General features: G+C 65.8%; 53 protein-coding genes, 1 tRNA gene and 1 pseudogene (2 of these 55 running past the window's edge). 26 read left to right on the top strand and 29 right to left on the bottom strand.

Going from position 1 to position 56,781, the window contains the following annotated elements; translation table 11 throughout:
* Window positions 1-184: the 5' portion of a hypothetical protein gene (locus H5T74_00540; GenBank protein MBC7228866.1), read on the bottom strand. The gene continues 26 nt to the left of window position 1, outside the view; only the first 184 of its 210 coding nucleotides appear in the window; its start codon is at window positions 182-184; the stop codon falls past the left edge of the window.
* An 18-nt stretch (window positions 185-202) separates the two neighbouring features.
* Window positions 203-352 carry a hypothetical protein gene (locus H5T74_00535; GenBank protein ID MBC7228865.1) on the bottom strand — a complete coding sequence of 50 codons (150 nt, stop codon included), beginning with the start codon at window positions 350-352 and terminating at the stop codon, window positions 203-205.
* A 372-nt stretch (window positions 353-724) separates the two neighbouring features.
* Between H5T74_00535 and H5T74_00530 the strand changes: the two genes are divergently transcribed.
* On the top strand, window positions 725-1,876 hold the full coding sequence (locus H5T74_00530; protein ID MBC7228864.1) for a hypothetical protein: 1,152 nt from the start codon (window positions 725-727) through the stop codon (window positions 1,874-1,876).
* 228 nt (window positions 1,877-2,104) lie between these two features.
* Here the strand turns inward: H5T74_00530 and H5T74_00525 are convergent, their stop codons facing one another.
* Window positions 2,105-2,956 (bottom strand): 4Fe-4S dicluster domain-containing protein, encoded by an 852-nt coding sequence (locus H5T74_00525; protein ID MBC7228863.1) that lies wholly within the window; start codon window positions 2,954-2,956, stop codon window positions 2,105-2,107.
* 491 nt (window positions 2,957-3,447) lie between these two features.
* On the opposite strand from H5T74_00525, the gene H5T74_00520 reads away from it, so the two are divergent.
* Together H5T74_00520 and H5T74_00515 are read left to right on the top strand one after the other, a co-directional pair.
* Window positions 3,448-4,236 carry an alpha/beta hydrolase gene (locus H5T74_00520; GenBank protein MBC7228862.1) on the top strand — a complete coding sequence of 263 codons (789 nt, stop codon included), beginning with the start codon at window positions 3,448-3,450 and terminating at the stop codon, window positions 4,234-4,236.
* Window positions 4,237-4,473: 237 nt separating this feature from the next.
* On the top strand, window positions 4,474-5,079 hold the full coding sequence (locus H5T74_00515; GenBank protein ID MBC7228861.1) for a TMEM165/GDT1 family protein: 606 nt from the start codon (window positions 4,474-4,476) through the stop codon (window positions 5,077-5,079).
* A gap of 47 nt (window positions 5,080-5,126) precedes the next feature.
* Here the strand turns inward: H5T74_00515 and H5T74_00510 are convergent, their stop codons facing one another.
* From H5T74_00510 to H5T74_00485, 6 genes and pseudogenes are all read right to left on the bottom strand, one after another.
* The gene (locus H5T74_00510) at window positions 5,127-5,318 is read right to left on the bottom strand and encodes a hypothetical protein (GenBank protein MBC7228860.1); all 192 of its coding nucleotides are present in this window, start codon (window positions 5,316-5,318) and stop codon (window positions 5,127-5,129) included.
* Window positions 5,319-5,945: pseudogene (locus tag H5T74_00505) on the bottom strand (corrinoid protein). It abuts the gene before it with no gap.
* Window positions 5,946-5,955: 10 nt separating this feature from the next.
* A complete protein-coding gene (locus tag H5T74_00500) occupies window positions 5,956-7,053 on the bottom strand; it encodes a hypothetical protein (protein MBC7228859.1) in 1,098 nt (365 codons plus the stop codon).
* 462 nt (window positions 7,054-7,515) lie between these two features.
* On the bottom strand, window positions 7,516-8,172 hold the full coding sequence (locus tag H5T74_00495; GenBank protein ID MBC7228858.1) for a molybdenum cofactor guanylyltransferase: 657 nt from the start codon (window positions 8,170-8,172) through the stop codon (window positions 7,516-7,518).
* Window positions 8,169-8,999: a formate dehydrogenase accessory sulfurtransferase FdhD gene (gene fdhD / locus H5T74_00490; protein MBC7228857.1), complete on the bottom strand. Its 831-nt coding sequence runs from the start codon at window positions 8,997-8,999 to the stop codon at window positions 8,169-8,171. The genes H5T74_00495 and fdhD overlap by 4 nt, the downstream gene beginning before the upstream one ends.
* Window positions 9,000-9,108: 109 nt before the next feature.
* Complete coding sequence (locus tag H5T74_00485; GenBank protein MBC7228856.1) at window positions 9,109-9,471, bottom strand: DUF192 domain-containing protein; 363 nt, start codon at window positions 9,469-9,471, stop codon at window positions 9,109-9,111.
* Window positions 9,472-9,673: 202 nt separating this feature from the next.
* Between H5T74_00485 and meaB the strand changes: the two genes are divergently transcribed.
* Entirely contained in the window at window positions 9,674-10,624 is a 951-nt protein-coding gene (gene meaB / locus H5T74_00480; protein ID MBC7228855.1) for a methylmalonyl Co-A mutase-associated GTPase MeaB, read from the top strand.
* A 278-nt stretch (window positions 10,625-10,902) separates the two neighbouring features.
* A complete protein-coding gene (locus H5T74_00475) occupies window positions 10,903-11,796 on the top strand; it encodes a hypothetical protein (protein ID MBC7228854.1) in 894 nt (297 codons plus the stop codon).
* Here the strand turns inward: H5T74_00475 and ychF are convergent.
* The gene (gene ychF, locus H5T74_00470; GenBank protein MBC7228853.1) at window positions 11,783-12,874 is read right to left on the bottom strand and encodes a redox-regulated ATPase YchF; all 1,092 of its coding nucleotides are present in this window, start codon (window positions 12,872-12,874) and stop codon (window positions 11,783-11,785) included. The genes H5T74_00475 and ychF overlap by 14 nt on opposite strands.
* A gap of 156 nt (window positions 12,875-13,030) precedes the next feature.
* On the opposite strand from ychF, the gene H5T74_00465 reads away from it, so the two are divergent.
* The 3 genes from H5T74_00465 to H5T74_00455 all read left to right on the top strand — a co-directional run bounded on the left by H5T74_00465 (window position 13,031) and on the right by H5T74_00455 (window position 18,019).
* Entirely contained in the window at window positions 13,031-16,009 is a 2,979-nt protein-coding gene (locus H5T74_00465) for a GAF domain-containing protein (GenBank protein ID MBC7228852.1), read from the top strand.
* 11 nt (window positions 16,010-16,020) lie between these two features.
* Entirely contained in the window at window positions 16,021-16,968 is a 948-nt protein-coding gene (locus H5T74_00460) for a response regulator (GenBank protein MBC7228851.1), read from the top strand.
* A 283-nt stretch (window positions 16,969-17,251) separates the two neighbouring features.
* A complete protein-coding gene (locus tag H5T74_00455) occupies window positions 17,252-18,019 on the top strand; it encodes a LytTR family transcriptional regulator DNA-binding domain-containing protein (protein ID MBC7228850.1) in 768 nt (255 codons plus the stop codon).
* A gap of 597 nt (window positions 18,020-18,616) precedes the next feature.
* Here the strand turns inward: H5T74_00455 and H5T74_00450 are convergent.
* Window positions 18,617-19,456, bottom strand: a complete 840-nt coding sequence (locus H5T74_00450) for a metallophosphoesterase (GenBank protein MBC7228849.1) — start codon at window positions 19,454-19,456, stop codon at window positions 18,617-18,619.
* A 244-nt stretch (window positions 19,457-19,700) separates the two neighbouring features.
* Here H5T74_00450 and H5T74_00445 point away from each other — a divergent pair.
* A tRNA-Ala gene (locus tag H5T74_00445) sits at window positions 19,701-19,775 on the top strand.
* Window positions 19,776-20,056: 281 nt separating this feature from the next.
* Here H5T74_00445 and H5T74_00440 read toward each other — a convergent pair.
* Window positions 20,057-21,124, bottom strand: coding sequence for a 4Fe-4S binding protein (locus H5T74_00440; protein MBC7228848.1), 1,068 nt, complete (start codon window positions 21,122-21,124; stop codon window positions 20,057-20,059).
* Window positions 21,125-21,291: 167 nt separating this feature from the next.
* On the opposite strand from H5T74_00440, the gene H5T74_00435 reads away from it, so the two are divergent.
* Both H5T74_00435 and H5T74_00430 read left to right on the top strand, forming a co-directional pair.
* Complete coding sequence (locus H5T74_00435) at window positions 21,292-21,606, top strand: hypothetical protein (protein ID MBC7228847.1); 315 nt, start codon at window positions 21,292-21,294, stop codon at window positions 21,604-21,606.
* A gap of 173 nt (window positions 21,607-21,779) precedes the next feature.
* Window positions 21,780-22,103: a hypothetical protein gene (locus tag H5T74_00430; protein ID MBC7228846.1), complete on the top strand. Its 324-nt coding sequence runs from the start codon at window positions 21,780-21,782 to the stop codon at window positions 22,101-22,103.
* 399 nt (window positions 22,104-22,502) lie between these two features.
* On the opposite strand, the gene H5T74_00425 is transcribed toward H5T74_00430, so the two are convergent.
* Both H5T74_00425 and H5T74_00420 read right to left on the bottom strand, forming a co-directional pair.
* Window positions 22,503-23,687 carry an FprA family A-type flavoprotein gene (locus H5T74_00425; protein ID MBC7228845.1) on the bottom strand — a complete coding sequence of 395 codons (1,185 nt, stop codon included), beginning with the start codon at window positions 23,685-23,687 and terminating at the stop codon, window positions 22,503-22,505.
* A 9-nt stretch (window positions 23,688-23,696) separates the two neighbouring features.
* Window positions 23,697-23,855: a rubredoxin gene (locus H5T74_00420; GenBank protein MBC7228844.1), complete on the bottom strand. Its 159-nt coding sequence runs from the start codon at window positions 23,853-23,855 to the stop codon at window positions 23,697-23,699.
* 165 nt (window positions 23,856-24,020) lie between these two features.
* Between H5T74_00420 and H5T74_00415 the strand changes: the two genes are divergently transcribed.
* From H5T74_00415 to H5T74_00375, 9 genes are all read left to right on the top strand, one after another.
* Window positions 24,021-25,037 carry a 2-hydroxyacyl-CoA dehydratase gene (locus H5T74_00415; GenBank protein MBC7228843.1) on the top strand — a complete coding sequence of 339 codons (1,017 nt, stop codon included), beginning with the start codon at window positions 24,021-24,023 and terminating at the stop codon, window positions 25,035-25,037.
* Window positions 25,038-25,100: 63 nt separating this feature from the next.
* A complete protein-coding gene (locus H5T74_00410) occupies window positions 25,101-26,354 on the top strand; it encodes a 2-hydroxyacyl-CoA dehydratase (protein MBC7228842.1) in 1,254 nt (417 codons plus the stop codon).
* A gap of 280 nt (window positions 26,355-26,634) precedes the next feature.
* Window positions 26,635-27,231, top strand: coding sequence for an extracellular solute-binding protein (locus H5T74_00405; GenBank protein ID MBC7228841.1), 597 nt, complete (start codon window positions 26,635-26,637; stop codon window positions 27,229-27,231).
* Window positions 27,232-27,233: 2 nt separating this feature from the next.
* Window positions 27,234-27,956 carry a sugar ABC transporter permease gene (locus tag H5T74_00400; protein ID MBC7228840.1) on the top strand — a complete coding sequence of 241 codons (723 nt, stop codon included), beginning with the start codon at window positions 27,234-27,236 and terminating at the stop codon, window positions 27,954-27,956.
* A complete protein-coding gene (locus H5T74_00395) occupies window positions 27,938-28,210 on the top strand; it encodes a sugar ABC transporter permease (protein ID MBC7228839.1) in 273 nt (90 codons plus the stop codon). Before H5T74_00400 ends, H5T74_00395 begins: the two co-directional genes overlap by 19 nt.
* Complete coding sequence (locus H5T74_00390) at window positions 28,200-29,078, top strand: carbohydrate ABC transporter permease (protein MBC7228838.1); 879 nt, start codon at window positions 28,200-28,202, stop codon at window positions 29,076-29,078. The genes H5T74_00395 and H5T74_00390 overlap by 11 nt, the downstream gene beginning before the upstream one ends.
* 19 nt (window positions 29,079-29,097) lie before the next feature.
* A complete protein-coding gene (locus H5T74_00385) occupies window positions 29,098-30,030 on the top strand; it encodes a hypothetical protein (protein ID MBC7228837.1) in 933 nt (310 codons plus the stop codon).
* Between the two features lie 177 nt (window positions 30,031-30,207).
* The gene (locus H5T74_00380; GenBank protein MBC7228836.1) at window positions 30,208-30,486 is read left to right on the top strand and encodes a GyrI-like domain-containing protein; all 279 of its coding nucleotides are present in this window, start codon (window positions 30,208-30,210) and stop codon (window positions 30,484-30,486) included.
* A gap of 96 nt (window positions 30,487-30,582) precedes the next feature.
* Complete coding sequence (locus tag H5T74_00375; protein MBC7228835.1) at window positions 30,583-32,580, top strand: SPFH domain-containing protein; 1,998 nt, start codon at window positions 30,583-30,585, stop codon at window positions 32,578-32,580.
* Window positions 32,581-32,654: 74 nt separating this feature from the next.
* On the opposite strand, the gene H5T74_00370 is transcribed toward H5T74_00375, so the two are convergent.
* The 10 genes from H5T74_00370 to H5T74_00325 form a co-directional block, all read right to left on the bottom strand.
* Window positions 32,655-34,373: an NAD+ synthase gene (locus tag H5T74_00370; protein ID MBC7228834.1), complete on the bottom strand. Its 1,719-nt coding sequence runs from the start codon at window positions 34,371-34,373 to the stop codon at window positions 32,655-32,657.
* Between the two features lie 113 nt (window positions 34,374-34,486).
* Entirely contained in the window at window positions 34,487-35,815 is a 1,329-nt protein-coding gene (gene glnA / locus H5T74_00365; GenBank protein ID MBC7228833.1) for a type I glutamate--ammonia ligase, read from the bottom strand.
* 253 nt (window positions 35,816-36,068) lie between these two features.
* Complete coding sequence (locus H5T74_00360; GenBank protein MBC7228832.1) at window positions 36,069-36,407, bottom strand: P-II family nitrogen regulator; 339 nt, start codon at window positions 36,405-36,407, stop codon at window positions 36,069-36,071.
* A 1-nt stretch (window position 36,408) separates the two neighbouring features.
* Window positions 36,409-37,758 carry an ammonium transporter gene (locus H5T74_00355; protein MBC7228831.1) on the bottom strand — a complete coding sequence of 450 codons (1,350 nt, stop codon included), beginning with the start codon at window positions 37,756-37,758 and terminating at the stop codon, window positions 36,409-36,411.
* A gap of 574 nt (window positions 37,759-38,332) precedes the next feature.
* Window positions 38,333-38,980, bottom strand: coding sequence for a response regulator transcription factor (locus H5T74_00350; GenBank protein MBC7228830.1), 648 nt, complete (start codon window positions 38,978-38,980; stop codon window positions 38,333-38,335).
* 67 nt (window positions 38,981-39,047) lie between these two features.
* Window positions 39,048-39,842, bottom strand: a complete 795-nt coding sequence (locus H5T74_00345) for a hypothetical protein (GenBank protein ID MBC7228829.1) — start codon at window positions 39,840-39,842, stop codon at window positions 39,048-39,050.
* A gap of 144 nt (window positions 39,843-39,986) precedes the next feature.
* A complete protein-coding gene (locus tag H5T74_00340; GenBank protein ID MBC7228828.1) occupies window positions 39,987-41,504 on the bottom strand; it encodes an alpha-hydroxy-acid oxidizing protein in 1,518 nt (505 codons plus the stop codon).
* A gap of 16 nt (window positions 41,505-41,520) precedes the next feature.
* On the bottom strand, window positions 41,521-42,612 hold the full coding sequence (locus tag H5T74_00335) for a glutamine amidotransferase family protein (protein ID MBC7228827.1): 1,092 nt from the start codon (window positions 42,610-42,612) through the stop codon (window positions 41,521-41,523).
* Between the two features lie 63 nt (window positions 42,613-42,675).
* The gene (locus tag H5T74_00330) at window positions 42,676-43,989 is read right to left on the bottom strand and encodes an NAD(P)/FAD-dependent oxidoreductase (protein ID MBC7228826.1); all 1,314 of its coding nucleotides are present in this window, start codon (window positions 43,987-43,989) and stop codon (window positions 42,676-42,678) included.
* A gap of 2 nt (window positions 43,990-43,991) precedes the next feature.
* Window positions 43,992-44,429 (bottom strand): 4Fe-4S dicluster domain-containing protein, encoded by a 438-nt coding sequence (locus H5T74_00325; GenBank protein ID MBC7228825.1) that lies wholly within the window; start codon window positions 44,427-44,429, stop codon window positions 43,992-43,994.
* 235 nt (window positions 44,430-44,664) lie between these two features.
* Between H5T74_00325 and H5T74_00320 the strand changes: the two genes are divergently transcribed.
* From H5T74_00320 to H5T74_00305, 4 genes are all read left to right on the top strand, one after another.
* Entirely contained in the window at window positions 44,665-45,651 is a 987-nt protein-coding gene (locus H5T74_00320; protein ID MBC7228824.1) for a DUF128 domain-containing protein, read from the top strand.
* A gap of 360 nt (window positions 45,652-46,011) precedes the next feature.
* Window positions 46,012-46,899, top strand: a complete 888-nt coding sequence (locus tag H5T74_00315) for an ABC transporter ATP-binding protein (protein MBC7228823.1) — start codon at window positions 46,012-46,014, stop codon at window positions 46,897-46,899.
* Window positions 46,896-47,687 (top strand): ABC transporter permease, encoded by a 792-nt coding sequence (locus tag H5T74_00310; GenBank protein ID MBC7228822.1) that lies wholly within the window; start codon window positions 46,896-46,898, stop codon window positions 47,685-47,687. Before H5T74_00315 ends, H5T74_00310 begins: the two co-directional genes overlap by 4 nt.
* Window positions 47,688-48,085: 398 nt before the next feature.
* The gene (locus H5T74_00305; GenBank protein MBC7228821.1) at window positions 48,086-48,850 is read left to right on the top strand and encodes an acetoacetate decarboxylase family protein; all 765 of its coding nucleotides are present in this window, start codon (window positions 48,086-48,088) and stop codon (window positions 48,848-48,850) included.
* Window positions 48,851-49,003: 153 nt separating this feature from the next.
* Here the strand turns inward: H5T74_00305 and H5T74_00300 are convergent, their stop codons facing one another.
* The 5 genes from H5T74_00300 to ppcA form a co-directional block, all read right to left on the bottom strand.
* A complete protein-coding gene (locus H5T74_00300) occupies window positions 49,004-49,312 on the bottom strand; it encodes a nucleotidyltransferase domain-containing protein (protein ID MBC7228820.1) in 309 nt (102 codons plus the stop codon).
* Window positions 49,313-49,342: 30 nt separating this feature from the next.
* Window positions 49,343-49,507, bottom strand: a complete 165-nt coding sequence (locus H5T74_00295) for a HEPN domain-containing protein (protein MBC7228819.1) — start codon at window positions 49,505-49,507, stop codon at window positions 49,343-49,345.
* 149 nt (window positions 49,508-49,656) lie between these two features.
* Complete coding sequence (purC, locus tag H5T74_00290) at window positions 49,657-50,679, bottom strand: phosphoribosylaminoimidazolesuccinocarboxamide synthase (GenBank protein ID MBC7228818.1); 1,023 nt, start codon at window positions 50,677-50,679, stop codon at window positions 49,657-49,659.
* Window positions 50,680-50,931: 252 nt separating this feature from the next.
* Window positions 50,932-51,489, bottom strand: a complete 558-nt coding sequence (locus H5T74_00285) for a carbonate dehydratase (protein ID MBC7228817.1) — start codon at window positions 51,487-51,489, stop codon at window positions 50,932-50,934.
* Window positions 51,486-53,015, bottom strand: coding sequence for a phosphoenolpyruvate carboxylase (gene ppcA, locus H5T74_00280; GenBank protein ID MBC7228816.1), 1,530 nt, complete (start codon window positions 53,013-53,015; stop codon window positions 51,486-51,488). The genes H5T74_00285 and ppcA overlap by 4 nt, the downstream gene beginning before the upstream one ends.
* Before the next feature lie 709 nt (window positions 53,016-53,724).
* Between ppcA and H5T74_00275 the strand changes: the two genes are divergently transcribed.
* Window positions 53,725-54,633, top strand: coding sequence for a DDE-type integrase/transposase/recombinase (locus tag H5T74_00275; protein MBC7228815.1), 909 nt, complete (start codon window positions 53,725-53,727; stop codon window positions 54,631-54,633).
* A gap of 65 nt (window positions 54,634-54,698) precedes the next feature.
* On the top strand, window positions 54,699-56,781 hold the 5' portion of the coding sequence (gene mgtA, locus H5T74_00270) for a magnesium-translocating P-type ATPase (GenBank protein MBC7228814.1). 449 nt of this gene lie beyond the right edge of the window; 2,083 of the gene's 2,532 nt are visible here — the first part of the coding sequence; it begins with the start codon at window positions 54,699-54,701; its stop codon lies beyond the right edge, outside the window.

Raw genomic sequence — 56,781 nt, 5'->3', positions numbered from 1 at the left:
AAAGCGCGGCAAATACCGCGCCGATCAGCGACGAAGGCACCCCCGCCCAGACCTCTTGCACGCCCTCGGGAAAGAGCCCCCTCGCGAGCAGGTGCCCGTCGCCCCCGAAGGCGCGCGCCGCAGCCCCCAGCACCTGGGGGCCCAGGAGGAGCAGCAGGAACCCCGCGACCACGGAGGCGGGCATGTATAGGCGCTGCAGGAATTATATCCGCAAGAGGACGAAACGCCCCGCGAGCATGGCGATGCCCAGGAAGATCACCGCCCAGAACACGTCGTTTATGTCCATATCCCGTAGCTCCATCCTGCTGAGGGGACTGACGCCCGGGGAGGTCCCACAAACCCCTCCCTTCACAGGACATCCCGCAACGCCCCTCCTTCGATAAAGCCGTATTTCGAAAACCGCCATCCCTTAAGGCCGTTAAAGATATGTCGCGCGGCATGGCGCCATCCGGCCGCGAATCCCTCAGGGGTGAAGCACGGCCCTTCAAGGCCTTAAAGCGCCGGAAGCCGATAAGACCTCAAGCCCGCCATCCCCCCGGCATCGATGCGTCCGCCCGCCATCCACCCTATGTGGATGATAGCTCGGGCGGCACATCAGAGAAGCTGCGCGGGCGTTGGCGTGGCGGCATTGTGTTAGACTATGTATGTTGATGTTTCGGCTGACCGGAAGAGCATGGCGGCACATGCAGGGCGGCGAGGATCCGTAGGGAAGGAGAGGTTCTGCATGCCCGACCTGAACGCCAGCGTCTACATCGCCGGTCTCCTGAGCGAGTTCGACCCCCCCTGCATGTCGATCTACATGCCCACCCACCGGCATCACCCAGATAACCAGAAGGACCTCATCCTCTTCCGCAACCTGGTGAAGGATCTGGAGAGATCGCTGCGCCGGGAATACCCGGCTCGGGAAGCTAAACCCCTCCTCGAGCCCTTCGAGGCCCTGGCCGGGGACAGAGCCTTCTGGAACAACACCCTCGACGGTCTGGCCATTTTCGCGGCTCCCGGTTTTTTTCGGGTATTGAGGCTCCAGAGTCCGGTGGTGGAGCTTGCCGTGGTCGCCAGGAGCTTTCACGTGAAGCCCCTCCTGCGCATATACCAGTCCGCGGACCGCTACCAGGTCCTGTGCATCAACCGCAACGAGATCAAGCTCTACGAGGGCAACCGTTATGCGCTTGACGAGATCGAACCGGCGCCCGAGGTGCCACGCACCCGCGCGCAGGGCATCGGGGAGAGCCGCTCCGAACCTCACCTGACGGTCGCCTCGTATGGTAAGGGAGTCGAAGGTCCCGCCATGTATCACGGCCACGGGTCCAGAAAGGACGAGGTGGGCAAGGAAACGGAGCGCTTCTTCCGCATCATCGACGGGGCGGTCATGGAACACCACTCCCTTCCATCCGGGTTGCCCTTGATACTGGCGGCATTGCCCGAACACCAGGGGATGTTCCGCAAGATCAGCAAGAACCCCTTGCTGCTGGAAGCCGGGATCGAGCGCGACCCTTACGCCCTTTCCCCGGAGGAGTTCCGTGAACTCGCATGGAAAGTGTATGAGCCACGCTACAACGCCGAGATGGAAGGCTATATCGAGGAGTTTCGGAAGGCGAGGACCGCGGGTCTTACCGCCGAGGACCTGGGTTCCGTGGCCAGATCCGCCGTAGCAAGCGGCATAGCCACCCTGCTGGTGGAGGCCGACCGCCATATCCCCGGGCGGCTGGATGAAAAAACGGGGAGGATCGGGAGAGCGAGCCTGGAACATCCCGAGGTGGACGACCTCCTGGACGACCTCTCGGAACTGGTCCTGAAAAGAGGTGGCCGCGTGATCGTAACGCCGGGAGAGCTCATGCCCACCAAGACGGGGGTTGCCGCCATCCGCCGCTTCTGAGGGATGTCGCGGGGGATATCCCGGATCTTCGTTTGCGTCGATGGTCCCCGAAGAACGCCGGTATCGTGTCAACTGAAGAGCGAAGGCCCCGCCCTGCGTCGATGGTCACCGGAAAAACGTCTCGATTCACCGTGCTCGAAGGGCAAAGATCTATTTCACGAAAACAGCAGACCCGGCCCCTGGCATTCTAATGGAGGGGCGGCCGGACCGGTGATGGGACGGGGCTTTCTAGCGCCCGACCATGCGGTTGGCCCGGTTGGGGCAAGCCCTGACGCACTGCCCGCATCCCTGGCAGGAGAGCACCTGCGCCCTGCCATCGATGAGCCGCCGCTCCTCGAAGGCACAGACCTCGACGCAGGTCCCGCACCCCTCGCACCTCTCCAGGTCCACCACGGAGCGGTAGGTGGAGGGGATGAAGCGAAAGCCCACCTCCTTGTAGTAGCGGTACCCGCGGATGGGCACGCAGGCGCAGCCGCAGCAGTTGCAGATGACGAAGTAGTTGGCGTTGCCGCGGTAGTACATGTGCCGGTCCACCATGGGGACCAGCCCGATCCCGTAGCTCTCCCTCACGATCCGCTTCGTCTCCTCCTTGTCGATGGGGCGGTAGTCTTTGGGAAATACTTCCAGCCATATGGGGGCGCCGGTCAGGATGTATATGTCCGTCTCCATGGGGTGGTCGCAGGCGCGTGTGGCCAGGCGGCAGCGGCAGGGCCCCACCGCTATCAGGTTCTCGTCCGGCAGGCCGTCGATGAACTCCAGCATCTCCTCCAGGGTCATGACCTGCCCGGCGACCATGTGCTCGCCCACGAACTTCCCGGCGGCGTAGTAGGAGAGTCTTTTCACCCAGGTCCTGCCGAAGACCGGGAAACGGTACTGGAGGTTGAGGATCCAGAAGAGGACGGACAGCAGCCGCACCTCGATGCGCGCGTAGTGCTTGAGCATGAACAGACGCAGCGGGCTGTGCTCCTCGATGAAGGCGTCGCCCCAGTGGCAGGGCAATGACCGCTGAACCGCCTCTAACCCGGCCAGACACCACAGCGATGCCCGCAATGCTCCGAGCCTGCTCCCGTGTCCCTTCATGCCTTCTTCCTTTCCTCCTGCCCCCGCGTCGCCGTGCCGCTGCCCGTGTCTCCTCTGCATCGGCACAAAACGGCCCCGCGTGCGCAGGGGCGCCGCTCCTCGCCCGCATCGGCCATGCCAGCCAGGGGGGTGCCGTTCGGGGATCCGCCCCTTTCGGGCCTCCCGCGCTATTCTAGCACCCACGGGCGCTCTGTCGCCCTGTTGCGGGCGGCCGGCACCCGCAAGAAATCGCCTTTACGATTGGTCCGTTAGCTCAGGAAGGGATGGCGCCGGCACAACATGAGGTTGCGTCATGGGCTTAAAGCACCTACATTCAGCGTGTTCCTGAGCAGATGTCATGATCATATCACTCTTTTCTCCGGCTTTGCCTCCCCCTGTCATATTCTTGGCGAGGACAGGTGCCGTGCCGGCTGCCCGCCCCGAGATAGCGCGCCCTCCCCGGCCGCCGCTCGCTTCATCCCCATCTCCTCGGTTAGAATGATGCGGAGGTGATGGCATTGAAGGGTCTGGATGGGCTGGCGCGCAGGTTCCTCTACTACCCCGACCGCCTCCCCGCGGACCTGCCTCCTCCCCGGTGGGCCGTCGGCGCCGAGGAGGTCTGGCTGCAGTGCGAGGACGGGGTGCGCATCCACGGCCTGTGGTGGCCCGAGCCCGCGGGCGCCCCGACCATCCTCTTCCTCCACGGAAACGCCCAGGAGGTATACAGCTGGTCGCTGGTGAGGGAAGAGCTCGCGCCCCTGCAATGCCGCATGCTGCTCATCGACTACCACGGCTACGGCAAGAGCGGCGGCGAGCCCCACGAGGCGGGGCTTTACCTGGACGGCAGGGCCGCCCTGCGCTGGCTGGGTGAGCGGGGCATCGGGGAGGAGGAGACCATCGTCTTCGGCAAATCCCTGGGCGGCGGGGTGGCCTGCGAGATAGCCCAGGGGCGCGGATTTCGGGCCCTGGTGCTGGAGTCCACCTTCACCTCCCTCACGAGCGTGGCCAAAAAGCTCTTTCCCTTTCTTCCCGGAAACGTCCCCCTGGGCGAGACCTATGACTCCATCTCCAAACTGAGGCGCGTGCGCTGCCCGGTGCTGGTCATACACGGCGACCGCGACGAGCTCATCCCGCTGGAGGAGGGCCTGTCGCTCTATGAGGCCGCGCCCGAGCCCAAGGAGCTCTATCTGGTGCGAGGAGCCGGACATAACGACGTCTCCCTGGTGGCGGGACCGGAATACGCCCGCCGCATCGCCTCTTTTTTCATGGGGTCAGCCCCGGACATGGGACATTGTCGTTGAACATCTTCATCCAGCGCCACCGGACATCCGGCCCAAGCGTCTTTTCCCCCCGCCCTGGAAAGACTCGTGAAACATTCCGAGAGATACTGGTGCCGTGATCTTCCGGGGTTCCGGGCGACGGGTAATCGGCCGCTGCCCACCGAGGAAGCATCTCGCTGACGGCGGAAAGATAGCGCAAGGGAAAGCGCTGCTTTTTGTCCCATGTCCGGGGCTGACCCCATGTGTTAATCTGGTTCCATGTGGTGGAGAGCGCTTCTGGCCTCCTTCGGCCTCATCTTCGTCGCCGAGCTGGGTGATAAGACGCAGCTGGTAATCCTCACCCTCAGCGCCAAGTGCGGTTTCAGGCAGGTGTTCCTGGGAGCCGCGGCGGCCTTCGCGCTACTCAACGCGCTGGCGGTATCGGTGGGGGTGGTGCTCTACGAGCTGGTGCCTGAAAACGTCATCAAGTACTCCGTCTCGGCGGTCTTCATCCTCTTCGGCCTGTTCATGCTGCTGCCGGAGAGAGAGAAGCGACGTGAAGACGAGGAGGGCGGAGAATGCGAGGAGGACCGCGGGGAAGCGGAGATAGGTGCGAAGCGCGGCCGCGGCCCCCTGCTCACCGCCTTCCTGATGGTGTGCCTTATGGAGCTGGGGGACAAGACGCAGCTCTCTCTCCTCGCCCTCACCGCCAAGTACTCCTACCCGGCCCTGGTCTTCGCGGGGGGCACGCTTGCCTTGTGGGCAACCTCGCTCATCGGGGCGCTGCTGGGGGCGGGGCTGAGCAGGCTGGTCCCCCAGGCATGGATGCGGCGCGTCTCCGGCGTCATCTTCATCGCCTTCGGCGTGGCCAACCTCTTCTGGTGACCGGTCCTCTTCGCCGACGCTCACGCAGATCGCCTGCTCATCCACCTTTATGCGGCAAGGGCTACGACCAGCGCCATCACCATCTCCACGCCTACCTCGGCGAACACCGACGCATCGGCGATCGCTCCCCTCGCAAGATCACCCAATGCATGATAGAGCACGGCAGCGAAGGGAAAGCGTCCCGCGACATTATAGAGCCACGCATACAGGGGTGATGCGGCGAGGAACGCCGGCGTCACCTAGGCCAGCAGTTCCTGCGCTCTGCGGGCGGCCTCGAAGGCGTTGGGCGCGTAGCCGTCGGCGCCGGCCTGGTCGGCGAACTCCAGGGTCACCGGCGCTCCCCCCACCATGATCACCGCGCCGGAGTCCTCGGCCCGCACCGCCTCGATGACCTCGGGGATGCGCTGCATGGTCGAGCTGAGCAACGCCGACAGCCCCAGGATGTCCGGCCGGTGCTCGCGGTAGGCCTCCACGAACCGCTCGGTCTTGACGTCCTCGCCGATATCCACGACCTCGAAGCCGGCCCCCTCCAGGCACATGCGCACCAGGTTCTTGCCGATGGAATGTATGTCCCCGTGAACCGTGCCCAGCACCACCAGCCCGCGTCCGCGCTCCTCCCCCCCGAGACGGGGCTTCAGAGCCTCCATGCCCCTCTGCATGGCCTCGGCGGCGACGATGAGCTCCGGGATAAAGGCCTCCCCGCGGGAGAAGCGCTCCCCTATGTCCTCCATGGCGGGCATCATGGCTTCTTCCATGATCTTCCTGGGGAGCACGCCCCTCTCCAGCGCCTCCTCCACCAGCCTGCGAGCCGCCTCCTCCTCGCCCTACAGGACCGCGTTTCTGATGCCGTCCAGTATCTCCTGCATCTCCGCCTCCTCATTCCGGGATGTCTATGGGATAGGCGCCGTAGCGCCGGGCCGCCCTGACCATGGCCACGTAGTTCTCCGGCTTGCAGCCGGGATGGATGGAGTTGGAAGAGCTGATGATATAACCCCCGCCCGGAGCGGCCACCCTTATCGTCTCCCTCACGCTCTCCTCCACCTCCTCCTCGCTGCCGAAGGGCAGGAGGTAAGTGCAGTCGATGTTGCCGAGGATGCACAGGCGGTCGCCGTACTTCCGCTTCACCTCGCCGATGTCCATGCACTGCGGCTGCACGGGGTGGAAGCCGTCGAATCCGGCGTTCACGATGCCGTCCATGATCGGCCACATGTTGCCGTCGGAGTGCTTGAAGATGAGCAGGCCCCGGCGGTGGGCTTGGGCGGTGATCTGGCAGTGGTAGGGAAAGACGAACTCCTCGTACTGCGCCGGAGACATGAGGGTGGTCTGGTTGAAGGCGAGGTCGCCGTCGAGGGCGATGATGTCCGCGCCGTTGTCCGCCGCCATGTCCACGACCTCCAGGATGTAGTCCGTGACCACCTGCGCGAGGTCCTTCACGAACCCCGGGTTCTTCATGTAGTGGTAGAGGAGCTTCTCCATGCTCCCCAGCAGGCTCCAGCTCTCGCGGAAGGGGCCGGGCTGCACCAGCACCTGGGCAACGCCATCGCCGAGGTTGCCCACCGCGGCCATGAGCATGAGGAAGTCCGTGGGCTGGGGATGGTAGGCTTTTAACCCCTTGAGGTCGGAGGGATCGGAGACGGGACCGCCCACCGCGGTGGCCTCCCCCTCCTCGCTCACCCTCAGGATCCTGCCCCACCCGTCCCTCACGTGTTCCTCGTCCACGGGCTCCGTGCCCAGCAGCCCGATGGAGGTGATGCCGTCCAGCTCCAGCTCCCGCGCCACGGTGAAGAGGGTGTTGAGGAGCTTCACCTTCTCCTCCATGCTCATCTGCTGGGCGAACTTCACCGGCGGCAGGTCATCGGTGTAAAGCCTTCCCAGCTTGATGATGGACTCCTCGTTGAAGGCCATCTCCCACACCGGCACCCGGTCCGGCTCACGGCGCTCGAAGGCCGTGAGCATGCGTTCTCTACCCGTCATGACATCTCACCTCCCAGGTCCCAACGGCCTGCCGCCCCCCCGCGGTCCTCCCCGCTGCGAGAGCGCCGGGAAGGGACCTGCCCCGCGAGCACGCGGATATCGCCGGTGTCCCGGCGTAGCTGAAGAGAGACCATGGCCGCTCCGACCACGCCCTTCATATGAGCTTACTCTGCAACAGGCGGGGGCGGCCGATGTCCATGGGATGAAAGGGCCGTACCGATTCCCGGTGACGGTCTGGCGGGGCATCCTTCCCGGTCTTTCCGACATGCCCGAAGGTCAAAGACAACCCCTCCTCTGCGCGGAAGAACCTCCCGAGGAGATTATACGCTCACCGCCGGGGCACCGGATACCGGCCTCAGTCCGCCCCTGAAGGGCACGGCATGGGGCGGTTCACGCCCCGGCCGGACCGCGGGCATGCCGAGGTCATCTCTTTATCGACGGCTCTACCGGAGAAGCGGGAGGTCAAGCCCCGGCCGGACCGGGGGGCATGCCGAAGTGGTCCGCCTCCATGCGCAGGAGGTCCTCGACGGTGTTGATGTTGAAGAAGGAGCGGAAATGGGGGTCGCTGGCGGCGATCTCTTCCTCGTCCAGGTAGCGCACGTCCAGCTCGCGCACCAGTTCGTGTATCTTCAGGCGCCCCTCTTCCACGCGCGAGCGCACCCTGTCCAGTATGGAGCGGGCGTACACCGCAAAGAGCGGCTCGATATACTCGCCGCGCCGCGGCACCACCGCCTCCCTCCCGGGGGCGGCCGCGAGCAGGCGCCTGATGAGCGGCGGGCTGGGGTAGGGCATGTCGCAGGCCATGACGAAGACGTAGGGCGCGGGAGCGTGCCGGAGTGCGGTGTAGATGCCCACCAGCGGGCCCTTGCCGGGGATGAGGTCGGCGACCACCTTCACCCTTTCGCCTCCCGACGCCGCCAGGGGAGAGTCACCTCCCTGGACCACCAGCAGTACCTCCGGAAAGATCTCCAGCAGCACGGAGAGGATGTGATCCAGGACCGGTCGGCCCTCGAACTGCAGCCGCGCCTTGTCCATGCCCAGGCGCTTCCCCCGCCCCCCAGCCAGCACCGCGGCCGCGAACTCCTCCCGCCGCGCCCCGCCCTCACCCCCGCACGTCACCGCGCGATCCTCCAGGGATGAGTGTAGGCATTGAACCTCCTGCCGTCGGAGAAGCCCGCCACGGTGAGGCCCGCCGCCTCCGCCACCCTCAAGCCCAGGGAGGTAGGGGCAGCCATGGAGACAAGCACCGGTATCCCCGCCCTCACCGCCTTGAGGGCCATCTCGTAGCTGACGCGCCCGGAGAGCACCAGGACCTTGTCCTCGAGGGCCGCGCCGCGCAGGGCGCACCAGCCGACCGCCTTATCCAGGGCGTTGTGCCTTCCCACGTCCTCCGCCACCACCACCGCCTCTCCGACGGCGGTGAAGATCCCGGCCCCGTGGGTCCCCCCCGTGCCGCGGAAGACCTCCTGCCGCCGCGTGAGCTCCTCGCCCAGGCCGTAGATAACGGACTCCTCGACCTGCAGCCCGGAGGTCACCTCGCCCTCGTGGTAGTCCTCTATGGCCGAGATGTCCGCCCCGCCGCATCCGGTGCGCACCAGATAGGTGGCGGAGAACCGCTCCCTCTCTCCCGGCTCCTCCACCTCCAGCTCCACCACGTTGCCGCGGTCCAGGGCGGTGTCCTCGACCTCGCGCCCCTCGCCGAGTTCCCGTTCCATGCTCCCGCAGTGCCTGAGCAGCCTGATCTGAGACACGCTGCGGATGACCTTCTCGGTGAGGCAGAACCCCACCGCCAGCTCCTTGTCCATGCCGGGCATGCGCATCAGCGCCACCAGCGGCATGCCGTTGACCCTTATCTCCAGGGGGAGCTCCACCACCACGCGGTCGGACATGCGCTCGCTCTCCCCGCCGCGCCTGTACCTTTCTATATCTCTGAACACCGTGGACATGCCGCCGCCTTTCTCCTTCCGTCCCCTTATCATAGGGGGCGGTGGCGGCGCCTTCAATGACCCGGCGCCGTACCGGCGGCCCCCCTCCCCGCCCCGCGGGGGCGCACGCCTATCGCGGGAAGCCAAAGAGCTGTATCGCGTCACCCGGCGCCGTACCCGTGTCCGCCGCCTTGCCGTCGGGAAGCTCGATGGCGGCCGCGGCCCGGGGCACCGGGGCTCCGAGGCGCCACGGCCTCATCCCCTCCACCACGCGCAGCACCCTCAGGGACCTGTCCACGAAGACCACGTCGATGGCATAGCGCATGCCGAAAGTGTGCACCTGACGGCAGGGCACGAGCACCATCCCGCTCCCGTCCTCCAGGCGGTCGGTGCCCAGGAGCCCGCGCCGCCGCGAGGGCGGGGTGTCCGCCAGCATGGCCCTCTCCGCCAACAGCACCCCCTTGGTGCTGTTGAAGACCGCCACCAGTTCCATATCCGCAGAGCCCCGTCCGGCCGGCATGGGCGCGGCGAGCGCCGGGGCTCCCGCTCCCCGCACCCCCTTTCCGCACCCTGCAGCTCAATTATATAACTTATATATATTATATGATTCCTCCATGGCGGGCGCAAGGCGCGCGAGGTTGACCCCGGACGCCGCAATATGAAGAATAGATGCGGGAATGCGAAAAGGAGGCGATATGGACGATCTGTATTCGCGTCTTCTGGCGGGCGACCGGAGGGCGGTGGCGCGCCTCATCACCCTGGTTGAGAACGGCGACCCGGCGGCCAGCGAGCCCATCCAGCGCCTGCACGAGCATACCGGTAAGGCCCATATCGTGGGTATCACCGGGGCGCCGGGGGCGGGAAAGAGCACGCTTGTAAACTCCCTCACCAAGGTGCTCAGGGCACGGGGGAAGAGCGTGGGCATCGTGGCCATCGATCCCACCAGCCCCTTCAGCGGCGGCGCCATCCTGGGCGACCGCGTGCGCATGCAGGACCTGGCCACCGACCCCGGGGTGTTCATCCGCTCCATGGGCACCCGGGGCGCGCTGGGCGGCATCTCCGTGGCCACCAACGACGCCGTGAACATCCTGGACGCCTTTGGAAAGGACGTGGTCATCGTGGAGACGGTGGGCGCGGGACAGGTGGAGGTGGATATCGTCAGGCTGGCCCACACCTCCGTGGTGGTGACCATGCCAGGCGGCGGCGACGAGATCCAGGCCATCAAGGCGGGGATCATGGAGATCGGGGACGTCTTCGTGGTCAACAAGGCCGACCGCGAGGACGCGGGCCGCACCTACACCGAGATCCTCATGATGCTGGAGATGTCCGAACGCCCCGACGGCCGCACGCCCCCGGTGATCCGCACCGTGGCCACCACCGGCCAGGGGATGGAGGAGCTAGCCGACGCCATCCAGGACCACTACGAATATCTGAAACGCGAAGGCCTGCTGGAAAAAAAGGCCAGGGAAAGGATCCTCGCCGAGCTGCTGGAGATCATCAACCGCCGGGTGGCGAGGACGGTGATGCGCGCCCTGGAGGAAGATCCCGAGATGAGGGAGCTGGTGAGCAAGCTGGTGGAGACGCGGGAGATCGACCCCCACGCCGGCGCCGTCATGGTCATCAGACACCTGCTGAAAAAGGGTTGAGGCCGGAGTAGATGAAAGGTCGTGTGTAGGGCCCCCGCCTTCAGGAATCTGACTGGGCGGCGTTCCTTCCGGCCGGGGCAGAGCTGCGTGGGCGCGAAACCACAGGAGCCTACCTGGGGAGAAGGGCACACCCCGTGGTTAAACACCCCGCCGTAGCGGCGCGGGAGCGCGCCCGGCGGCGGTCCAGATGAAGGCCGGACCCGGCCCTCCCCCGGGGAACCATGCATCGATGCCGAGGCGACTCCCTCGCGGGGCCGGGACACGGGGGGTGATGTGGGTTGAACAAGCTGGAAACTCGTTCCAGGATCCTCTTCGTCCTCGCCATCCTGGTGCTGGCGGCGGGGGCGGCGTCCTCGCTGCTCATCCGCCACCTCCGCTCCTCCTCCACCCGGGAGGTCATGGACGTCGCGGCGGCCGGTGAGAACGCCCTCGCCATCCTCGAGAACACCGCCTCGCTGGCCGGGCGGTGGAGGGAGCCGGGCGGCGGCGCGGACGCCCTGGACATCGCGCTGCAGGAATGCCTGGCCCTCCTGGAGAGTGAGCGCGAGCGGGCCCGCGCTCTCGAGGAGCAGTTGCAGCTGCAGGTCGGTGAGGTTGACGGCGCGCCGGAGGCGGCGGAAGGGGAGGATATCCTTGCGGGGCTGGCCCTGCTGGGCGAAGCACAGGAAGCCCTGGCGGCCGCACTGAGCGGAGCAAGGGAGGCGATGGGCGGCCTCCGCCCGCTCCACGAGGGAGAGGCCTCTTACGCGGAAGCGCGCGGGGCCCTCGCCGATGCCATCGCCGCCCATAACCAGGCTCTGGGGTCCTCGCCCCCCGACCTGTCCCCCGCCCGCCTTCACGCCGAAGCGGCCGCGGACGCGCTGCAGAGAGCACGCGCCGCCGTGGAGTCGGTCTCCGCCGAGGGAATGGATACCGGAGCCGCCCTCGCGGCGATATCCGGCCTGGCGGGCGCCGCCCAGGACTTCATCCAGGCCTGCGTGAAAGGGGAGGCCGGCGACGCCGCATCCCACAACCAGCTCATGGACCGCGTGCGTTCCTCCCTCGACGCCTCCCCGTCAAGCCTCGCGGAGACCCTCTCCGTCACGGGGTGGCTGTCTTCCCTTCTCGCGCCGCGCCTGGAAGAGTTGGAGGGAAAGCTGGCCGAGGCGCGCGCGCGTATCAGGAGAACCTGAAGAGCATGACGTCCCCGTCCCGCACCACGTAGTCCCGTCCCTCGATCCTCACCGCGCCGGCCTCTCTCGCCGCGTGGAAAGAGCCGTAGGACAGGAATTCCTCCCACCCGACGACCTCGGCGCGGATGAAGCCCCTCTCCATGTCGGTATGGATCTTTCCCGCCGCCTCCGCCGCGGTGCCCCCGTCCCGCAGCGGCCAAGCCCTGCACTCCCCCGACTCGGTGGTGAAGAAGGTGATGAGGCCCAGGAGTTCGTAGCAGCGCGCGGCGAACTCCTCCAGGCCCAGCCGCTCGATGCCGTATGCGGCCAGGAACTCCTCCAGCTCTCCCGGCTCCAGCTCCTCGAGCTCCGCCTCCAGCCGGGCACAGAAGCCCACCCACTGCGCCCCCTCCTCCACGGCCAGCTCGCGCACCGCCTCCAGCAGGGGACCTCCGTCGGGGAGCTGCTCCTCGCCGAGGTTGGCCACGTAGATCACCGGCTTGGCGGTCAGGAGGTAAAGGCCGTCCAGCTCCCTTCTCTCCTCCGCCGCCAGCCCCATGGCCCGCACCGGGATCCCCTCGTCCAGCCCCTCCTCCACCTTGCGCAGCACCTCCAGTTCCCGGGCTTTTTCCCGGTCCCCGCTCGCTGCCGCCTTGCCTATCCTCTCCCTGCGCCTGGCGACCGCCGCCAGGTCGGCCAGGATAAGCTCGGTGTTCACCACCTGGATGTCCTTAACCGGGTCTATCTCCGCGCGCACGTGGGCCACGTCCGGGGAGGAGAAGCAGCGTACGGCGTGGGCCACGGCGTCCACCTCGCGGATGTGCGCCAGGAACTGGTTCCCCAGCCCCTCGCCGCGGTGCGCCCCCTCCACCAGGCCGGCGATGTCCACCACCCGGAGGTCCGCCGGCACCACCTTCGCGCACCCCGCCGCCCCCGCCACCCTCTGCAGGCGGGCATCGGGGACCGCGGCCACCCCGTAGTTGGGGTCCACGGTGGAGAAGGGGTAACCGGCCACCTGTGCCCCGGCCCGCGTGAGGGCGTTGAAGATGGTCGATTTTCCGGAGTTGGGAAGCCCGATGATCCCCACCTGCAGGGCCATGCCGTCTTACCCTCCTGGCCGCTCCGTATCCCCGCGTTTTCGGTTTTATCAAGTTTACACCCCGCGCTTTCGATATAAAACTGGACGCTGGAAAGGAGGGCTTCACGAACCGGTAACAGCCGGAACCCTCCGGGCAAGCCAAGAGGGGATAACCCGATGAAGTCGGCCAAGCTTCTTCCGCTGTCCCACTGGATAGCCTTCCTAGCGGTGGGGTTCTACCCCCTGTACACGGGCGAGGGCACGAGGTACTGGCCCTGGATAGCGACCACGGCCGCCATGTTCGCCCTGGGGTTGGCTTACCACGCCTCTCGCATCCCCTTCGCGGCGCGTGAGACGGGGAGGTGGAGCCTGCCCCTGCTGGGCCTGGACGCCCTGCTGGTGTGTTCTCTCATCTACCACACCGGCGGCATCGCAAGCCCCCTCTTCCCCCTCCTCTTCCTGCTCAGCGCCACCGCGGCCCTCTACGACCGCTGGACCGTCACCCTCCTGTTCGCGGGCGCCGTCAGCGCCGCCTACGTGGTCTCCTGTGCCGCCAGGGATTTCGACCTCTCGAGCGGCGGGGCGCGCCTGTTCATAAACGTGCTGACCCTGCTGGGTACCTCGGTGCTCCTCTCCTACCTCGCGGAGCTGGACCGCAAGGAGCAGAGCAAGGCGGAACGCATGGAGACCCTCTACCGTCTGAGCTCTTCCCTCATGCAGGAGGTGGACCTGGAGAAGGCCCTGCACGACCTGCTCACCGCCACCGCCTCCTTCTTCCATACCGAGATAAGCTCGGTGCGGCTACTGGACCGCAGGAGCGAAAGGCTTGTGGTCAGGGCGTCGGGAGCGCGTCCCGGCGAGCTCGAGGAGCAGATAGAGATCCCTGTGGGCGAGGGCTTCATCGGCTGGGTGGCCGCGGAGAAAGCGCCCATCATCGTCAACGACGTCGGCGCAGACCCGCGTTTCGCCGCCTTCCCGGGGGCGCGCAGGAAGGTGCGTTCCGCCCTCGCCGCCCCCATCCTGGTGGGCGGGGAGCTGGTGGGGGTGCTGAGCTTCGCGAGCGGCGAGCCGCGCTCCTTCACCCCGGAGGACCTGCGCATGCTGGTGACCGTATCCAACCTGGCCGCCTCGGTCATCGCCAGGTCGGAGCTGTACCAGATGATCCTATCCCGCAGCGAGGTAATCGTGGAGAGCATGACCAGCGGCCTGCTGGTAACCGACGCCGCGGGCAGGGTGGTGATGTCCAACCAGGCGGCGCGGGACCTCCTCGGCCTGGAGATCACCCGCGAGAGCACCCTGCGCGAGCTCCTGGAACCCATCCTCACGGAGGCGGAAGCGCTCTGGCAGCTTCTGGAGGAGGCCGCCGCCGGGGGCGGGGAGAAACAGCGGCACGTGGAGGTGCACATGGCGGGCGGGACCCAGGATCGCGTCCTTTCCGTGAGCGCCTCGCCCATCCGCGCCGGATACGAGGCGAGCGGGGGCATGGTGATCATCCTCGAGGACATCACCGAGCGGGTCAAGGTGGACGAGATCCGGGACGACCTCATGCTGCTCATCGCCCGCAGGGTCGAAGAGCAGACCGCCCTCTACGAGGTCGGGAGATCCCTGGTGGACGAGGTGGACACGCACAACCTCCTGTCCTTCCTGCTGGAAAGGGCCGTGAGCCTGGTGGCCGGGGAGGTGGGGGTGCTTTCGCTGCGCGAGGGCGACGGGCGCTACCGCGTCAGGGCCGTACTGGGCCTGGGGGAGGAGGCGATGGAGGTCTCCTTCACCCACGGGGAATGGCTGGCCGGGGAGGCTTTACGCAAGGGGGCCCCGCAGCGTCACGCCCGCATCGAGCCCGGGCGCGACACGCCCTGGGGGGCTTCACTGGAGGGTGAGCACTCTTACCTGGCCGCCCCCCTCACCTGGCAGGGAGTCGCCAAGGGCGTGATCGAGATCGCCTCGCGGCGCGCAGAGCGGGCTTTCGGCGAGGACGACCTGCGGCTGTTGGCGCTCTTCGTCAACCAGGCGGCCATAGCCCTGGAGAACGCCAACCTCTACCGCCTCATAAGCGAGGACCAGCGGCGCACGGAGGCCATGCTCCACTCCCTCAACGACGGGGTCATCGCCGTCAACAACGAGGCGGAGGTGATCCTCGTCAACCCCGCGGCGGAGAGCATCCTCGGCCTGCCCCCCTCACGGCAGTCGGTCAACCGTCACCTCAAGGAGGTCATCGCCAACCCGGACATCGCCAGCACCCTGCTGCGCAGCCTCAACACCGGCCTGGAGCTGGAGGAGGAGATCGCGTCCGGACCCGGGGGCAGGGAGATACTGGAGATCCGCACCTCCATCATCGAGACCTCGCCGGGCGAGCGCATCGGCATCATCGCCGTGGTGCGGGACATCACCAAGCTGCGCGAGTTGGAGCAGGCGAAATCCGATTTCGTATCCACCGTATCCCACGAGCTCCGCACCCCCCTCACCTCCATCAAGGCCTACACCGCCACCCTACGCCGAGGCGACGTGCAGTTCGACGAGGACACCCGGCAGGAATTTCTCCGCGTCATCGAGGACGAGACCGACCGCCTGGCGCGCCTGGTCTCCGATATCCTCGACGTCTCGCGCATAGAATCGGGCCGGCTCGAGCTCAAGAAGCGCGACTTCGACCTCGCCGCCCTCTCGCGCATCGTCATCGGCAAGCTGGAAGGCCATTCGTCGCGGCACACCATCCGGCTGTACGCTCCCCCCAGCCTTGACCCGGTCTGCGCCGACCCCGACAAGATCGAGCAGGTGATCATGAACCTGGTGGACAACGCGATCAAATACTCACCCTCCGGGGGAGAGGTGATGGTCAGCCTGGAGCAGGGCCGCCACAGGGTGGAGTTCAAGGTCGCCGACCGGGGCGTGGGCATCCCCCCCGAGCACCTTCCCTACATCTTCGACAAGTTCCACCGCGTGGACAACCGGGCCACGAGGGAGATCTACGGGACCGGCCTCGGCCTCTACGTGAGCAAGAGCATCATCGAGGCCCACGGCGGGAACATCTGGGTGGAGAGCGAACCGGGGGCCGGCAGCACCTTCCATTTCACCCTCCCCCTGGCGCAGCGGCGCGAGGGCTCGCCGGAGGCGGGTTGCCGGCCGGTGGAAGAGAGCGCGGGACCGGTGGAGGCTTGAAAGGAGGGGCCATGGAGGAATCCAGGGAGACCCCCATCAGGGTGCTGGTGGTGGACGACGAGAGGAACATCCTGGACATCATCCGCTTCAACCTCGAGGTGGAGGGGTACGAGGTCATCACCTCCCGCGACGGCGAGGAGGCCCTGCGTCTGGTGCACGAGCTCAAGCCGGACCTCATCCTCTGCGACATCATGATGCCCGAGGTGGACGGCCTGGAGGTCTGCCGCCGCCTCAAGGCGGACGGGAGGACCAACCAGATCCCCGTGGTCATGCTCTCGGCGCGCACCCAGGCCCAGGATAAGGTGGCGAGCATCGAGGCGGGCGCCGACGACTTCATCACCAAGCCTTTCGATTTCTCCGACCTGGTGGCGCGCATCACCATCAACCTCATCCGGGCGCGGCAGAAGCGCGACATCAGCCCCCTCACCGGCCTTCCCGGAAGCATCTCCATCGAGGCGGAGACCAAGCGCCGCATCGCCAGGAACCTGCGCTTCTCCGCCCTCTACGTGGACATCGACAACTTCAAGCCCTTCAACGACGTCTACGGTTTCCCCACCGGGGACCGGGCAATCCGCATGCTCGCGGACATCGTGGACGAGGCGGTGAAGAAGCTGGGCAACGTGGACGATTTCATCGGCCACGGCGGGGGCGACGATTTCGTGGTCATCACCACGCCCGAAAAGGCCGCCCTCATCGCCGAGAGGATCATCACCGAGTTCGACGAGCAAGTGAGGTCCCTCTACCGGGAGGAGGACCTGCGCAGGGGATACTCCATACTGGTGGACCGCCTGGGCCGCGACAACTACGTCCCCATCATGACCCTGAGCATCGGGGTGGCGAGCAACTACCGGAGGCGCATCTCCACCCACTGGGAGGTGGGTGAGATCGCCAAGGAGACCCTGAACTATGCCAAGTCCATCCCCGGCAGCACCTACTTCATCGACCGCCGCACCAAGTGAGCTCCCGCCGGCTCCCTGCTCCGGCATCCGGAGGGGAAGGAGCGGCGCGCGAGACCGGCACCTCCACCATCGGCGGGCAGCCGGACAGAAAAGGCGTCGGGGGGAAAGGGCCGGCGCGCGACGGCCTCTCCCATCGCGTCCCCGGTAGCCCGCGCCGCGGCGGAGCACCCTCGCGCGATGGGGCCCGGAGCCGCGGGCCTGTATCAAGATGAGGGGGCGAGGTGACGAAAATCCTTATGAAAAGGCAGCGCGGCAGGCGCCGCGGGAGCGACGGTGAGGGCGCATGAGCGAGAGCAGGGAGGACAAATACCGCATACTGCTCATCGAGGACGACCCGGCCATCTCTAACGTGGTCGAGCTGAACCTCAGGCTGGACAACTACGAGGTCTTCCTGGCCGCGGACGGCGAGGAGGGCCTGAAGATGGTGGAGGAAGTGGACCCGGACCTCGTCATCCTGGACGTGATGATGCCCAAGGTGGACGGCTGGCAGGTGCTCATGCGGCTCAAGGAGGACGAGGAGACCAGGGACATCCCCGTGATCATGCTCACCGCCATCGACGACGAGCAGTCCAAGGTCATCGGGCTGCGCGGCGGGGCGGACGACTACGTCCCCAAGCCCTTCAGCCCCCTGGAGCTGGCCGCCAGGGTCAAGGTGGTGCTGGACCGCGTGGGCAGGTCCCGCAAGAGCGCGCAGGAGACCGCCAGGGAGCTTCCGCGACTGGAGCAGGTCCCGGTGCAGAAGGGCGACACCATCAAGCTCATCCCCATGGAGGACATCTACTACATCGACACCAGGCTGGAATACGCCAACCTGCACACCTACAACGAGTCCTACCTCACCACCTACAGCCTGTCCGAGCTGGAGAAGATGCTGGACCGGCGCTATTTCTTCCGCACCCACCGCAGCTTCATCGTCAACCTCAGGAAGGTCAACCAGATCGTAAGGCTCTCCCGCAACTCCCTCATCGTAACCCTCACCGACGAGAAGGAGAGCCGGATACCGGTATCCCGCCGCCAGGCCACCGTGCTGCGCGAGCTGCTGGGCATATGAGGGCCGCGCTCCCGAGCTTCCCCTGGCTCCCGAAAAAAAGGTCTAAAGTCCCCCTCCCCTTCTTCCGAGAATGATAATGAGGTAGCTAGGTATCCCCCATGAGTTTACCGGCAATTCCCTCAATGGGTGCAAGCAAGCACACTAGCTGCCGACCCGAGACCCCGTTCCCCCCAACGGGGTCTTCCCCTTTTCGGGGTCACGGCAAAGCAGCGTGATTGGTCGCCTCACGCCGGACGGGACCGCTTTCCGGACTTGCCCCACCGGGAAGGAGTCCGGAGCGGGCCAAAGCACTTCCCGTGAAGGCGGCCTGGTCAGGCTCTTTCCACCGACCGATAGCATCACGGTCGCCGGGTCATGGCAGATGGCTTTACCCGCGGGCCGGCGGTATCCCGGCCTCGAACTACGCGTCCTGCGGGCGGCGGCACGGGAGCCCGAGGCGTCGCGGCGAGGAGAGGGTCGCTCTTGTCTTTCTCCGCTGGAGTGCTGCGACGGCGAGGAGAAAGAGGTGGCGAAAGTCGCGGCGAGGAGAGGGTCGCTCTTGCATTTCTCCGGGCCGGAGAGGAGGGGCCGCGCCGGAGAGGAGAGGCCGCGCCGTGTTCAGAGGCGGACGACCTCCTCCCTCACCTCCCCGCCCTCCACGCTGACGCGCAGGAAGTGGTGGAAGCCGCCGGCTTCCTCGGAGAGATGGGGATCGGCGCCCGCGCCTCCGCTGACCACCACCCTCGGAGGCCCGGAGCTGTAGAGCATGTAGGCGTGGATATGCCCGCAGTAGATGACCGGCACCCCGGCGCGCTCCAGGATGTCCAGCATCTCCCGGCCGCTCTCCGTCTCCCGGGACCTGAATCCTCCCTTGCCCACCTCCACCGGCGCCCCCGGCGGCACGTGGGCGAAGGCGATCGCCATCTCCGCCTCCCGCGGGCTCGCGAGCTCCTCCCGCAGCCAGGCGAGCTGCTCCTCCGGGCACCCCACGCCCGGCACCGCGTCGTTGAGGAATATCAGGCGGGCGCCCCCGCGCTCGACGCTGTAGTGGTCCGTGCCGAATACGCCCCGGAAGACCGAGACGTCACCGCGGGGCATATCGTTGTCGCCGGGTATGGCGTAGTACTCGATCCCCGTCCCGTCAAGGAAGTCCTTCATGGCCCGCATCTCGTCCCACCCCTTGCCGGTGGATATGTCTCCCGCGATGACCAGGAACTCGTCCGGCCGCGCCTGGTCGATGATCTTTCGCAGCAGGTCGGTACGGGCATGGGGGTCGCCGCAGACCAGAAAGGAGAGCCGCGCCCCGGAAGGGCTCCCGCCCCCGTTTCCTTCCTCATCGCCCCGGGTGCCTGAACCGCCACCGGCGCATGACGTTGCGGTAAGGAGAACGAGGCCTAATATGAGCGCCAGCAGGGCAACCCTCGCCTTTCTCGGGCGAATCCCGTGATGATCGAGCATCCTCTTTTTCCTCCAGCGTTTCCGTCCACTCGAGCCCTGCCTGCTCAAGGACTCCGCCCGCATCGTTCCCGCCAGGCTTGACCGCGGTCAACGGCCTTCCTTCCGGGCGGCGGCCGTCCTTTCCACGACCATACTTTATCCTATACGAGATGCCGGGGCGGATGACGGTTCCCGGCGGGGCACGGACATACGGCGGACGTGTGGAAGGCCGCCGGTGGTTTCTGCTAGAATAGCCCTGCGTAAAGGGGCCGTAGCTCAGCGGGAGAGCGCTGCCTTCGCACGGCAGAGGTCGTGGGTTCAAATCCCATCGGCTCCACCAGGTCTGGATGGCCCCGGCGGGGGCCTTTCTCTTTCCCTCCCGAGCGCTGGCCACGAAAGCCCGGCACGCCGCCGCGACCCGGAAGCGGCAGGCTTTGCGCCGCTTCCAAATGCATCATGGTCTTTACCCTCGTGTTCTCTGCCGGGCAAGCGCGACGCAGGGCTTCACCGCACATGGAGGGCGCCGTGCGTGATCGTGCCCGAGGGTGGCCTTCCGAATATCCTTGAAGATGATGAGGTCCGCCGCGTAGACGGACGGCCGGGGAATGAGGACGGATCCGGTCAGAGCCTGCCTCTTTCCTTGAGCACCGCTGTCCCCAGCTCCACGATATCTGCGGCCGGCTCGCGCCACCCCTCGCGTTCCTCCACCTCCAGCGCGCCCGAGGGGCAGTTGCCGACGCAAAGGCCGCATCCTATGCAGCGCGAGGTCTCCACCACCGCGTGTCCGTCCTCGACGCTCATCGCCCTTACCTGGCAGACCTCCGTGCATTCCCCGCAGCCGTTGCACAGATCGCCGTCCACCCTTACCGTGTAACGCGACGCGGCCACAGCCCCCGCGATGTTCAACCTGGTGATGGTGCCCAGGAAGCCGCAACAGCAGCCGCAGCAGTTGCAGATGAAGTTTATCTTGTCCTGGATGTTGTCGGTGATATGGACCAGCCCCGCCTTTTCCGCCCGGTCCAGGGCATCCAGGACCTCCTCGCGGGTTGCCTTTCTGGCAAAGCCCCTCTCCACCAGGAATTCCGCGAATGGTCCGAAGCACATGCACACGTCCTTGGGCGCGCCGCACGACCTGCCTAGGAGCTCCGCCTCGTGGCGGCAGAAACAGGTGGTGAGGGCCATGTAGGTGGATTCCTTGATGAACTCGCTCACCCTCTCATAGGGCAGCACCTGCTCGCCGCGCGGTATCTCCTCCTCCACCATCATCACCCGGGCCAGGGCCGTCTGCGAGGACCAGCTCTTCTCCCCCCATCCCTCGTGGTAATAGGCGTCGAAGAGCTCTGCGATCCTCCGCTTTTCAGGGGTGGTCTCTCCCTTCATGAACTGCATCTCGAAGATCCCCGGCACCAGCGGCAGCAGGCAGTAGTGCCTCCTTCCTCCCTTGGTGCGCGCCAGCACCAGGCCTTTGTCCGCCATGCGCTCAAGGATCGTCTCCAGCTCCCCCTCATCGCGACCCAGACGGGCGGCGATGGAGCCGATCTCCTCCAGGCCGGATGGCAGTTCCACCGCCAGTTCAGCCTCTTGCGCATCGAAGATCAGGCGCAATATGGCCAGAAGGTTCTCCGAGGGCATGGCGCCGGCGGGAAACTCGTCCAAACGCCGCATGAGCCGCACGTAAAGATCGTCCATTTTTGCCTCCCCGCTCTAAAGCAAGCCGACAAGCCATCCGATTTCTATACTGGTCGCATGATAACATATACCGCAAGTCGGGCAGGCAGTCCGCTTTTGCTTTCTGGCCGCGAGCGGCTATCATATAACGGAAGGCCGGGGGTGAGAGCAAGAGGAACGCGGGAGCGATGGTGGATTTCCTGGAGGAGCTCAACGCCTATTACGTCAGGAACCGGGGCAAGCGCATCAAGCAGGAGTTCCGGGAGGTCCTTTCCCGCGACGTCGATGAGCTGTCGGGCTCCCAGAAGCATATCTACGAGATCTATATAGAGCCCAACCTCACCCAGCTCCAGGACACCCTCTACGAGGCCTTCAAGGAGGCCGGCCGTCCCCTGGACGAGTGGCGGGCGGCTATCCTGGAAAATCCCCCCAGCATCATCAACAGCGTCGCCAAAAAGACGGTCATCCGGGCCATCCGGGACATGGACACCGGCCAGACGTAGCCCGGGGGCGCGGGAGCCACCCCCGTCCCGTCCGTCGCCACCGCTATTCCCCGTTACCGGAAAAGCGGCGCGATGCCCCGCGCTGCGCGCCGGACCGCAAGTCGCTCAAGTGAGGGTGGGCCTTTCACCGATAACCATGTTCAGAGGCGAGTCTTGAAGAGAGGGGGAGCGACATGAGACGCTGGCTGCTCGTCTTCCTGGTCCTGGCCGCGGCCGCCGTGCTCGTCGCCGGCTGCGGCGGAGGTGGCGAGACGTCCGCCCCGCAGGAGAACGGGGCGCCCCAGGGCCCCGTGGGACAGTCGGAGGCCACCGCCTGCGCCGCCAACCGCAACATCATCTCCAGCGCCGCGCAGCGGTACCACGCCATGGAGGGCTCATACCCCACCTCCATCCAGCAACTGGTGCCGGGTTACCTGCAGAGCGTCCCCGCCTGCCCGGCGGGGGGAAGGTACAGCCTGCAAGGGACCACGGTGACCTGTTCGGTACACGGATCATAGACCACGCTCGACGGTTTGCATCGCGAAAGCGACTGCGCCGACGGGAGGGAGGCGCAGCGGTGTCCCAGCGCCTTGACGGAGCGCAGCGAGGTCAAGGCCTGGCACGCATGCATTCGGTACCAGACCACATCCGGCACCAGACCACGCTCCGAAAGCGACTGCGCCGACGGGAGGGAAGCGCAGCGGTGTCCCAGCGCCTTGACGGAGCGCAGCGAGGTCAAGGCCTGGCACGCATGCATTCGGTACCAGACCACATCCGGCACCAGACCACGCTCCGAAAGCGACTGCGCCGACGGGAGGGAAGCGCAGCGGTGTCCCAGCGCCTTGACGGAGCGCAGCGAGGTCGAGGCCTGGCACGCATGCATTCGGTACCCGGCAACGCCGCGGATCCCGACCGATCTACAGCGACGCGGCGATGCGCCTGCCGTACTCCGCCGCCTCCGCCAGGTCCTCCTCCGTGGGGACCAGGTTGACCCGCAGCGGCTCCTCCTCTACCTTGAACTTCAATCCCCTGAGCCGCTCGGCGATTAGCTTAGGAGCCTCCCCGCTCCAGCCGTAGGAGCCGAAGGACGCACCCACCTTCCCCTTGAGGTTCAGGGTCGCCAAATGCGAGAGCAGGTACCAGACCGGCTCCACCGCGTCCCCGTTGATAGTGGCGGAACCGACCGCGATGCCGTCCGCCGCCTCGATGCGGTCGATCATCAGCCCCAGCTCCGTCGCGGCCACGTCCATCACCGTGGCCTTCACGCCCGCCTCCCGCGCTCCCTCGGCGATCTTCTCCGCCAGGGCGGCGGTATTGCCGTAGGCGCTGGCGTAGAACACCAGCAGGCTCTTCTTCTCGTCCGGGGCCGGGAGCGAGCTCCACTGGCGGTACCTCTCCACGCAGCTCCAGGGATCCGCACGCAGCACCGGCCCGTGGCTGGGGCAGATAGCCCTGATCTCCAGGTCCTTGATCTTGTCGATGGCCTCCAGGACGTACTTCTTGAAGGGACGGAAGATGACCGCGTAGTAGTACTCGAAGGCGTAGTGGTAGTCGTCGATGAGGTCGTCGAAGAGCCGGTCGTCGCAGTAGTGGGCCCCAAGGAAATCGCAGGGGAAGAGCAGCCCCTCCTTTGCCAAGTAGGTGAACATGGTGTCCGGCCAGTGCAGGAAGGGAGCGTGGATGAAGCTGAGCACCGTCCCGCCTCCCAGGTCCAGGGTATCGCCGTCCTGCACCAGCAGCGGGTCCACGTCCCGGTTGAGGATGTTCCTGACGAAGTTCTTGCACTGGCGGCTGCACACCACCCTGGCTCCTGGGGCGTCCTCCAGCAGGCGTGACAGGGAGCCGGAGTGGTCCGGCTCGGTGTGGTTCACCACCACGTAAGCTATATCGCGTGGGTCCACCAGGGACCTGATGTTCTCTATGTATTCGTGGTAGAAGGGGGCCTTTACCGCGTCCACCACCGCCACCTTGTCCCCACCCTGGATGAGGTAGGAGTTGTAGGTGGTGCCATGGTCGGCCTTCATGATGATGTCGAAGACGCGCAGCTGGGGGTCGAGGACGCCTACCCAGTGCACCCCCTCGGCGATCTTCACCGGCAGCATGCACTCCTCCTAGACCTTCTCGAACATGTCCTTGTCCGCGCCGCACTGGGGGCATACCCAGTCGTCCGGCAGGTCCTCGAAGGCGGTGCCGGGAGCGATGCCCGCGTCGGGGTCTCCCTTCTCGGGGTCGTAGACGTATCCGCAGATGGTGCACTCGTACTTGTCCATTGCCTTTTCCTCCTTTTTTTTCGCTTGCCCGCCGCCCTGCCGTAACCCTGGCCGGCGAGGCGTTTTATATAATATACCCGCGCCGGAGGGATTTTATCTCGCGCCGCGGCGCGGGGTCCATGGCCACGATCATGGCGCCGCACGCGGAGGATAAGGGAGCGAGCAATGTCGGAGGAGAACGCCGTAGGCTGGTTCTGCGCCTACACCCCGCTGGAGATCCTGGACGCCGCGGGGTTGACGCCGCTGCGGCGTTTCGGCGACCCCGCGCGGCTGGAGGCCGCCGATGCCCTTCTGCACCAGGCCATCTGCCCCTACGTGCGCGCCTGCCTGGCTTCGGTCACGGACGGGGAGGGGGCGGGGGACGCGGTGGTGAGCCGCCACGCCGTCTTCGTGAACTCCTGCGACGGCATGCGCCGCCTCCACGACGCCTGGCGGGCGCGCTTCCCGGAGCATTTCGTGCACCTCCTCGACCTGCCGCGCAACCAGGACCGCGCGGGGGAACGCCTCCTGGCGCGGGAGTTCCTCCGCCTCCTGGCGACGCTGGAGGACTTCACGGGCCGCACCATCGACGCGCGGTCGCTGCGCGAGGCCGCGCTCCGGCGCGAGGAGCGGCGCCTCGCCTACCTGGAGAGGGCGCGGGGGTCGAGCGGTGCGGCGCGCCTCCGCCTGGCCATGGGCTTCCAGTCCACCCCCGCTGACGAGATTCCGGGTACGGAGGCGGGCGGGACCCGCGGGGGGGGAGTCCCCGTGCTCCTCACCGGGAACCTGCTCAATCCCGAGGGACTGGTCTCGGTCCTCGACGCGGCGGGAGCCGAGGTGGTCTGCCTCGACCTCTGCAACGGGGACCGCGCCTTCTCCTCATCCACCCTGCCCGCGGGAGACGACCTGGAGGGACTGTGCGCATCCCTCGCCCGGGGGTACCTGGAGCGCAGGCCCTGTGCCCGCATGGCGGACGCGCGGCGTCGCGCGGACGACCTGGTGAAGGAGGTGCGGGGAACGGGAGCGCGGGGGGTGATCTACGCGGGCCTGAAGTTCTGCGATCCCTATCTCTACGATTTTCCCCGCGTGCAAAAGAGGCTGCGCGAGGAGGGCATCCCCCTGCTGCGCCTGGAGAGCGATTATGCCGACGGCCACGTGGGCCAGCTCCTCACCCGCGTGGAGGCCTTCCTGGAGATGCTGTGAGGCCTCGGGGCGTGAGAAAGCCGGCCGACCGGAAGCGAGTGGATTGACAAGGAGGTCTCCTGCATGGGCCTGGTGGAAGATATAAGGGACCGCTACCTGGACAGGCTCTCGCCTGCCACCTTCCGTTCCCGCCTCTTCTGGAGGACGGTGGATACCCTGGCGCGCTCCCCCCTCAACCGCCCGCAGTGGAAGGCCGACCGCGTATCCCTCTCCTACTTCATCCGCGCCACGCGCGACGCCTACCTGCGCCGGGCGCCCGTGGTGTGGTCGAACCTGCTCTTCCCCAGCGAGATCATCATCGGCTCCGGCTGCATCCCCTTCTATCCAGAGATGGCTGCGGCGGTGGTGGCCTCCGCGGGTCTCGCGCCCCGCTTCATCGACCGCGCCGGCGAGGAGGGTTTCTCCTCCGACGCCTGCTCCTACCACCGCTGCGTCCTGGGGTGTGCCCTGGAAGGCTTCCTCCCCGAGCCGGACCTCCTCCTGGCCGTCAACTACCCCTGCGATTCCGCCCCCCTCTCCTTCTCCTTCGCCGCGGACCTCTACGGGGTCCCCCACCGCGTGCTGGACGTTCCCCTCTCCGGAGAGGAAGAGGACCTCGAGATCCTGGCGGAGCAGATGGAGGAGTGCGCCGCCGCCATGCTCTCCCTCGCGGGGATGGATGCCGGAGAGGGGAGGAAAAAGATGGCAGAAGCCGTCTCCTTTTCCAACCTGGCTCTGCGCGCCATGCGCCGCGTGGAGGAGATGCGCAAGCGAGACGACTGCACCCTGGACGGCAAGGACGCCATGGGTGGCGTCAGCGTGTTGGCGGGGAGCATGGGCTCCCGCGAGGGCACGGAGTACTACCGCCTGCTGGCTGAGGAGCTGGAGGAGAGGGGCTGCGCGGGAGGGGGCACGATACGCCTGATGTGGATGCATCTCAAGCCCTGGTACGCCCAGGGCATCTTCGACGCCCTGGAGCGCCACGGCGCGCGTCTGGTGTGCGAGGAATACACCCACGCCACCTGGGAAGAGCTGGACCCGGAGAGACCTTTCCTCTCCCTCGCGGCCAAGGTGGCGGGGCACTTTCTGGTGGGCCCGGCGGAGAGGCGGGCGCGCCACCTCGCGCGCCTGGCACGCGACTACCGCGTGCACGGCGCCATCCACTACAACCACTGGGGATGCCGCCAGAGCTGCGGCGGGGCCATGCTGGTCAAGGCCGCCCTGCAGGAGATCGGGGTGCCGGTGCTCACCATCGACGGCGACTGCGTGGACGAGCGCGAGTACCAGGAAGGCCAGCTCTCCACCCGCCTCGAGGCCTTCCTGGAATCGCTCCGCTGACGCAGGGAAGGCCCGACGCGCGGACGGACCCGCCGCGCCATCGCGGCGCTCCCTTCCTTTCCGTCCGCCTGCCCGCCGCGAGATTGCTGCCGCGTGCTCACCGGCGCTTTCCCCTCAAAGTCGCTCCTCCGGGCGGAGGGCGCGAAGAACGTCCCCCGTACAGGACGATCCTTTTGGACCACACGGAAGACGGCCTCTTCACCCCGTTCTGGAAGACCGCGCGGAGGCCGCCGTCGTGAACGACCCCGCTCGTGCCTTCAGGCTGCCTAGGTTCAGAAACATGTTGGACACCCTTTACAACAAGCTGAAGGTGGTGCCCGAGGGCACTGTGGCCTGGGAGCACGGCGACCCCGCCAACGCCATCGGGCTGGGACAGGTGGCCATGGCCATCACCTGGGGAGGCTACGGGACCCTGCTGGAGGAGATGTTCCCGGAGACCTACCGCAACATCGGCTTCGCCGTGCTGCCCGCCGGGCCTTCCGGCCACTCCGGGAGCTGGTCGGGGACCGGCGGCTTCTTCCTGTTCCGGGACGCGCGGCATCCCGAGGAAGCGAAGCGGTTCATCGAGTACATGTGCGCTCCCGAGCGCAGCAAGGAATGGGCGCTGATAAGCGGCAACGTCTCGCCGTTCGTGGAGGTCGCCGACGACCCCGAGCTGACGGGCTTGGCGTGGTACCGCGCCATGCAGGAGCAGTCGCCCACCCAGATCACCCTGGGATGGGATCACGAGATCATCCTCGGCGCCTACATGTGCGACGTCTACTTCACCGAAGCCATGGTCAACGTCACCGTCAACAAGATGGCCCCCGCCGAAGCCCTGAGGATCCTGCACGGGAAGGTCGCCGAGACCATCGCAGAGGCCAACGCCGGCCGGTGAAGATGACGCCGGTACATGCCGTCCCCCCTCCCGGCACCGCGCGGGGCCGGGAGGGGGGACCCCGCGGTCCGTGGAGGCTCCCCTGGAGCGCGCGCGGCTACCATGCCCGGCTGAACCGCGCTGCCGTCCTTTTCTTGTCGCCGGCCACCCTCATCATCGCCTGCGTGCTCGTCTACCCCATCGCCAGCGGCATCTACATGGGGTTCACGAACCGCACGCTCTCCTATGAGGGCTACTCCTTCGTGTTCCTGGACAACTTCCGGGAGATGGCCGGGGACCCTATCTTCTGGAAATCCCTGGGAAATTCCTGCAAGCTGGTCTTCTTCACCGTGGCCCTCAACACCCTCATCGGTTTCGCCCTTGCCCTTCTCCTCAACGTCAGGGCGCGCTACGCGGGGCTGTTCCGCACCCTGCTCTTCCTCCCCTGGGTGCTCCCCTCCGTGGTGGCGGCCTTCTCCTTCCGCTGGCTGTTCAGCGACTCCTACGGCTACCTCAACCACGTCCTCGCCCGCCTGCACCTCATCGCTTCCCCGGTCAACCCCCTCTCCAGGACCGACCTGGTATGGCCGGCGGTGATCGCCGCCGCCGTATGGTTTTCCTATCCCTTCGTCCTCCTCGTCTTCTCCGCGGCCCTGCGGTCCATCGACGGCGAGCTCTACGAGGCGGCTAGGATAGACGGGTCGGGCGCTGGCAGCAGCTCAGGTTCATCACCCTGCCTGCCCTGAAGTCCACCTTCATCATGGTGACCGTGCTCCAGGTCATCTGGGAATTCGCCTCCTTCGACCTCGTCTACCTGCTGACCAGGGGCGGACCGGCCAACACCACCCTGACCCTGAGCCTCTACGTCTACAAGCAGGCCTTCCACCACAAGCGCCTTGGTTACGCCAGCGCTCTGGCGGTGGTGCTCTTCCTGGTGCTCGCGTCGTTCGTCGCCGTCTATCTCCACCTGGCGAGAAAGGAGGCCCGCGATGGCGATTAGGCCGCGCCGCTCGGCCAAACCGGCCGGGGTAAGGGCGGAAAGGCGAGCCCGCGTCAGGCACCTAGCGAGGATAGCGGCGCTGGTGCTGGTGACGGCGCTGGTGTGGTTGCCCCTCGTGGTGACCGTACCCACCTCCTTGCGGCCGCGGGCGGAGATCACGACCGCGGAACCTTCCCTGATCCCGGGCGAGTTCACCCTGGGCAACTACTCCCGTCTCTTCCGGGTCATGGACTACGGGGCATATATGAAGAACAGCCTGGTGGTGGCGGGATGCACCGCCGCCATCTGCCTCCTGGTATCCTCGCTCGCCGCCTACTCCCTGGTCTGGCTCAAGTTCCGCGGCAAGAGGGCTTTTCTAGCCCTGACCCTCCTGGCCTACACCTTTCCCCAGATCCTCCTGGTCATCCCGCTCTTCGTGATGTGCTTTCGCCTGGGGCTTCTGGACACCAGGTTCGCCCTTGTGCTGACCTATCTCTCCTTCGTGCTCCCCTTCGGCATCTGGATACACCGCAACTACTTCCAGACCATATCCGGCGAGCTGGTGGGAGCTGCCCTGACCGACGGCTGCGGCTATCTCCAGTGCATGGTAAAGGTGGTCCTTCCCATCAGCCTGCCGGCCATGGCCACCGTCCTCACCTTCTCCTTCGTGGCCGCCTGGAACGAGTACATGTTCGCCAACATCCTCGTGAGCTCGGATGCCGCGCGCACCGCCTCGGTGGGGCTGCAGACCCTGATCGGCAGCCACAGCACCGATTACGGCATGCTCACCGCGGCGTCGGTGGTCATGGCCCTGCCGGTGATCATCTTCTTCCTGCTCATCCAGGGGTATTTCCGCGAGGGGCTGACCATGGGCAGCATGAAAGGCTAGAAAGGGACGGCTGGTCCGTATGTACGAGGACGTCTACCTGGACATCGTCAACCACTGTCGCGGCATGTGCCCGTACTGCCTGACCGGCCAGTCCAACCGCCGGGGACTCAACGCGGGCAAGCCGAAAAAGCACATGGGAGCGGGTGAGTTCGAGAGGCTGTTCGCGCACCTGCTCGGGCGGCATATCGTCCGCGAGGGGGCTTGGGTGGGCCTCTACAACTGGTACGACCCGCTGCTCAACCCCGAGCTCGCGGAGATCATCAACCGCGCGGGAGCCATGGGCTTGCGCCTGGGGCTGAGCAGCGCCGCCCCCGAGTTCCCGAACCTCTCCGGCATGGGGGACTGCGGGCACGTGACGGAGATCATCTTCTCCATGCCCGGCTTCAGCCAGAGGTCTTACGACCGCATACACGGATTCCGCTTCCACCGCGTCAGGGAGAACATCGAGCGCCTCACGGCCATATTCCGCGCGCGCGGGTTCCGGGGCGACGCCTACATCCACTTCCACGTCTACCAGTTCAACCTCGGCGAGGTATACGCCGCCAAGCGCTTCGCCGACCGTGCCGGCATCGGGATCAGGTTCACCTATGCCTACTTCAACAACCACGAGTTCAGGGACTACCTGGAGGGCACCATGAGCGCGGAGAGGCTTAAGGAGGTGTCCAAGGACCTCTTCTTCTGTTACCTGGACGACCTCTTCGCGAACCTCTCCCGCTACAAGGAGATGTTCGCGGAGCCTCCCACCCTGGTGTTGAGCGAGAACTGCAACCTGCTGGTGGACCGGAATCATAACGACGACGGCGCCCTGGCGAGCATCTTCGACTTTGCAAGCTACGAGGAGGTGGAGTCCTTTCTCGCCCATGCCTACCTGCCGGACGAGATCGACGAGAAGATAGCGGTGTGGGGCAGGACCTTCAACCTGACCATCAACCATCTCTTCGGCCTCGAGTGATCACGAAGGGCTTTGACCGGAACCCGGGAGGGGATCCCGGGGGCTCCTTGGAACGTTATGGCAAGGCGCCGTCCCGGTATCCGCAGCCCCGCGGGGCAAGCATGGACGAAAAGGCCTATAATCTCCCTGGGCAGATGATCCCTTTGTAGGGATGAGTGCGCGACAGGAGGTATGCACATGAGGCCGCTGGAACCGCCGCGGGAGATAGTGGAGATGGCCGAGACCGGCGAGGTGGGCGTGAAGACGGTGCCCGCCACCGAGGTCGCCTACCTGGTACACAAGGGCCCCCATTCCGGGGTGCAGGACTCGCAGCTCAAGCTGATGCGCTGGATATCCGAGAACGGCTACGAGCTTATGGGGCCCGGCATCGCCGTCTTCCACAACGACCTCATCATGGTCAGAGACGAGGCGGACCTCATCACCGAGCTGCAGTTCCCGGTGCGCAAGAAGTCGTGACCGGGCCCCCTCCGGGAGGCGGTCGCGGGGTGTATACTGGTTCCGTGCGTAAAGCGCACGTGTAGCTGGTTTCATCTCGATAACGGAGGTGGCATCATGGGCTGGGCTATCGCGGTCGCCGTCATCGTCCCCGTCCTTCTTCTCGTACTGCCTTCTTTCCGGCGCATCGGGCCCACCCAGGTGGGGCTGGTCACCAAACGCTTCTCCTTCAAGAAGCTCTCCGAGGACAACCCCATCGCCTTCCGCGGCGAGGCGGGCTACCAGGCCGAGCTGCTCATGCCCGGCCTGCGTTTCAAGTTCTGGATCGTCTTCCGCGTGGAGAAATACCCCTGGGTGCAGGTGCCGGCGGGGGAGATCGGGGTGGTCATCGCCCAGGTGGGAGCGCCGCTGCCCATCGGCGCCAAGTCCGCCGTCTACCGCAGGGAGTTCGGCAACTTCACCGACCTCGAGGGCTTCATCGCCAACGGCGGGCAGAAGGGCGTGCAGCGCCCGGTGCTGCCGCCGGGCACCATGGTCCCCATCCATCCCGTGGCCTTCCTGGTCATCACCAAGGACAAGGTCTACGGCCTTCCCGTCTCCCCCGAGCTGAAGAAGCTGGCCGACCGCGACGGCATCCTCACCCCCCAGTCCTTCGGCCTGCACCCCAACCACCTCGACCTGGTGCGCATCTCCCCCCAGCCCAGCCCCGGCGGCGAGCACCTCATCGACATGGTAGGCATCGTCACCACCTACGAGGGGGACCCCCTGCCCTCGGGGGCCATCGCCAGCCGGCTGGGGGCCTTCGAGGACATCGCGGAGATGGAGCGGCAGGGAGCCAGCGACCTGGAGCTCATCGAGGCCTTGCTGGGGAGCAAGAACAACCTGCACAACAACTACCAGGATTTCCAGGCCTTCCTGGACAACGGGGGCAAGATCGGTTTGCAGCACGACCCCCTGCTCTACGGCGCCTACGCCCTCAACCCCTTCCTGGTGGGGGTGGAGCTGGTGCCCATGCTGGTGGTCGAACAGGGACAGGTGGCGGTGATCAAGGCCTACGTGGGGCTGTCCACCGTGGATACCTCCGGGGTGGAGTTCAAGTTCGGCTCGCTGGTGCGGCCGGGACACCGCGGCATCTGGCAGGAGCCCCTGCGTACCGGCAAATACCCCATCAATCCCCGGGTCTACCAGGCGGAGATCGTCCCCACCGCCATCCTCACCCTCAACTGGGCCGAGGCCACCTCCGAGGCGCACCTCCTGGACCGCCAGCTCAAACAGATCGTGGCCAAGTCCCGCGAGGGCTTCATCTTCGCCATCGACCTGCAGGTGCAGATCCACGTCCCCGACACCCGCGCCCCCAAGGTCATCTCCATGGTGGGCACCATGCAGAACCTGGTCAACGAGGTGCTGCAGGCGGCGGTGGGCAACCACTTCCGCGACAAGCTGCAGTCCATGCAGGCGGTGCAGTTCATCGAGACCCGCCAGAAGGTGCAGGAGGAGGCCTACGACCACATCCGCGCCAAGCTCGACGACTACCAGGTGGAGACCAAGGGGGTGTACATCCAGGACGTGGTCTTCCCCCCCGACCTGGTGCGGGTGCTCACGGAGCGGGAGATCGCCCGCCAGGAGATCGAGACCTTCCAGCGCCAGAAGGACGCCCAGGTCCAGCGCATCGAGACCGAGCAGGCCAAGGGCACCGCGGACATGCAGGCGGAACTGGCCAAGTCCAAGGTGGGGGTGGACATCAAGATCAACGACGCCAACGCCCGCAAGGCGGAGGCGGACGGCGAGGCTTTCTATATCCGCGAGACGGGAGCCGCCAGGGGCGCGGAGGTGGAGGCGGTGGGCATGGCCCGCGCCAAGGCCTACAAGGCCCAGGTGGAGGCGCTGGGGCAGGGGCCCACCGCCCTGGTCAATTCCGTGGACGCCCTCTCCCGCAGCGGGGTCTCCTTCGTACCCCAGATCCTGGTGGCGGGGGGCGGCAACGGCGGGGTGCTGGAGGCCCTAGCCGCGCAGCTCATGGGGGCGATCTCGCGCCAGGGGGGAGCGGGAGCCTCCGCGGCCCCGGAAACGGGCGCCGAAGCGATCCCCGGTACGGGAGGGGAAACGGGCGGCTGAGGAGAGCCCGCGAGCAAGCTTCCGGCCGCGTTTACACGCCCCCGGCTCCGGCAAAAGAGCGGCCCGCCCGCTCCTCAATGCTTGGAGATGGGGAGGCGCCAGTCGCGGCCGAAGGCGCGGGGCGATATCTTTATCCCCACCGGGGCCTGGCGCCGCTTGTACTCGTTGGCGTCCACGCGACGCACCACCTCCTCCGCCAGCGCCCGGTCGTGACCCTTGGCGGCCATCTCCTCCAGCGTGAGCCCGTTCTCGATGTAGTCCTCGAGGATGGGGTCGAGGAGCTCGTAGGGGGGCAGGGAATCGGTGTCCCGCTGGCCCTCGCGCAGCTCGGCGGAGGGCTCCCTCTCCATCACCGCGCTGGGGATGATCTCGCGTCCCTCCCTGGCGTTGATATGGCGGCTGAGACGGTAGACCCATCCCTTGAGCAGGTCCTTGATCACCGCGTAGCCCCCGGCCATGTCCCCGTAGAGGGTGCAGTAGCCCATGGAGAGCTCGCTCTTGTTCCCGGTGGCCAGAGCCAGCCAGCCCCGGCTGTTGGATATGGCCATGACGATGTTGCCGCGGATGCGCGCCTGCAGGTTCTCCAGGGCCACCCCCTGGGCGGGACCCTCGAGGGACCCTCCGGCGTGATCGAGGTATCCCCGCAGGATGACGTCGATGCCGTAGGTCTCCAGGGATATCCCCAGCGCGCGCGCCACGTCTTTCACCCCCTCGCGCGAGACCTCGGAGGTGAACCGCGAGGGCATGAACACGGCGTGCACCCGCTCCGGGCCCAAGGCCATGGCCGCCAGAGCGGCGGTGAGGGCGGAGTCTATCCCCCCCGAGAGACCCAGGAGGACGTCGGTGAAGCGGTTCTTGCGCACGTAGTCGCGCAGGCCGAGGAGGAGCGCCTGCAGCACCTCCTCCTCGGGGAGGAGGAACTCGCTCTCTTTCGCGGGAGGGAGAGGGCGCCCCACGCCCGACGGACCCCATTGTCCGCCCAGCTTCAAGACCCGCACCGGCCTGCGAAGAGCGCCCTGCCTTACGTACCTGTGGATGGGCTTGGTCATCCTCTGGGCCCAGAGACCGGAGAGGTCCAGATCGAAGAGGAGGGTGTGTTCGCGGAAGCGGGGCGCGGCGGCCAGCCTTCCCTCCAGGGGATGGACGATCATGGACCCCCCGTCGAAGACCAGCTCGTCCTGGCCCCCCACGCAGTTTACGTAGGCGACCACGGCCCCGGCGTCGGTGGCACGCGACTCCACCAGTTTCTCCCTCATGCGCTGTTTCCCGCGGTGGTAGGGCGAGGCGGAGAGGTTGACCACCACCTCCGCTCCCCCCAGGGCGACCTCGGACTCCAGGGGGCCGCCGGGATACCAGATGTCCTCGCAGATGGTCACTCCCAACCGCACGCCGGCGAGCTCCACCACCAGTCCCTCCTCCCCGGTGGCGAAATAGCGGTTCTCGTCGAAGACGCCGTAGTTGGGGAGGAAGTTCTTGCGATAGACCGCCGTCACCTCGCCGCGGTGGATGAGCGCCGCGGCGTTGAAGACGTCCTCCGCCAGCTCGGGGACTCCCGCCAGGACGGGCGTCTCTCCCACCTCACCTGCCAGCCGAGCCAGGGCCTCGCCGCACGCGAGGAGGAAATCTCGCTTCTGCAGAAGGTCCTCGGGGGGATAGCCGCTCAAGGCGAGCTCCGGGAAGCACGCCAGGTCCGCTCCCCACTCCTCCGCCTCGCGCAGCGCGGAGAGGATACGGGCGCGGTTGCCGTCCAGGTCACCGACGGTGGTGTCTATCTGCGCCAGGGCGATCCTCATCTCGCCTCCCGGGGATGAGTCCCATGGGGTCAGGCCTTCAGGCCCGTATGCACATCCATATTATGGCAGGCATTTCCGGATCCAGGACCTGACCTCTTCTTTCCACCTTCCCCTCAGAGCACGGGGAGATAGCTGCTCAGCTCCCATTCCGTGACTTGGGCGCGGTAGCGCTCCCACTCGATCTTCTTGTTCTCGATCAGCGAATCGAAGACGGAATCGCCCAGGGCCTTGCGCAGCAGCTCGCTCTTCTCCGCAAGCTGGATGGCCTCCCAGAGGTCCTCGGGAAGCTGCCCGATGCCCAGCTCCTCCCGCTCCTGCGCGCTCATCTCGTAGACGTTGCGCTCCACGGGGTCGGAGAGCTCGTACTCCTTCTCGATGCCCTCCAAGCCCGCCGCCAGCATGCACGCGAAGGCCAGGTAGGGATTGCAAGCCGGGTCCGGGGAGCGGAACTCGATGCGCGTGGCCTTCTCCTTGCCCGGCTTATACTCCGGCACGCGGATGAGGTCGGAGCGGTTGCGCACCGCCCAGGTGAGGTAGACGGGGGCCTCGTAGCCGGGGACCAGGCGCTTGTAGGAATTCACCCACTGGTTGCACACCAGGGTTATCTCCGGGGCATGGCGCAGGAGCCCGGCGATGAAATGCTTGGCGGTCTTGGAGAGATGGTGCCCGTCGTCCGGGTCGTAGAAAGCGTTGCGGTCCCCTTGGAACAGGGACATGTGGGTGTGCATGCCGCTGCCGTTCTCCCCGAAGAGGGGTTTGGGCATGAAGGTGGCGTAGACCCCGTTGAGGAGGGCGATCTCCTTCACCACCAGCCGGAAGGTCATGGCGTTGTCGGCCATGGTGAGGGCGTCGGCGTAACGCATGTCGATCTCGTGCTGGCTGGGCCCCACCTCGTGGTGGCTGTACTCGATCCCGATGCCCAGCTCCTCCAGGGCGATGACGGTGTCGCGGCGCAGGTCGCTGGCCACGTCCAAGGGAGTGAGGTCGAAGTACCCGCCGCGGTCCAGTATCTCCGTGGATTCGGCGTTCTTGAAGTAGAAGTACTCGAGCTCCGGTCCCACGTAATAGGTGTAGCCCATCTCCGCCGCCCGGGCGAGGTTCCTCTTGAGGATGTAGCGGGGGTCCTTCTCGTACGGCTCCCCTCCCGGCTTGAGGACGTCGCAGAACATCCTGCCCACGGCGTTGTGTTCCCGCGGGCGCCAGGGCAGGATGGCGAAGGTCGAGGGGTCGGGCATGGCGATCATGTCGCTCTCGTCGATGCGCGCGTAGCCCTCGATGGAGGAGCCGTCGAAGCCCATGCCGTCCTCCAGGGCCTCCTCCAGCTCTCCCATGGTGATGGCGAAGCTCTTGAGAAACCCCAGGATATCGGTGAACCAGAGACGTATGAAGCGCACGTCGTTTTCCCTCGCTGTCTTGAGCACGTATTCCTTGTCCTTATCCATCTTCTCCTCCTTTTTCGTCTCGGGACCCTTCGCGGCCCCTCTTCACCTGCCCTGCCTCTACTCTCTATCCTGTCTCCTCGAACTCCTGTCTCCTATTCTCCCCGCCCCTTGTTTCCTTGTCTTTTCAACCAGGTTAAATCCCCGTTAACGAGACCCTCCGGGGAGGGGAGGGGCTCCCGCACTCCCGCGCCCCGCGCCCGTGCGCCCGAATCGGCAAGCCCCGTGATAAACGCTTCCAGCTCCGGGAGACGTCCTATATGGCGTTGAAGCCGGACTCCCCGGTGCGGATGCGCACGGCATCCTCCACCTCGTAGACGAAGATCTTGCCGTCGCCGATGGAGCCGGTACGCGCCGACCGTGTCACCGCCGCCAACACCTTTCTCAGGTCCTCGTCCAGGACCACCACCTCCAGCTTTATCTTGGGCAGGAACTCCACGCGGTACTCCGCGCCCCTCCACATGTGGGTGATGCCCTTCTGTTTGCCGTGGCCCTTGACCTCGGTGATGGTCACCCCGGGGTATCCCAGGCCGCGCAGCTCCTCCATCACCGGCTCCAGCCTTTCCGGGCGTATGAGCGCCTCCACCTTTTTCATCCTAGATCACCCCCTTGTCCGTGATCGCGTGCTGGAAGTCGGGATAGGCCTCCAGGTTGTGCTCGGTGATATCCAGGCCGGCCTTCTGGCCCTCCTCGTCCACCCTGACGCCGATGGTCTTCTTGAGCGCGAAAAAGAGCAGCGCGGCGGTGACGGCCACCCAGGCGGCCACGGAGACGATGCCCACGAGCTGCTTGCCCAGCTGAGCCGCGCCGCCGCCGTAGAAAAGGCCGTTCACTGCGGCCACCCCGTTGGCCTCTCCGTAGGAGGCCTGGGCGAAGAGGCCCACCGCTACCGTCCCCCAGATGCCGTTGACGGCGTGCACCGATATGGCGCCTACCGGGTCGTCCACCCTCAACCCGCGGTCGACGAGCTCGACGGCGAACACCACCAGTATTCCCGCCACCAGCCCGATGATCACCGAGCTGGCCATGCTCACGTAGGCGCAGCCGGCGGTGATGGCCACCAGCCCCGCCAGGGCGCCGTTGAAGGACATGCTGACGTCGGGCTTGCCGTAGCGGATCCAGGTCAGGAACATGGCCGCCGCGGCCCCCGCGGAGGCCGCCAGGGTGGTGGTCATGGCGATGGTGGCTATGGCCGGGGAGGCCGCGAGGGTGCTGCCCGGGTTGAAGCCGTACCAGCCCATCCAGAGGATGAAGGTCCCCAGCGCCGCCATGGGGATGTTGTGCCCCGGGATGGCGTTGGGGGTCCCGTCGGGGTTATACTTCCCCGCCCTGGGGCCGACGATCCAAGCCCCCACCAGGGCACAGATCCCGCCCACGGTGTGTACCACCGTGGAGCCGGCGAAATCCAGCATGCCCAGCCGATAGAGCCACCCTCCCTCGGCCCATATCCAGTGGCCCACCACGGGGTAGATGAAACCGGTGATGAACACGGTGGCGATGCAGTAGGCGGAGAACTTCACGCGCTCCGCCACCGCCCCGGCCAGGATGGTCGCCGCCGCGCCTGCGAAGGCGATCTGGAAGAGCAGGAAGGCGTAGAGGGGAAGCCCGTTCCACTCCGGGTTGGCCAGGTTGGCGAAGAAACCCCCCGACCCGATGAAGCCACCGCGGTCGAGGCCGAACATGAGGGCGAAGCCTATAGCCCAGTAGACCAGCGCCCCCAGACAGAAGTCCATGACCCCCTTGAGCATGGCGTTGGAGACGTTCTTCGCCCTGGTGAGGCCGCCCTCCAGGAAGAAGAAGCCGGCCTGCATGAAGAAGACCAGTGCCGCGGCCACCAGTACCCAGACCGTGTCCAGGGAAGTCTCGATGCTCTGCGGCGTCTTGGCCTCACCGCCCTCGTCCGCGAAGGCCGGCGCCGCAGCGGCTGCGAGGAGGACCGCCAGCATCAGCAACACCAATACCGTACGCCTCAAGCGCCTCACCCCCCTCCGTCGCGCCGTCCCCGCCACCGGAATCGTCCTTGCTCTCCACAACCCGACTCACCTTCCTTTCACGCTCACATCGCACTTTCATGCCTCAAGTCTAAGAAGGCGCCGTTTCCACGCTGTTGCCTCGGGGTTAAAAGTCCTTTAAAGGCCTGTTTCCGGTGTGTTAACGGCAGTCGCGGCGTGCACGGACCGCTTTCGCCGGCAGGGGTGCGCGCCTCCTTTTATGCGTCCCGAGACGCCGACCTCTCCACCGCCTGCGTCCAGGAGAGCAGCCTGCCGGCGGCGTAATAAACACGCCGCTTCATAGTTGCGGCAGAAATGGAATAATATTCTATCTGCCCCTTGGACGTGGATCGCGGCACACGGCAGAGTATGCCCGGCCAGCGTTCATGCGTCGGCAGGAAACTACGTCGCCGGCGCGGCAGCGGAGCACCGGAGATGGGGCGATCCGTGCGAGGAGATGCACGGCGGGTTGGAGCACGAGGGCCGCATCTTGCTCCTAGTGGATGCCCGGCCGCGGCGCGGAAGCGCATCAGGGGGAGGGAGGATGATGCTCGAAGATGTAGCCCACGCCGCGCACGGTGCGGATGTAGGTGTGCCCCTCGCGCTCTATCTTGGCGCGGATGCGCCGCACGTGCACGTCCACGGTGCGCGAGCCGCCGAAGTAATCGTAGCCCCAGACCTGCTCCAGCAGCATCTCCCGCGTGAACACCTTGCCCGGGCGCGAGGCGAGGAAGCGCAGGAGCTCGAACTCCTTGAAGGTCAACTCCACCGGGACACCGTCCACCCTCACCTCGTAGCGGTCGGCGTCTATCTCCAGACCGGCCCGCGCGACCTCAGCTCCCCGCTCCTCAGCCGCCTGGCGGCGCAGGCGCGCCCGCATCTCCACCCCCGTGGAGCCCTCGGAGATGAAGTCGTCCAGCGGAGCGCGACGTTCGAGGGCGCGTATCTGCTCGAAGCTGAGCACCGCTACCAGCCGCGCCTCCTCCCCCGCGCAGCGGCGCGCCTCCTCCAGGCGGGTCCGCCAGTCGCCGCGTTCGGGCGCGAGGTCCAGCAGCACCACGTCGCCTTTCGCGGGACGCAGGAGCGCGGGAGATTCGAGCCTGCTCAGCTCGAAGTCCCTTTCCAGCACGTCCCGAAAAAAGACCTCCCGGGAATCCTCGCAGACCAGAAAGACCATCATCGCCCTCTTCAAGTAAAAAAGCCGGCGCGTGCCGGCCGGGCCGCACGCCCTTCCAGGCGCGCAATCAATAAGCGTAAAGGCCCCCGAAGGGGCGGTGAGACCTGGCGTAGAGCTTGATAAAACCGGAGTCCAGGATCTCCTCCACGTTGCCCCCGAAATAGCCCGTGTATTCCTCCACGTGGGGACGGATGAGCTCCAGGTCGGAAGCCGTGGCGGGCTCCGCCGCCGCCTCCTTGCCCAGCTGGTGTTCCTCCACCTCGCCGCGCAGGAAGATGAGGCCGCCGTGCATTCCGGTGCCGATGTGCCGCGCGGAGAGCCTCTTACCTTTTTTGCCCAGACCCAACACCACCACCAGTCCGCCGGCCATGTACTCCCCCAGGAAGTCCTGGGTCTCGCCACCGATCACCAGCACGGGCACGTGCTTGCGGTATTCCTTCATATGGATGGCGGCGCGGTAGCCCACGCCGTCGCGGATGAAGATCTTGCCGCCCCGCATGCCCATGGCCACGATGTCCCCGGCACGGCCGTGCACCACGATGATGCCGTTGTTCATGGTGTTGCCCACCCCGTCCTGGGCGTTGCGGTCAACGGTGATACGCGGCCCGTCCATGAAGGCTCCGAGGTCGTTCCCCGGCACGCCGTGGATGATGATGCGCACCGGCCTGCGGATCCCCGAGCCGATATAGCGCTGGCCGTAGACGTTCTCCAGCTCTATCTCCTCCAGTCCTTCGGCGGCCGCCCCCTTCACCATGTTGTTGAGCTCGCGGTAATGGAGCGTGCCGGCGTTGATCTTCACCTTGCCGTTCTGGCGCGTGAAGACGCCCGGCAGTCCGGCATGGTGGTCGACCTCGATCTTCATGTACTCATCACCCTCTTCGTCCGCGGCACCTTTTACAATCTGATGATTTTCTTCTCCACCCGGTTTTCTTTCCCTTTTCCTCTATTCTATACCTCTGTCAAACCCTCTCCGTTCCGCTCGCGTCCCTACGCCTCCAGGCCGGGGTCAGATCCCGGCATGCTTTATGCCCAGGATATCCAGTTCCTCCTGCGTCAGGCCGACTCCCCGGAGGCGCAGGCGGTTCCCGCGCAGGCTCTCGATGGCGTTGATGCCCATGCCTCCCAGCATCTCCATGATCTCGTGGGACCAGCCGGTGAGCAGGTTGACCAGGCGCCGGGCGCCCACCTCGGGATTGAGGCGCTTGGATAGGTAGGGGTCCTGGGTGGCGATGCCCCAGTTGCACTTGCCTGTATAGCATTTCTGGCACACGTGGCAGCCCATGGCCACCAGGGCGGCGGTGCCGATGTAGACCGCGTCCGCCCCCAGGGCGATGGCCTTGATGACGTCGGACGAGCTGCGGATGCCGCCCGCCACCACCACGCTGGCGCGGTTGCGGATGCCCTCCTCGCGCAGGCGGGTGTCCACCGCGGCCAGGGCCAGCTCTATGGGGATGCCCACGTTGTCGCGGATCATGGTGGGCGCCGCTCCCGTGCCCCCCCGGATGCCGTCCAGGGCCACGATATCCGCTCCCGCCCGCACGATGCCCGAGGCGATGGCGGCGGAGTTGTGCACGGCGGCGATCTTCACCGACACCGGCTTCTCCCAGTGGGTGGCCTCCTTCAGTGCATAGATGAGCTGGGCCAGGTCCTCGATGGAATAGATGTCGTGGTGAGGCGCGGGCGAGATGGCGTCTGTGCCCTTGGGGATCATGCGCGTGCGCGATATCTCCGCGCTCACCTTCTCCCCCGGGAGATGTCCCCCGATGCCGGGCTTGGCTCCCTGCCCTATCTTTATCTCCAGAGCCGCTGCCACCTCGAGGTAATCGGCATGCACCCCGAAGCGCCCCGAGGCCACCTGGCAGATGGTGTGGTCCCCGTATTTGTAGAGATTGCGGTGCAACCCTCCCTCGCCGGTGTTGTAGTAGGTGCCCATCTCAGCCGCCGCGCGCGCCAGCGACTCGCAGGCGTTGTAGCTGATGGCCCCGTAGGAGATGGCCGAGAACATGATGGGGGTCTCCAGGCGCAACTGCGGGGTGAGTCTCGTCTCCAGGGAGGGCTTCCCTCCCTTCTTCCCCACCTTGACCACGTCGGGCTTAGCCCCCAGGTAGGTGCGCAGCTCCATGGGCTCGCGCAGGGGATCGATGGAGGGGTTGGTGACCTGGCTGGCGTCGAGCACGATGCGGTCCCAGTAGATGGGATAGCCCTTGTCGCAGCCCATGCCGGTGAGCAGGACGCCTCCCGTCTCCGCCTGCTTGTAGATGTTGTGCAGCACGTCCCTGGTCCAGTTGGCGTTGGGGGGTATCTGGGTGGGGTTGTGCCGCACCACCAGGGCGTTGGTGGGGCAGAGGGTGGCGCAGCGCAGGCAGCCCACGCACCTGCTCTCGTCGGCGAAGACCGCGTCCTCCTCCTCGTCGTACCAGTGCACGTCGAAGGCACACTGCCGCGCGCAGACCTCGCAACGGATGCAGCGGTAATCGTCCCTCTCCACCAGGTATTGCGGTAAGATATAGCTCTTCAACGCCATCCTCCCCGGGCGGTCCTCAGGCCGGTTCCGCCCCGCTGATACTCAAGACCTTGCCCTCCTCCTTCTCCTCCGCAGCGGCGGGCTTGATCAGCTCCGCCACCACCGGCTCCCCGCCGTGCGGTATCCAGGTGTCTCGCAGGGTGTCGTCCACCAGGTGCATGGGGGCCTCCTCGGAGGAGATGTACATGAAGTCGCCGTTGCGCCCCGCCACCAGCGGCCGCAGGCGGATGCGGTCGGTAAGCCCGATCATCTGCTCGCGGTTGGAGATGATGATGCTGAAGGGCCCGTTGAGCAGGAGCGACCCGTATGACTGGCGCAGCGCCGTGTGCACCTCCCTTTCCCGCGGCGGCATGCGGTCTATCTCCGACCACAGGGGCGCCGCAAGCACCCTCGACATGTCCTCTATGGACAGACCGTGCCGGCGTACCAGCAGGTCCACGGCGTAGGCGATGACCTCCGTATCGGTGAAGAGGGTGCACTTGTAACCGTACATCTCCAGGTGGCGCATGTTGATGCCGTAGGAGGATATCTCCCCGTTGTGCACCACCGACCAGTCCAGGATGTTGAAGGGGTGCGCGCCCCCCCACCACGCCTGGGTGTTGGTGGGGAACCTCCCGTGGGCCACCCAGATGTAGCCCTCGTACTCGTCGAGGCGGAAGAAACGCCCCACGTCCTCGGGGAAGCCCACTCCCTTGAAGACGCCCATGTCCTTGCCGCTGGAGAAGACGAAGGCGCCGTCGATGCGCACGTTGATGTGCATTACCGCCTGGACCACGAAGTCGTCCACGTCCTCCAGCTCGCAGGCCACGGCCTCCCGCGGCTGCAGGAAATAGCGCCACAGCAGCGGGGGGTCGGAAACGCCCTCGCAGCTCCTGGTGGGGATGACCTCCGCCCCCTCCACGGAGAAGGACTCCTTGAGGTACCCCTCGGTCTCCTCCCGCGCTGCCTGGTCGTCGTACATGAGCTGGAAACAGTAGAGGTCGGCGTACTGGGGATAGATGCCATAGGCCGCGAAGCCGCCGCCCAGGCCGTTGCTGCGCTCCTTCATGTTGGCGATGGCCGTGAGCATGGGCTCCCCGTTGAACTTCTCGCCCCGCAGGTTCATCATCCCGAATATCGAGCAGCCCGCGAAGTCCTTGTCGTCCTTTATCCGTGCGCCCCTGAGCACTCCTCATACCCCCTTGTCCCTCGCGGCCTCGGCCTTCATGATCCCGGCCGCCGTTTCCGTTATGCGTTCCTGCCGTACCGAGCGCGGCAGGTGTATATGCCCGAAGGCCTCCTCCAGAAGGAAGTTCTTGACCCGGCGCACGTTGGCCCGCTCCTGGATGAGGCTGGTCAGGATGCCCGCGCGCTCTATCCTCCCCGCCACCAGCATGCCCACCAGCACCTCTCCCCGCAGGACCACCTTGCGGTAGTCCCCCGCGTCGGATCGGCGCGATATGACCTCGTAGCCGTCGTCGGGAGGGTTGACGATGCCCGCGGAGAGCACGGGCAGGCCGAAGAACTCCACCGCATTCATGGAGTTGCACCCCGGGTAGGGTACCTCCTTGCCCGCCATGTTCAGGCCCGCGTACTTCCCCTGCAGGGCGGCCACCGGCCACAGGGCGTTGATGGAAGGCCTTCCCAGCACCACGTCCATCGCGTTGACAGCATCGCCCGCGGCGTACACCCCTTCCAGGGAGGTGCGCTGGTGTCCGTCCACCTCGATGCCGCGGGAGCAGTCCAGTCCCGCTCCCTCGGCGAGCTCCACGCGCGGCCTCACCCCCACGGCCATCACCAGGAGGTCGAAGTCCATCTCCCCGCCGTCCTCGAGGACGGCCCTGCCCTTTCCGTTGCCCCGGGACTCGAGCTCCGCCACCCCCTGCCCGGTGACGATGTCGATGCCCGCCTCCCGGCACCTCTCCCAGACCATGCGCGAGGCCTCGGCGTCGAGGGCCTGCGGGAGCACCCGCTCCATCTTCTCCACCACCGTCACCGCGGCCCCGCGGGCTCGCGCGGCCTCCGCCGCCTTCATGCCGATGAGCCCCGCGCCCACGATGAGCACGCGGGCGGGCCTGGCCGTCCTCGCCAGCATGCGCCTGGCGTCGTCCCAGGAGACGAAGGTCAGGTAGTCGATCTCCTCCAGCCCGGGGACGGGAGGGATGAAGGGCTTGAAGCCGGTGGCCAGGAGCAGTCGGCGCCATTTGACCTTCTCTTTCCCGTCCGTGGTCAGGGTCTTTCGGGCGGCGTGCACCTCCTCCACCCTGGTGCCCTTGCGGAACTCCACACCCATGGAGCGGTAAAATCCGGAAGGGCGGTAATACATCCCCCTGCTCTCTATCTGCCCCGCCACCAGGTAGGAGATAAGGGGGCGCGAATAGCAGCGGTACTTCTCCTCGCCGAAGAGTATGATGGACCCCTCCCGGTCCACCCCGCGTATGGCCTCGCAGGCGTTGATAGCCGCGGCCGAATTGCCGACGATGGCGTAATCGTAGGTCGCCGCCATGTTCATTCCTCCACCATGAGCAGGGCCTCGTTGGGGCAGTTGGCCACGCAGGCCGGGACCTCGAGGTCCGGACAGAGGTCGCACTTCCCCACCGCCTTGTGTTCCGCCTCGTCCCGGCGCACCGCGCCGAAGGGGCAAACCAGGATGCAGGTCCAGCACCCCACGCAGCGCTCCGGGTCGTTGACCACCGCCCCCGTCCGGGGGTCTTTCTGCATGGCCCCCGAGAGGCATGCGGTGACGCAGGGAGCCTCATCGCAGTGCCGGCACTGCAGGGCGAAGGAGACGTGGCCCTCCTCCTCCACCTCAACCCGCTTCACCGGCCTCCTCTCGCTCTTGAAAGCCTTGATGATGTTCTTGCTCCTGGAGTGCTGCACGATGCAGTGGATCTCGCACAGGCGGCACCCGATGCAGTACTCCTCGCGCGGCACGATCCTGATCAAGGGGTTCTCCTTATCCTCTCTCAAATCAACCGGACGGGGATTATTCTAGCTCATGAGGGCGACTTGACATATAGATATCTGTTCCGGATACGATAACTGTCCCGGATAGCCGTTGCCCCGCGAGCCTGGCGCATCTCTCCTTCAACATCATCTTCGTAGGTAAACGGTAACCTATTGCCTATTTAATACGAATAATGCTATATTGTCAACGAGATAATAGGAGAATTATTGCCGTATGGGTGTGGAAAACGTTTCCCTGGAAAGAAAGACCCTGGCCATCCTGGAGGTCCTGCAGGAGGCGCGGGAGCCGCTGGGGGCCAGGGCCATCTCCCGCGAGCTGGCCCTGCGGGGGGTGGATCTCAACGAGAGGACGGTGCGCTACCACCTCCTGCACCTCGACGGGCGGGGCTTCACCAGTCTGGTGGGGAGGAGCGGGCGCGTGCTCACCGAACGCGGGCGCCAGGAGCTGGAGAGCGCGCTGGCCGTGGACCGCGTCGGCTTCGTCAACACGCGCATCGACGACCTGGCCTGCCGGGCGGATTTCGACCTGAACTCGCTGCGCGGCAGGCTGGTGGTCAACCTCTCCTTCTTCCCCCTGTCGCAGGAGAAAAAGGCGGTGGAGGCCATGCGCCCGGCCTTCAAGGCCGGCTTCTGCCTCTCGGACCTCGTCCTGCGCGCCGGCCCCGGCGAGCACGTGGACGGGGTGGAGGTCCCGGCGGGAATGGCGGCCTGGGGGACGGTGTGCAGCGTAACCCTCAACGCCGTTTTCCTGCGCCACGGCATCCCGGTGGAATCGAGCTTCGGCGGCCTGCTGGAGCTGGCGGGGGGGAAGCCCCGGCGCTTCACCGAGATCATCAGTTACGCGGGATCGACCCTCGATCCCATCGAGATCTTCATCAAGGGCAGGATGACCAGCGTGCACGCGGCGGCAAGGTCGGGCACGGGCCGCATCTGCGCCTCCTTCCGCCTCATCCCCGCCTCCGCGCTGGGCGCGTCCCTCGATGTGCTGGAAGCGATGAAGTCCGCCCGCCTGGGGGAGATGGTGCTGCTGGGCCGTCCCGGACAGCCCCTCATGGAGGTGCCCGCGGGGAGGGACCGCGTGGGCATGGTGGTCGCGGGCGGGCTCAACCCGCCCGCCGCCGCGGAGGAGATGGGCGTGGACACCACCTCCCGCGCCATGGCCGCCCTGGTCGACTACGCCTCCCTCACCCGATTCAGGTAAGCCCCCGGTGCCCGGCGGCCGGCGGGATCCTCCCGGCTGAGCGGAGACGTTAGCCCGAAGCCGCCTCCGCCCTGGGCCCGGGCGCCCGGCGGCGGGACCGGGCGGTCCCCCGTCACCGGGCGAGACGCGCGACCGCCGCTCAAGGGTACGGCCACGCAGGAGGTGACCGGGGTTATGCGGCGTCCCGTTCTCGCCACCACGCGGGCATCTCATCCAATCGAGCGCGACAAAGGTCGTACGTATCCCCGGACTGCGGACGTCGTCCCCGGGGCCTCCCGGACGGCGGGAGGTCAACGGGCGCCCGCGTGGTAGATATAGATGATGAGGTCCCGGGAGCATGGAGGACCGGAGAAAGGCGGCATGTTGGAGGAAGGGTATAGGGGCGAGAGCTTCGCGCTCGTCGTCGATGACGTGGTGAAGGACTACCCGCGCCCGTCGCGCGGCGCGCGTTCCTTCTTTCTCCCCTCCTGGAGGCAGGGGAAGATCCGGGCCCTGGACGGGGTGAGCTTCGGGGTGCGACCGGGCTCCGTCTTCGGCCTATTGGGGACCAACGGGGCCGGCAAGACCACCTTGATCAAGATCGTCTACGGGCTCCTCTACCCCACCTCCGGTTCGGCGCGTGTCCTGGGGATGGACCCCCTCCGGCAGGGCCGCGTCGCGCGCTCGCGCATGGGCATGGTCCTGAGCGAGGAGCGCAGCTTCTACTGGCGCCTCTCCGGCCGCCGCAACCTGGAGTTCTTCGCCGCCCTGCACGGCATGGACCCGTCGTCCGCCGCTCGCCGCATCGATGAGCTGGCGGGGATCCTGGACATGCGCGAATACCTGGACGTCCCTTTCTCCGACTACTCCGCGGGCATGCGCCAGAAGGCCGCCGTGGCCAGGGCCCTGCTGCACGACCCCCAGGTGCTGCTCATGGACGAGCCCACCCGCTCCCTGTCGCCCGACGCCGCCTACCCCCTGCAGGACTTTATCCGCGGGGAGCTGGTGGCCGCGCGGGACAAGACGGTCCTCCTGGCCACCCAGGACATGGGGGAGGCGGAGCGGCTCTGCGACGAGGCGGCCATCCTGCACCGCGGGCGCCTGCTCTTCCTCGGCTCCCTTGAGGGACTCCTGCGGCGCGGGGAGGCCCTGCTGGGCAGGGGCGCCGGACTTGGAGACATCTTCGTGGAGCTGGTGCGGAGGGAGGGGGCCATGCCCGGAGGCGGCGCGGGCGAGGAGGAGCGGTCGGGAAAGGAGGCGGGGGGATGAGGAAAGCCCTCGCCTTCCTCAAGCGCGACTTCCTCATAGAGACCAGCTACCGCTTCAATTTCCTCCTCTCTCTGGCGGGGATGGTCTTCTCGGTGACCATCTTCTACTTCGCGGGGAGGATCGTGGACCCCTCCTACGTGAGCGGAACCGCCGACGATTACTTCTCCTTCGCGCTGGTGGGGATGGCCATGGCTATGTACCTGCGGGCCGGGCTGGGTTCCTTCGCCGAGAGCGTGCGCGAGGAACAGATGATGGGGACCCTGGAGGCGATGATGGCCACCCCCACCTCGCTCACCACCATCGTTCTCTCCTCCGCGCTGTGGCGTTTCCTGCTCACCTCGATCAGCGTGCTCGCGTACCTCCTCCTGGGGGCGGCCTTCGGCGTGTCCTACGCCGGGGCCAACCTGCCCGCCGCCCTCCTCCTCCTGGCGCTGACCGTCGCCTCCTACGCCGCGCTGGGGATCATATCCGCCGCCTTCATCATCGTCTTCAAGCGCGGCGACCCCATCAACTGGGCGGTGAGCAGCCTCTCCATCCTGCTGGGCGGGGTGTTCTTCCCCTACTCCGTGCTGCCGGGCTGGATGCAGTTCTTCTCCCGCCTCCTGCCTATGACCTGGTCGCTGGACGGCATCCGTTCCGCTCTGCTCAAGGGCGCGGGGCTGGCCTCGCTGTGGCGCGAGACCCTTGCTCTGGCGGCCATCGCCGCCGCGCTGATCCCCTTGAGCCTGGCGCTCTTCGGCCTCGCGGTGCGCCACGCCCGCCGCACCGGCTCCCTGGTAAAATACTGAGTGATCGGCGACAATTAGGATTCCCGACCCCGTTGCCACGATTTGAAATGTTGCCAAGCAACTGAACACCTGGCATAAGCCGGGCCGACGTAGCACATGCGATCTATCGGTTTATTCTCCAGGTGTGGTATGACGATGCTGGTTCTTGTGCTGGCTCAACGTAGTACTTGCGATCTATCGGCCTTATCCCCGGCAAAATACTGTAGAGGGGTTACGGGCGGAAGCAGGGCGAAACCGGCCGGGTGGAGTCAGCCGGCGGGGCGGTGAGCCAGCGGCATGACGCGTCAGGTGCTCCGGCGCCGGTCCTCCGCGGTGGATGGTTTAACCCGCAAGTAAAGCGGGCATGAATAGGGTAAGGCTGGCGGCACGAGAACGGGAAAGTCGGAAGGAGGCGCGTGATGGAGGGCAGCTTCTTCGAGGGGATCACCCGGCGGACGGTGGAGATAACCGGCGGCACCTGCGATGTACCCATACTCTACCGCGACCTACTCGCGGTGGCGGGCGTGTTCGCCGCCCCCACCCTCAAGCTCAAGGAGCTCCTGCCCACCTCCAAGCTGGTGCCCGCGGAGATGTATCCCGGCAAAGGCCTGTTGGGGTTCATGGCGGCGGATTACCGCGACACCACCATCGGCCCCTACAGGGAGTTCATCATCATGGTGCCGGTGCGCTACCGCCCCCGCTTCAACCCCCCTCTCTTCCCGGTGCTGCGCATGGCCGCGTCGCTCTCCTTCGAGGTGTTCATCTGGCAGTTGCCGCTGACCTCGGAGGTGGGGCTGCGCGCGGGCATCGACATCTGGGGGTTCCCCAAGTTCCTGGCCGACATAGACTTCCGGGAAGACGGCGGCAGGGTGTCCTGCACCCTCTCCGAGGGCGGCAAAGAGATACTGACCCTGGAGGTGAGGAAGAACGCCGCCCGCATGAAGACCTACTTCGACTACACCATCTTCTCGGTCAAGGACCGTGAGCTCCTGCGCACGCCCGCGAGCGGCATCTCCGGCGGACTGGGCCGCAGCTTCCGCCCCGGCGGCGCGCGTCTGGTACTGGGCGAGCACGAGCTTTCGCGCCGCATCCGCGAGATCGCGCCCGGGCGCAGCGTCATGACCCTGTACGTCCCGAAGGGAAAGCTCATCCTCCCCGAGGCCGAGGAGCGCCTGGCTCTCTGACCTCAAGCAAGCCTGTGGCCACGGCGGCGGTCACCCTCTGAGGGCGCGAGGAACTCGCTCTCCATCTGCCGGAAGACAATGGCAGCGATCCCCGCAACCCGACACGACCCGTCGTGTCGCTCTAAGGGACAGCGCATGCCGCCGGTCCTTCCTTCAACGCCGCCCTCCGGACGGCGGTCGGCGATAGAGTTCCATGCCCTCTTCCAGGGCGGAGGCCACGAAGCTGTTGCCCTCCGCCAGCATGTCCTCCAGCTCTCCGCGAGTATAGGGAAAGCCATCCACCCCCACCCGGAATCGCGACGGCATGCAAATGGGTATGCGGTCGAGGAAAGAGAGCTCCGAACGGTCCAGCACCAGGAGGAGGCCTACATCGCTTGACGGCACCGCGTCTCCCCTCGCGAAGGAGCCGAAGACCGCGACCCTTTCCGGCTGGGATGCCTGGCCGTCAGGTCGCCGAGGTATTCTTTCAGCGCCTTTTCCACCGCCGCGCGGTCAAGATATCTTATCCTCACACAAGGAGATGCCCGACTCTCCATTTTCGATCGCCCGCTCGGCCTCCGATCTCGTGCAGTACTCGAAGGGGGCTCCCTGGGGATACGCGATTGGGTAACGCGTGGGTATGTAGTGCTCGTCCGGCTCCTTCCCCCTCTCAAGCATCTCCTAGCCGACCTCCCGACCGGATCTTACCCCCGCGACACCGTCCTTACCTTCCTTTATCATTAATAAGAATACATGCCTTAACGCGACGGTCATCGCGGTCCATGCGCGAGGAAATATTCACTACAGCGCCGCCCGCACCGGTCCCCCTAGAGCAGCTCCTTCAGCTCGGCGAGGACCTCTTCCAGCGGCGGCGCCGCGAAGAACGGCCTGCCGGTTATGCCGTCGCAGCAGCCCTGGTAGAGGAGGGAGACCAGTTCCCTCATCCTGGCGGGGAGGGGCGGCGGCGCGGAGCCGACCAGGTTTTTCCAGTTCAGCCGGTCTTTCCTCTTCGCCTTCTCCACCTCCCGGCTCCACTCCGTGCGGCGGTAGAATATCCTGGCCACCTCCTTGCTCACCGGCATCCCCCCGTACTCGAAACGGCATTCGTCCGGCGTGCCTAGGACATCCACCAACATCAGCCTCCGCTCCTCGTCGAAGGCGAACTCCACCTTGCCGTCCTGGTTGACCAAGCCCAGGGGCGCAACGGCCCGCGAGATGAGGTCGTCGATGTGCAGGACGGCTTCCCTTAGCCCCTCCATCTCTTCACGGGAGAGTCCCGAGATCTCCCCGGCCTCCTCCCACCCCAGGTACCTGTCGGTCGCCTCCAGCTTGGTGGAGACGTCGAGGACGGGGCGTTCGAGCCTCTCGCCGGGGATGGGAGGTCTTTCCAGACCAAGGTCCTCCAGGCGCAAGCTGCCCTCCTCCAGGCGCTTGAAGACGCTGGACCCCTCAGGGAGCGAGTTGCGGTAGATCACCTCCAGGGGGATGAGGAAGTTCCCCCTCAGCCCTCGGTAGGCGGAGTAATCGTAGGTATCCCCTGCCGCACGGGGCTCCAGCACACGCACCAGCCGCACCTCCATGGTGTCGGCCGGGGCTTCGATCTCGCCCAGACGGCGCGCCACGCCGTCCTCTCCCACCACCCCGAGGTAATGCGTGGCCATGCCCATCTCCTCGAGCCTCTCGAAGAAAAAGGCCCCCATGAGGCAGAGCGCCGCTCCCTTGCCCTCTATGTGGTCCGGCATCTCCCCCCAGTCGAAGACGGAATAGCGGTCCGAGAAACGGAACCTGCCCCTTCCCGGCCGCTCCTCGGAGGGCTCCTCCAGTATCTCCAGGTCCTTAACGCTCCCCATTTCCTTTCCTTCCTCTTGCGTTCCTCTTATGTTCCTCTTGCGTTCCTCTTGCGAGCCCGGCCATTATCCAAACGATTAGCCCGTTAGTCCAGGAAGGGATGGCTCCGACACAACATGAGGTTGCGTCATGGGCCTAAAACACCTACATTCAGCGTGTTCCTGAGTAGAGATCATGATCGTTTTATCCGTTCAGTCCGAATCACAGCGCCGGCGCCCGGGTTCTCGCCCGGTCACGGCAGGCACGACGTGCCGTCAATCCCCGAGCATCTCCCTGTAAGCCCTTGCGAGTGAGAGGTTCATGGCCGCCACCCTGTTCGCGAGATCCCGGTCCCCCTCGCCGAGTTCCTCCAGCTCCTGGGCCTTGGCATGGGTATCGACGACGCCGCCTGATTCCACCCGTTTCCCCGCTCCCACCTCCACCCCCTCGACCACGGCGAGATGCCTGACCAGTGTCCCGTCCCCGACCGAGGCGCCAAAGACCACGGAGCCGAATCCCACGAAGCAGCCGTCCCCTATCCTGCACGGCCCGTGGATTATGCATCCGTGCGTGAGGGAGGTCCTTTTCCCTATGAGCACGCGGGAGCCCTCGAGGGCGTGAACGATCACGCCATCCTGGACGTTGCTGCCATCCCCTATCTCTATAGAGCTCCGCGGCTCGTCCGCCCTGATCACCGCGCCCGGTCCGACGAAGACATCCCGCCCCACGAAGACATCGCCTATGATCAGCGCGGACGGGTCAACGAAAGCACTGCCATGGACGCGCGGGAACTCCCCGCGCTGGTTCGGCCTGATGTTCTCTCCCCTCTTCATCCCATGAAACCCCTCAGCATCGCGGCCTCCTCCACCATCTCCATCACCTTTTCGCCCTCTTCGAGGAGCAGCAGGATGTTGGAGGTCATGTTTCTGTGGATGAGGTGCCGGTTGAGGCCGGGCTCCGTGGGTATACCGAGCACGCCCTCCAGCCACTTCAGGTCCTCCTCCACCCCGGAGAGGGCCGGGAACCTGTCCTTCAGGCGCGAGATGTTCTCCCGGTTCACGAAGGCGCAGGCTCCCTGCAGATCCTGCTTGAGGTGCAGGTAAAGACGGCTCAGCGGCTCGCTCAACCCCCTGTCGAAGGCCTCCCTCAAAGCCCTGCCGGTGCCGATGATCTCGGGAGGGAGTCCCAGGGAGTACAGGGAAGCGGTGAAGGTGATGGCGCGGGGCAGGCACACGCCCTTGGTCAGCTCCCTGGAATACCCGAAGAGGCCGGTGTGCAGCCTTCTCTCCCTCCGCCGCGGGATGTGCCTGGACATCTCGATGATCAGGGGTGCGATCTCGATGATGGTGGCGCGGTAATGCCGCTTGAAGAGGGCGATGAGCTTTTCCGCCTCCCCCACCTCCCGGGGGCTCATCTCCGGAGCCCTCGCCGCCCTCGCCAGCCCCCGGTTCAACGCCTTGACCGCCGCCTTGACCTCACCGGCGGGATGGTCGTAGCGAAAGGAGGACTGCACGGTGGCGGTGCGCACGCCGGGATATTCCGCCAGGAAGCGCTTCACGGAGAGAGGGGAGAGGTTGCCGCGGAAGGGCACGCTGCCGCAGCCGATGATGGGATACACCTCTATCCCGCAGTCCTCCGCCGCCCGGTAAGCCATGGAAAGGCCGATCTTGGCCCCCAGCACCGCGGGCACCAGGCCGTAGTTGAGGGCGGGGTCCGAGCGGGCGATGAACGGGCGCACGTACTCGATATCCCTTATCCTGTTCAGGCCCTTTTTCCGGTAGAGGGCGACGTATCTCCGGATGAGGTCGCCCAGGCGCATCATGTCCGGGATGTCTTCCACCAGGGGGATTATCTCGATAAGAGGCGGATTGCCGCTCCCGATCTTGCGCTCGGGGTCTTTCCTGATCAACTGCGCGAAGTCCCCGTAAACTCCCTGCAGGTACACCAGCTGCTCCGCCGCGGTGGTCATGGGGAGGATGACCTCGAACACCGGCGGGTTGTGCAGGCCGATGTCCTTCGCGATGTCGTGGGCGGCCAGGATGTTGGCGAAGGCGCGCAGGATGCGGTAGCTGCCCTTTTCCACCCAGATGTTGGGAAGGCGGTAGGTGAGGAATATCTCCCTGCCCAGCGGCTTCCTCCTGAAAAAGGCGAGGTCCTCCTCGCAGATGCGCTCGATGACCGCCTCGTCCACGTACTTGCCCTCCCAGTCCCACATGAACTCGCGGCAGCCGAGTTCCTTGAAGGCCACCACACACTCCCTGACCTCGTCCCGGCTGTCGATGAAGCTCTTGCCGAGCCAGAAGGCCGGGGCGGCGTTGTCCGGATGTTGCGTGGCCATGGTCCCGGGTATCGCGCGCATCGTCTTTTCTCCTCCGCTGCGGTCCCGCGCACCTGCGGACATCATCCTCACCTCCAATCCCCGAGCCGCTTTTCTATCTTTTATACCACCCCGGACGCAGGCACGTCAGAGCGGTTTCCGCTCCCGCCTGCCGTCTCTGCTTCCCCGCAAGGTTTTTCCACCGCAATGACGAAGATGCTAGTGGAAAGGGGCGAGAGAATGAAGGGTTTCATCGAGTTCATCCGCCTCACTGGAATTTGTAATGCGCACCCGATTTCCTTGGACAACGAATAAGGATAACCTTATGTCCAAGGAGGTGGGAAAATTCCGAATGCTGAAGACGACAGGGAGACGCAGGGAGAGCAGGAGACGGGATCCAGGCTGGGCAAGGTAACCCACCCCCATAGCCGGGGAACTGCACCGGGGCCCCGTAGGGCCGAAGGGCCGCTGGAGCAAGAAGAGGAAGGCGGAGGTGGTCATCCGCATGCTCGGGGGCGAACCGCTGGATGCCCTCTCACGTGAGCTGGGGGTGGTGATCTGGCGCCTGGAGGAGTGGCGGGGCAAGGCCCTGGCTTCCATGGAGGCGAGGCTTTCAAGAAGAGAGGGTGACCCCATCCAGGAGCAGCTCGACTGCGCGACGAAGAAGATCTGCGAGCTCTCAATGGAGAGCGAGCTGTTGCGCGAGAGCTGCGAGGCCAAGGAGTCTTTACGGCAAAGGAGGCCTCAGGAGATGAGCGCCTGTACGTCACCATCGACCGGGAAGCCGTACGGCGTTCTGGGCACCTGCGCCGCCTGGGGCATACCGCGTTCCTCCTTCTACTCAAAGACATGCCCCGGAACCTGCCCGGACGATGAAATGTCTGTGTCGCTGGAAGGAAAGACCGGTCCCAAGACGGAGCTATCCGACGCCGAGCTTCTCTCCCTCATCCATGACGATCTGGCCTCCTCATCCTTCACCGGCGAGGGCCACCGCAAGGTGTGGGCACGCCTGCGCTACGTGAGAGGCATCCCGGCATCGAGAAAACGGGTGCTGCGCATCATGCGGGAGGCGAACCCCCTCTCTCCCCACCGCGTGCCCCAGAAGCCTCCCAGAGAACATACCGGAAGGATCGTGACCGATTCCCCCAACGAGATGTGGGGAGGAAACGGCGCCAAGGTATTCACTCTGGATGACGGCTGGGGATGGATATTCGCCTGCGTGGAGCACTGGAACTCGGAGTGCATAGGGCACCATGTCACCAAGCGCGGCGACCGTTTCGCCGTCCTGGAGCCGGTGGCTCCAGGTATTTTGTCTGAGTTCGGGTCGGTGGAGGCGGGCTCGGCGTGCGGCCTCAGCCTGCGCACCGACCACGGCGGCCAGTACCTCTCTGACCATTTCCAGAAGCAGATCCGTGCCTGGGGGATCGCCCCCAGTTTCGCCTTCTTGGAGCAGTCCCAGACCAACGGGATGGTGGAGAGATTCTTCCGCACCTTAAAGGAGCAGGTCATCTACGGCAGGGTATACAGGAACCTGGAGGAGGTAAGGCAGGCCGTCTCCGCCTTCGCGGATATCTACAACAGCCAGTGGCCCATCGAGAAGAACGGCTACCTAAGCCCCACAGACGCGAGGAGGGCTTACTACGAGAGCGAGGCGGTATGAGTTATAATCGGCGGCGTGACTTAACTCAAAGTTGTGTCCAGGAAACCGGGGGGCGGGATGTTCATATGCAGAACGCCGACCTTGATGCATTCTGGAATTTTCCTGCACAACGACTGCTCGAGGCCTTGCGTACGAGTCGCGATGGCCTTTCACCAGGCGAGGCGGAGGCCAGGATAAAGACTTATGGCCTCAACTCGTTGAAGCCCAAGAAGAGAGCCACTACGCTCGGCCTCCTTTTGGGCCAGTTCAAGAGCCCCATTATAATTATCCTCATCTTCGCTGCTGTTCTAGCGGCCTTCACGGCAGATCTCACCGACGCCATCATCATCCTTACCATCATCCTCTTCAGTGCTGTGCTGGGATTCTGCCAGGAACGGGGCGCGGTGAACGCGGTGGAGGGTCTCCTCGGCATGATCAGGACCAGTGTCAAGGTGAAGCGCGATGGCGCCGTGATTGAGGTGGAGCTGGAGGACGTTGTGCCCGGAGACATCGTGGTTCTCAATGCGGGGGACATCATCCCGGCGGATGGCCTTGTCTTGAGCTCCGATTACCTCTACGTCGACGAGTCGGCTCTCACTGGCGAGAGCTATCCGGTGGAGAAGAAGGAAGGGGAGCTCCCCGCGGATACGATGCTGGCGGCTCGCACCAACTCCCTGTTCATGGGGACCCATGTGGTCAGCGGCGAGGCCGAAGCCGTCATCGTTAACACCGGCCGCAATACCGAGTTCGGCGAGATCTCCAAACACCTGGAGATGAAGCCGGAGGAGACGGAGTTCGAACGCGGAGTCCGCCGGTTCGGATACCTACTCATCGAGGTGACCCTCAGCCTGGTTATCGCAATCTTCGCCATCAACGTCGCCCTGCACCGGCCGGTCCTCGACTCCTTCCTCTTCTCGCTGGCCCTGGCGGTCGGGCTCACGCCGCAGCTCCTTCCAGCGATTATCAGCGTCAACCTCTCCAAGGGCTCCCGGAACATGGCCGCCAGGAAGGTCATCGTAAAGAAGCTCTCCTCCATCGAGAACTTCGGGAGCATGAACATACTCTGTTCCGACAAGACCGGCACCCTCACCACGGGCCGGGTCGAGCTGCATTCCGCGACTGATATCCAGGGCAAAGATAGTGAGAAAGTATTGCGTTATGCATACCTGAACGCGGTCTTCGAGAGCGGGTTCACTGATCCCCTGGACGAGGTCATCCGCGGCAGAGGCAGCTTTGATATCTCCGGTTATGCGAAGTTGGGGGAGGTGCCGTACGACTTTATCCGTAAGCGTCTGAGCGTGGCCGTTGGCTCCGAGGGGAGAAAGATCATGATAACCAAGGGCGCCATGGAAAACGTGCTGGAGATCTGTTCGCAGGCGGAGATGTCCGAGGGAGAGAGCGTGCCCATCGCCGAGGTCCGGGACCGTATAAAGGAAGATTTTCTTACGCTGAGCAACGAAGGTTTGCGCGTCCTGGGGGTCGCCTATCGCAACCTGCAGGATACGCCTGCGATCAGCAAGGACGACGAAAGGGAGATGACCTTTCTGGGATTCCTGTCCTTCTCCGATCCTCCGAAGCCGGACATCGCTGAGACCATAGGGAGCCTGGAGAGGTTAGGCGTATCGCTCAAGGTGATCACCGGGGACAACGCCATAGTAGCCGCCAGCGTGAGCCGGAAGGTCGGGAAAGATAACCCGCGCATCATCACCGGTTCGGACCTACGCGGCATGAGCGATACAGCCCTGCAGGCGCGGGCGCCCGACACGGACGTTTTCGCTGAGGTGGAACCCAACCAGAAGGAGCGGGTCATCCTGGCGCTCAGGAAATCCGGCAACGTGGTGGGCTACCTTGGCGACGGTATCAACGACGCGCCCGCCCTGCACGCTTCCGATGTGGGCATATCCGTGGACAGCGCCGTGGACGTGGCCAAGGAGGCCGCGGACATCGTCCTGCTCGAGAAGGACCTGGGGGTACTGGCAAACGGTGTACGGGAGGGCAGGACCACCTTCGCAAACACCCTTAAGTACGTCTTCATGGCCACCAGTGCCAATTTCGGCAACATGTTCAGTATGGCAGGCGCCTCCCTCTTCCTCTCCTACCTCCCCTTGCTTCCAGGACAGGTCCTGCTCACCAACCTAATGACCGATTTCCCGGAGATGAACATCGCCA

Source organism: Actinomycetota bacterium (assembly GCA_014360645.1).
Classification (GTDB): domain Bacteria; phylum Actinomycetota; class Geothermincolia; order Geothermincolales; family RBG-13-55-18; genus Solincola_B.
This window is presented reverse-complemented; position numbering and strand designations above follow the sequence as displayed.

Bases quoted from the DNA above. Each gene is read 5' to 3' on its own strand.
- H5T74_00450 (MBC7228849.1), bottom strand. From the start codon at position 19,456: ATGCTCGATCATCACGGGATTCGCCCGAGAAAGGCGAGGGTTGCCCTG.
- H5T74_00430 (MBC7228846.1), top strand. From the start codon at position 21,780: ATGAGACGCTGGCTGCTCGTCTTCCTGGTCCTGGCCGCGGCCGCCGTG.
- H5T74_00520 (MBC7228862.1), top strand. From the start codon at position 3,448: ATGGCATTGAAGGGTCTGGATGGGCTGGCGCGCAGGTTCCTCTACTAC.
- H5T74_00410 (MBC7228842.1), top strand. From the start codon at position 25,101: ATGGGCCTGGTGGAAGATATAAGGGACCGCTACCTGGACAGGCTCTCG.
- H5T74_00345 (MBC7228829.1), bottom strand. From the start codon at position 39,842: ATGAAGATCGAGGTCGACCACCATGCCGGACTGCCGGGCGTCTTCACG.
- H5T74_00355 (MBC7228831.1), bottom strand. From the start codon at position 37,758: ATGCTGGCGGTCCTCCTCGCAGCCGCTGCGGCGCCGGCCTTCGCGGAC.
- H5T74_00415 (MBC7228843.1), top strand. From the start codon at position 24,021: ATGTCGGAGGAGAACGCCGTAGGCTGGTTCTGCGCCTACACCCCGCTG.
- purC (MBC7228818.1), bottom strand. From the start codon at position 50,679: ATGGGGAGCGTTAAGGACCTGGAGATACTGGAGGAGCCCTCCGAGGAG.
- H5T74_00360 (MBC7228832.1), bottom strand. From the start codon at position 36,407: ATGAAAAAGGTGGAGGCGCTCATACGCCCGGAAAGGCTGGAGCCGGTG.
- H5T74_00370 (MBC7228834.1), bottom strand. From the start codon at position 34,373: ATGAGGATCGCCCTGGCGCAGATAGACACCACCGTCGGTGACCTGGAC.
- H5T74_00515 (MBC7228861.1), top strand. From the start codon at position 4,474: ATGTGGTGGAGAGCGCTTCTGGCCTCCTTCGGCCTCATCTTCGTCGCC.
- H5T74_00275 (MBC7228815.1), top strand. From the start codon at position 53,725: ATGAGCGCCTGTACGTCACCATCGACCGGGAAGCCGTACGGCGTTCTG.
- H5T74_00385 (MBC7228837.1), top strand. From the start codon at position 29,098: ATGTACGAGGACGTCTACCTGGACATCGTCAACCACTGTCGCGGCATG.
- H5T74_00285 (MBC7228817.1), bottom strand. From the start codon at position 51,489: ATGAAGAGGGGAGAGAACATCAGGCCGAACCAGCGCGGGGAGTTCCCG.
- H5T74_00485 (MBC7228856.1), bottom strand. From the start codon at position 9,471: ATGGAACTGGTGGCGGTCTTCAACAGCACCAAGGGGGTGCTGTTGGCG.
- H5T74_00390 (MBC7228838.1), top strand. From the start codon at position 28,200: ATGGCGATTAGGCCGCGCCGCTCGGCCAAACCGGCCGGGGTAAGGGCG.
- H5T74_00400 (MBC7228840.1), top strand. From the start codon at position 27,234: ATGACGCCGGTACATGCCGTCCCCCCTCCCGGCACCGCGCGGGGCCGG.
- H5T74_00315 (MBC7228823.1), top strand. From the start codon at position 46,012: ATGTTGGAGGAAGGGTATAGGGGCGAGAGCTTCGCGCTCGTCGTCGAT.
- H5T74_00295 (MBC7228819.1), bottom strand. From the start codon at position 49,507: ATGCTTGAGAGGGGGAAGGAGCCGGACGAGCACTACATACCCACGCGT.
- H5T74_00305 (MBC7228821.1), top strand. From the start codon at position 48,086: ATGGAGGGCAGCTTCTTCGAGGGGATCACCCGGCGGACGGTGGAGATA.
- H5T74_00320 (MBC7228824.1), top strand. From the start codon at position 44,665: ATGGGTGTGGAAAACGTTTCCCTGGAAAGAAAGACCCTGGCCATCCTG.
- H5T74_00335 (MBC7228827.1), bottom strand. From the start codon at position 42,612: ATGATGAACCTGCGGGGCGAGAAGTTCAACGGGGAGCCCATGCTCACG.
- ychF (MBC7228853.1), bottom strand. From the start codon at position 12,874: ATGGCCCTGCAGGTGGGGATCATCGGGCTTCCCAACTCCGGAAAATCG.
- H5T74_00425 (MBC7228845.1), bottom strand. From the start codon at position 23,687: ATGCTGCCGGTGAAGATCGCCGAGGGGGTGCACTGGGTAGGCGTCCTC.
- H5T74_00460 (MBC7228851.1), top strand. From the start codon at position 16,021: ATGGAGGAATCCAGGGAGACCCCCATCAGGGTGCTGGTGGTGGACGAC.
- H5T74_00330 (MBC7228826.1), bottom strand. From the start codon at position 43,989: ATGGCGGCGACCTACGATTACGCCATCGTCGGCAATTCGGCCGCGGCT.
- H5T74_00500 (MBC7228859.1), bottom strand. From the start codon at position 7,053: ATGACGGGTAGAGAACGCATGCTCACGGCCTTCGAGCGCCGTGAGCCG.
- H5T74_00405 (MBC7228841.1), top strand. From the start codon at position 26,635: ATGTTGGACACCCTTTACAACAAGCTGAAGGTGGTGCCCGAGGGCACT.
- H5T74_00375 (MBC7228835.1), top strand. From the start codon at position 30,583: ATGGGCTGGGCTATCGCGGTCGCCGTCATCGTCCCCGTCCTTCTTCTC.
- H5T74_00310 (MBC7228822.1), top strand. From the start codon at position 46,896: ATGAGGAAAGCCCTCGCCTTCCTCAAGCGCGACTTCCTCATAGAGACC.
- H5T74_00530 (MBC7228864.1), top strand. From the start codon at position 725: ATGCCCGACCTGAACGCCAGCGTCTACATCGCCGGTCTCCTGAGCGAG.
- H5T74_00435 (MBC7228847.1), top strand. From the start codon at position 21,292: ATGGTGGATTTCCTGGAGGAGCTCAACGCCTATTACGTCAGGAACCGG.
- fdhD (MBC7228857.1), bottom strand. From the start codon at position 8,999: ATGTCCACGGTGTTCAGAGATATAGAAAGGTACAGGCGCGGCGGGGAG.
- H5T74_00380 (MBC7228836.1), top strand. From the start codon at position 30,208: ATGAGGCCGCTGGAACCGCCGCGGGAGATAGTGGAGATGGCCGAGACC.
- H5T74_00350 (MBC7228830.1), bottom strand. From the start codon at position 38,980: ATGGTCTTTCTGGTCTGCGAGGATTCCCGGGAGGTCTTTTTTCGGGAC.
- H5T74_00525 (MBC7228863.1), bottom strand. From the start codon at position 2,956: ATGAAGGGACACGGGAGCAGGCTCGGAGCATTGCGGGCATCGCTGTGG.
- glnA (MBC7228833.1), bottom strand. From the start codon at position 35,815: ATGGATAAGGACAAGGAATACGTGCTCAAGACAGCGAGGGAAAACGAC.
- H5T74_00340 (MBC7228828.1), bottom strand. From the start codon at position 41,504: ATGGCGTTGAAGAGCTATATCTTACCGCAATACCTGGTGGAGAGGGAC.
- H5T74_00420 (MBC7228844.1), bottom strand. From the start codon at position 23,855: ATGGACAAGTACGAGTGCACCATCTGCGGATACGTCTACGACCCCGAG.
- H5T74_00440 (MBC7228848.1), bottom strand. From the start codon at position 21,124: ATGGACGATCTTTACGTGCGGCTCATGCGGCGTTTGGACGAGTTTCCC.
- ppcA (MBC7228816.1), bottom strand. From the start codon at position 53,015: ATGCGCGCGATACCCGGGACCATGGCCACGCAACATCCGGACAACGCC.
- H5T74_00465 (MBC7228852.1), top strand. From the start codon at position 13,031: ATGAAGTCGGCCAAGCTTCTTCCGCTGTCCCACTGGATAGCCTTCCTA.
- H5T74_00455 (MBC7228850.1), top strand. From the start codon at position 17,252: ATGAGCGAGAGCAGGGAGGACAAATACCGCATACTGCTCATCGAGGAC.
- meaB (MBC7228855.1), top strand. From the start codon at position 9,674: ATGGACGATCTGTATTCGCGTCTTCTGGCGGGCGACCGGAGGGCGGTG.